The following is a 57,671-nucleotide window of genomic DNA, read 5'->3' on the forward strand; positions in this document are numbered from 1 at the left end:
AGGGTCTCGAACCTAGGGCCTAGGATCTATGTTTTAAGCTTTACTGTCTCAGCTTTTCCTAGGGCCTAGAACCTCGCACCTAGGATCAATGTTTTAAGCTTTACTGTCTCAGCTTTTCCTAGGACCTAGTACCTCGAACCTAGGTCCTATCTTTTACCTTCTAAGGCGTATAATACGTGGCAGCTCCAGGACCTACTGGCAGGCCAAATACAAACACCCAAAGAAAGAAGAAACAGGTCCATCCGATAAAGAACACAATCGAGTATGGCAGCATGGTGGCGACCAAGGTTCCGATCCCGAGGTTTTTCTTATACTGAGATGCGACGGCCAAGATCAGACCAAAGTAACTCATCATCGGGGTGATAAGGTTGGTCACCGAATCACCGATTCGATAAGCCGCTTGAATAGTTTCTGGTGCGTAACCTACCAACATCAACATAGGTACAAAGATAGGCGCGGTAACGGCCCACTGTGCAGAGGCGCTGCCGAGCATCAAGTTGATAAAGCCACACATCATAATAAACAGCACAAATACTAATGGTCCGGTTAAGCCGACTGCATTTAAGGCATCTGCGCCAGATACGGCAAGTACTGCGCCTAGATTAGTCCACTTAAAGAAGGCGACAAACTGCGAGGCGAAGAATACCAACACAATATACATCCCCATGCTGCTCATGCTGCTAGACATGGCGTTAATCACATCAATATCGCGCTTCATGGTGCCCACAACACGGCCATAAACGAGGCCTGGAATGGCAAAGCAGATAAAGATAAATGCCACGATCCCCTTTAAGAAAGGAGAGCCGGCCACTAAGCCTGTCTCCTGGTTTCTTAATGGTGCGCCTTCAGGAATGATGGTGAGCGCTAACACTGCTGACATCACCAAAACCGTTAGTCCCGCGACCTTTAATCCTCTCTTTTCTAGAGCGCTAACCGTATCCATTTTCTGCTGGCTAAGATCGATTGCTGCTTCACTCACATCATATTTACCTAACTTAGGCTCAACGATTTTTTCGGTAACGAGTGCGCCAAGGAAAGTGATTAAAAAAGTGGAGACAAACATGAAGTACCAGTTTACTTCGGGGCCTACAAGGTAGTCAGGGTCGATCATCTGCGCCGCAGCTTCAGTGATCCCCGATAGTAATGGGTCTACGGTGCCAAGTAATAAGTTCGCGCTATATCCGCCCGATACGCCAGCAAAAGCGGCTGCGAGTCCGGCAAGTGGGTGGCGACCTAAGGAGTGAAATATCATCGCCGCCATTGGGATTAACACCACGTAACCCAGCTCTGATGCGGTATTAGAGACGATACCGGCAAACACCAATGTGAGGGTGACTAAGCGTTTTGAGGCTCCCATCACGAGTAAGCGCATAGCGGCAGATAGCAGGCCTGAACGGTCAGCTATGCCAACACCAAGTAGGGCAACAAGTACTGTACCTAGTGGGGTGAAGCCTGTGAAATTGGTCACCAAATTAGACACTATCAGCCTTAAGCCTTCGCCGTTCATCAGGCTGACAACATGGATAAGTCCATCGCTATTGCGGCCCGATGCGCCTTCTGGTCTTGGGTCAACAACGGTTAATTCGAAATAGCCTGCTATGCCACTTATTACCACAACAGCAGCACAAAACATGGCAAATAGGGTGATAGGGTGAGGCAGTAAGTTACCGAGTCGCTCAACCACGTTTAGGAAGCGAACAAACCAGCCATTAGGTTTGTTATTGGGAGCTGAGGGGAGATCGTCGGACAAGGGCAAACTATCGCCGTTATTGGTGCTCATAATATCTTCCTTCAAAGTAAGTTCTTTATTTTGTTGTTTTTATTTTAATTTTCTTCGACTCGAGTGACTACAAATGAGCACTGTTTTGTTAAGCCGATGTGGCATGATGGATAAGAAAAATTAATTAAACCTTAAATCGGCTCATTTGTTGTTAGCGTAGTTTGCCGTAATCGTGAGTGCCAGTGCGGCTTTGCAGGATTTTAAACTTGAATTAAGGAGGAGGTATTTAGCGAATTTTAGGCAAAAAAAAGGACTCATTTGAATGAGTCCAAAAGGGATTGATTAACAATATCCGTTGGGATTGAGATTACTATAGCTAGGGTTAGCTGTATCAAAGCTGAATGGGTAAAACGACTTGGGTTAACAGTTGTTAATCTTAGATGTTGCTAAGTGTTTTTAAGTGTAATTCCCTGATATTAGAGGGTTGCGTGCAGTTGTTTAGATAAAAAAAATGGACTCATTTAAATGAGTCCAAAAGGGATAGATATTGGGGGTGTCCGTTAGAAGCGTGATTACTATACCTAATACTATAGCTAAAGTTAGCTGTATCTAGACTGAATAAGTACAGGGTAATGTTGTCGCTCACTTTTATCTGCTGCTTGGTGTGGGCAGTTAGTGGCTGCTTGGCTTAAATGCCCAAAAGAATACAAATAAATAAGTAAGCTCAAAGTTAAATAAAAATACTGATTAGTTTGCCTGTTAGGGCATATTAGTTTGCAAAATACTCGAGATAACTTTTGAGGTGTTCAAAAAATAATAGACTGCTATTTGTGTTTAACTACTGATTTTAAACAGTATTAGTTTTTGTGGTGAACAGAGAGTGTACGGCCGCTAAGATTTTACTCTTGCTTGAACCATTAAATGGATAAAGGTGGCATTAGTAGATGTTTAGTTAGCGTTTTTTGACCGAATTTATAAGAGTTTGTTGTGGATTAGGTTAAAAAGTGACGCTATTGAAGGCTAGCAAATGTCGGTAGAAGCTGGATTTCGTTCCTCAAATAAGTAACAGTAAGAGCCATAAGGAAATAGCGAAGCCATTTTAATAAAAAAAAATAGATAGGAAATACAAATGGAAGGGATATTGTTGGGGTTAGGTCTAGTCGTGATTATTGGCTACTTATGGTATGTGAGCTTAATTAAAAAGCGTAATACGGGACGAGAAGCTTTATCAGGCATAGATGTTCAGCTGAAGAAGCGTTCTAACCTAGTACCTAATATTCTCAAGATCGCACAAAAGTATATGGATCATGAGAAGTCGTTACTAACAGAGATCACCGAGTTACGCACCTTGGCAACTAAGCGCTATAACGATACCGATCCTACAGCCGTTAAATCCCATCTAGAAGTCGCTGAAAAGCTGAATCAAAAAATGTCGCAGTTAATGGTCAGTGTTGAAAATTATCCTGACCTTAAATCAGACAATACCATGCTGCAAGCAATGCAAACCTATAACGAAGTGGAAGCGCAGCTTTCTGCGGCGCGTCGCTTCTATAACTCGGCAGTGTCTGAGCTTAATACTGCAGTTGAAATTTTTCCCGGCTCTATTATTGCCTCAATGGCCAGCGTCAAGGTGATGCCTTTTTATGAAGCCGATGAGGCGTCAACAGCCCCTGTAGATGCCAGTGATTATTTAAAATAACTGATTACTTAAAATAACTGATTACTTAAAATAACTGATTACTTAAAATAACTGATTATTTTAAGTAATCAGTTATTTGAAGTAATTGGGACTTTTCAGTAATAGCCGCAATTCATATCAGCATTGCGGTGATGGCTGTTACTGAGATCATCGGAGTACATGAGTACAATATGAACCTCATTAGTTTTCTTTTTGGCGCATCGATAAAGCCTATCCGTAACAGTAATAATTTAGTTGCCGCCCCTGCTGAGATTGCCGAGTTTAAGCAATACTATCAGCAACACCTTGAGCCCCTGACAAGCAAATTTGAAAATGCGCGTGTTGCCAGTCTGCAGTCTTGTCGTCAGCGTTTATATCTTTGCAGTGCTATTTATCTTAGCGTTGCCGCGCTGGCATTTCTGTTTATGCCTTACTTGAACACTACAGATCCTTTGATGATTTACCTTATCGGGTTAGTGGTGCTCGCGCTGCCGTTTGCCTGGTGGGTGTTTAATCCGATTAAGCATTATAAAAGCGATGTAAAGCAGAGGATCTACCCGCTAATTTTTAAGTATTTTGGCCATGATTTTATTTTTAGTCCTGATCATAAGATGAGCCTAGCAGCGCTTAAAGCCTCAAAGCTGCTGCCTTATTATGATGCTGCTAACTTTGAAGATTATGTGCAGGGGACTTATAAGAATACGGAGATCGCTCTTAATGAGCTGCACCTTACCAAGCAGATTAAGCGCGATAAAAATACTGATACGGTCACCGTGTTTAAAGGAGTGATGATTGAGCTAAGCAGTCACAAAGGCTTTCGTGGGCATACGGTTGTGGTTAAGACTCGCGGCGGTTTAGTGAACTTTCTATCTGATTCTTTTAAGGGACTAGAGCGGGTAAAATTAGAAGATCCCATCTTTGAAAAGCAGTTTGATATATTTTCTACTGACCAAATTGAGGCGCGTTATCTCTTAACTGTCACTTTTATGGAGCGATTGCAGGCGTTATCGGCAAGTTTTGATAACAAGATCCAATGTGCTTTTTACCAAAATAAGCTGCTTATCATGCTCGGCAGTAAAGATAATCGCTTTGAAATGGCTTCGATATTTAAAGCGGCAACCTTTGAATATGAATTTAGTCAGATAAATAAAGAGATGAAGCAGCTTTTTGCTATAGTCGACGTACTGCAATTAGATCAATCGACCGGATTATGATTAAGCAAGGATCGCTCGTTAGTTTACTGTTTTTTTTAGCTGTTACTGTGCAGGCCGAGGTTCAGACTTTGGGGCAGAAGCCACATTTTGTGGCTAATCCATCAAATAAAAGTGTGTTGGGGAAAACCATTGAGGTTAACGAAACTACCACAGGGTTAACTCATACATTAACTAGCGCCAATGTCATCAGCAATAGCCGTGCTCAAGGTGAGAAGGTTTATCATTACCGCACGACTACTGGCGTGTTGGTATTTAGCGATCATGCTCCGCAGCAGGGGCATTATCAGGTTCTACTGTTTGATTGTTACGCCTGTAAACCAGAATCAAATATTAATTGGAAATCGATCCCGCTATTTACCTCTCAATACCGGCTACAAATAGCCAGTGCGGCCAAGGCTTATCACTTAGAGCCTGCATTGATCCGCGCCGTTATCCATGCTGAATCCGCCTTTAAATCGGCAGCGGTATCTAAAACTGGCGCTCAAGGCTTGATGCAGCTAATGCCGGCAACCGCAAAAGAGCTAGGGGTGAGCGATGCATTTCATCCAGAGCAAAATATTGATGCTGGCAGCCGTTACTTAGCGCAGTTACTTAAGCGTTTTAATGGTGATATTAGTTTGGCATGCGCCGCTTATAATGCAGGCGCCTCAAGGGTAGACCAATACAATGGTGTACCGCCTTACCCTGAAACTCAAGCCTATGTTGAGCGAGTGCAGATATTGTTAAAGCGCTACCGTAGCAGTTAGCGCTTTTTACTCGAGCTTAAACCGATTGATATTAGGCTGCCGCCAAAATAGGATTGTTTACCGTTAAGCCCACTGTTCGCGAGCGTGCTTTAACATCCAGCCAAACCATAGGCACCACGATAAAACACAGTACGATATTAGAGATTGGCATCGCCATCCACACGCCATCAACGCCCATTATTTTTGGCAAAACATATAAAAATGGCAGCTGGATAAGCATATTCCCGCATGCTATCGCGAGGGCTTTCACCCCTTGATTCGTCGCCATAAAGTACACCGAAGACAGAGCGATAAAACCGTCGAGTGGCATAGCAAACAGGTGCAGTCTGATCCCATCAACCGCCGTTGCAATCAGCTCTGAATCATTGCTATTAAATAGCCCAACCATGGCGTGCGGTATGACATTCAACAAGGTTATCCAGCTAACGCCTGCAATCAGGGTGACCTTGACCGATAGCTTTAGCATCTTGTTAATGTTTTCGTGCTGCTCTGCGCCATAGTAATAACTCACTGGTGGCTGTAGGCCTTCCGCCACCCCCTCAGCGACTAAGTAATACAGCACCATGAGGTAGCCAACAATCGCAAAAGCGCCGACTGTTAGCGGCGTGCCATATTCCATAAACAGTCGATTATGCAGCGCAAAAACGAAACTGGTATAAAGATACATAAATAGGCTAGATGAGCCTAACAGCATGATCTGCTTGGCAAAGGGTATCTTGAAATACGTAAACTTTGCAGGCCAACGTATATTGCTGATACGTGTACAAAAATAAATAAGTCCTAAGATACAGACGATAGATTGAGCACTAATGGTCGCGATTGCTGCGCCAAGCAAGCCAAAGTTAAAGACACCAATAAGCAGGTAATCTAAGCCAATATTGACAAGCGCACCTAGCACCATTAAGCCAGTGGCAATGTTAGGGCTTTCATCATTGCGGATCAGCAGTGGTAGTGCCGAGGCTATTATTGTCGCCGCTGCTCCCCATATGAACACCCCGATATAATCTTGCGCCATCCCCAGAGTGGCCCCCGCGCCACCTTGGGCCTCAATAAAGAAAGTACTGAACTGCGACAAAATGGTGGTCGATATAAGCGCAAGACCTAGCATCAACAGTAAGCTAGTGGTCAAAATAGTCGGCGCTGCACGAGTGTCACCTTTACCACGTTGAATTGAGAGCAAACTCCCGCTCCCCATGCCGATCATGATGCCAAAACCCACCATAAAGTAGATCACTGGCCAAGCCATGTTAATTGCGGCTAAGCCTTCATAACCTATGTAATGACCGATAAAGATACCGTCGACAATTTGATATAGGCCGTTAACCAGCATGGCGGCGATTGCAGGTAGGGTGTAACGCCAAAAAGTACGGCTAATAGAGTGATTATGAGTATCTTCGGGGATCGGAGCTAACATTTGCGTGTAAAGGTTGATGAATAGTGGGCGGCACATTACTCTGTATTTAAGATTGAATAAAGTTAGTTACTATCTGTTTTAGATATAGGTTGATTGGCAGGTGAAGCGATGAATTGGACGTTAGACGAGCTTAATGCATTTGTTAATTCGGTTAAGTTAGGCTCATTTTCGGCGGCAGCCAGAAAGATGGGCAAGGCGCAATCTAGAATTAGTACTGCCATCAGTAATTTAGAAGCTAGTTTAGGGTTTGAGTTATTTGACCGCAGCGCCAAACTACCCATGCTGACGCCTTTAGGTGAGGAGATGTTTATCGAGGCGCAGTCGGTGCTAGCCCAGTGCCAGCGACTCAATGCGCGGGCGATGACGGTGACATCTGGTGAAGAAGTGGTGCTAACATTTGCGATGGATGAAGCTGTACCAGTAAACGCATTTGAAGCCCTGTTTCAACGGATTTCGACTCAATTCCCGCTACTAAAGCTCACCATTATCAATGGCTCACAAGAAGATATCGCTCTATGGGTTGATGCGGGGCGTGCAGATATTGGCATTATGTTCCACACCTCGACTATGTTGCCAGACTCACTAGATTTTATGTCGATAGGCCAGTTTAAGCATAGCTTAGTGGTCGCGCCGACTCACCCGCTGGCCTCTATTCCTGCGCCGACCCTTGAGCAGTTAATGTTATACCGGCAGCTGGCGATTTGTGACATTACAGGCCAGTCTCAAACTAAGCCGTTATCAGGCCATTATTGGTATATAGACAGCTATTACTACATCATCGCTTTAGTGCTACAAGGTGTGGGCTGGGCGTTAGTGCCAGACCATGTAGCAAAATCAGATTGGTATATTGAAGATTTAACCGCGCTATCGAGTGAATATATTACAGATCCGTTATTGGTAGAGATGGGCGTGGTCAATCGCCGCGATAAGCAGATAGGCCCGGTGATGCATTGGTTATTTGAAGAGTTGCACTCGGTGCTGCAATAACAGGAAAGCAGGTACTAGGGCGTTCGCAGGCTCACTGCTAGGACGGTGCTACGCACCTACTAGGACGCCAACAAGTTGGCTGCTAGGAAAGCTAAAAGCAAAGGCTAAAGCCGATTCATGGAGCCTGAATCTGTTGCTTGTTTCTTTTAAATCTTGGATTTTTCTAGGGCCTAGAACCTCGCACCTAGAACCTATTTTTTAAGCTTTTCCTAGGGCCTAGAACCCCGCACCTAGAACCTGTCTTTTAAGCTTTTCCGTCTTGGCATTTCCTTAGGCCTAGGATCTAGCAACTCAAAAGTGGTAGTGTTTAATAAAGGAACGATTATAAAGGAATAATATGAAACGGATTTCGGTAATCTTGCTGGTTATGTTGGCATTGAACAGTGTGGGATGTTCATCAAACTCAGTGGCAAATGCAGGCTGTGATTTTGTTAGCGGCGCTCACAGTAACGAACAGCAAAGAGAGCAGCGAGAATCAATTGGTGGGAGTTCGACAGCATCAACTCAAAATAATAAAGATGTCGAAGTCGGTATCTTAAATGCAATTTTTGGGGTATTTAGCCGTCAGCTGAATGATGACCAAGAGTGTTTATAAGCATCAGGTTAGGAGATTTGACCTAGGTTCTAGGACGTTCGCAGGCTCACTGCTAGGACGCCAACAAGTTGGCTGCTAGGAAAGCTAAAAGCAAAGGCTAAAGCTGACACATCGCGCCGGTAATCTTTTGATTGGTGCTTTACTGTCTTGGATTTTCCTAGGGCCTAGAACCTATCTTTTAAGCCTTTTCTAGAAGCGACAACGTCGCGCTCTCGAAGTGACGCAGTCACGTCCCAGCAGGGCGAAGCCCGTTCTCGTCTTAGCTTTTCCTAGGACCTAGAACCTCGGACCTAGGATCTATCTTTTAAGCTCTTTCTTTATTCCGGCACTTCTTGCTTAACAGTTGTTTTGCCGCCGTTATGACCAATGCGACGCTCTAAATAGTCGAGCATCTCTTTGGCGGTAGTATCGAGCTGCCAAGGTGGGTTAATAACCCATAGGCCTGCTGCCGTCATACCAAAATCATTGTTATCGGGTCTAATCGCTTGCTCGATACGAAGTTGATTTTTAATACCGCTCTGGGCTAATAGCTTAAGCATACCTTCAGTTTGGTCTCGGTCTACAACGGGGTACCAAAGCATGAATACACCAGTTGAAAAGCGTTTATGAGCTTTAATAATCGCTTTTGCTACGTCTTGGTAGTCGGTTTTAATCTCATAACTTGGATCGATCAAAATCACGCCGCGACGCTCAAGTGGCGGCACTGCAGCGATAAGACCTTTAAGGCCATCGCCTTTGATCACACGAACGTGGCGATCGCCTGCAAACTGTTCTTCCAAGGTGAGAAAGTCAGTGCCATGCAGTTCGTGTAATACCATGCGATCTTTTTCACGCATATTCATGTCTACAAAGGCAGGAGAGCCTGGGTAAAACTCCAGATCTTGTTTACCTTGGTTGAAGTGTTTTACATCTTCTATGTATTGCACTAATGACTCAGGTAAATCTGTTCTGTCCCACAGTCTGGCTACACCATCTAAGTATTCGCCAGTTTTCTTAGAAAACTCATCGGTTAACGCGTAGCCACCCGCACCCGCATGGGTGTCGATATAAGCCATAGGCTTGTCTTTTTTGTGCATGAGTTTTAGCACTTGCAGCAAAATAGCGTGCTTGAGAACATCGGCATAATTGCCTGCGTGATAGCCGTGACGATAACTTAACATTGCGTTTAAAACCAAAGATGGAGAGAACGCTGATTATACAACAACTCCTGCTCGGTATCATAATTTGAGAGTTTGTCGCTGCATCCACATAATATTTTCGTCGACTAATGGTAGTTGCCAAATGGCTGTGCCGTCGTCTTGGTAGATGCGATAAAAGCTTAAGCTCGCTTGAGTTAGATGTTGTTTTCTTAACGCTAGATAGATGATTTGTGCGGTATCTGATAGCGCGTTGGGTGAAGACAATGTGGTTTTACCGACTTCGATATCAAAGCGTTCCACCTGACGTTGTTGCCATTTTTCTGTGGTGCGCTTGAATTGGCCACGGATCTCGTAGCGAATAGGCGTGGTATAGCAGTCTTCATCGGTGATACAGGCGGCAAAGTAAAAAATGCCGCTATCAGGTGCTAAATCGACCAGAGATATACGGATATCGCTGCGAACGAGACGATTGTTATCAAACGAAAAATATAGATCGCCATGGTAAATCTGCTCTTTTAAGTTGCCCTGATGCTTTCTAAGCTCTGGCAGGTCTAGCTTATTATAGGTTTTTTGCTCCATTCTTATTTTAGTGGTCAAAAAATCAGACAGGGCGAGTTGGCTACCGTGGTCTTTTTCAGCGCTAATGTTGATCAGCTGTTTTCCACTGCATTGACCGTGTTGATAATCCGGACAGATGGCAAAGCTGTCCATCTTGGCGCTGAGTAGGGCGAAACTGGTAAATGCGTTAAATGGTGCCAGCCAATTAGGTTCGTTACCGATCTGGTTAGCAAAACGCTGATTGATGATATCAGGGCTCAATGCTCGATCTATTGCAGGGGTAAACACATGTACCTCACCCGCGACATTACTGAGCTGACTCGCAATCAGGTTTTCGTTATAAGGCGTTTGGCTATGAGTGAGATAAGCGTAGCCGAGTAATAGGCTAAAGATGATAATGGCAATGGAAAAAAGCAGGACGGCTGTTGGCTTTTTTATGGTAGAGAGTGCTTGGTTGTGACCTGATAGGTGTAATACATAGCCATGCCTAGGAATGGTCTTGAGCTCAACTTCTGGATAGTTGGCTAGTTTTTTTCTCAATACACTAACGCACTGTTGTAATGATGATGCTGAAACCACTCTGTCGTGCCAACCTGCTTCTAATAAGGCTTCACGGGTGATTAACGTGCCCTGATGTTTGAGCATTAACTGCAGAACGGCTGTTTCGGCATAGCTGAGTTCGATACGTGATAAATCCTCAGCATCGACTAGGTGCTGTTGAGTCACGTTTAAGCTTAGCGTTGGCGTTAATTGCACAGAAATTCTCTAATAAAACAGTTATCTAATTGAGTATATTCTGACGTTTATAGCTGGGGAAATTGAAGCCCGTAAACTTTGATCCAGTTCCTGCTTTATAGCTAGCTTGCAGGCTAGCGCAACAAGTTTGCTGGTATAAGAAAATCGACTTACGTATATCAATGGCAAATTCTGATCAAACTCGTAAAGGGAATCGCCGCGCGAACTTTGCTAACTCTTGATAAAAGTTGCAGCCCAACGCAAAGCGTTGGGCTGCTGATGTGCTTGCAGGGACATCAATTACTTTTTGGGTTTAACCTTAAAGGTTATGCACCTGTTTAAGGTTGTCTAGCGAATGGCAAACGGCGCAAGCTTCTACTTGTAATTCGTTGGCTGTAACGCCAAATCGGCCGCCGTTTTGCTCCATGTGTGCACGTACCGCTTTGTTGATCACCATCTTACCGTCAGCATCTTCTTGCTTAGCATGGCAGGCATAACACGTTGCAGAAACTGGTGAAGTATACGCATCAACAGTGATATCAATCGCTGGGTGTGCTCTTGAATCTGGGTTGTAATCTAGATCCAGTGCCAATGGGCGACCGACTGCCGTTAGGCGTTCAACACCGAAGGTATCGCCTTCGTGACAGCGGTAACAGTTAGCTTTATCAGCAGGGAACTCAATATTACGCACGCCGTTTGCACGATCTTGGGTCGCACGTTGATTGGTGTGCAGTGAGTGCATCCATACCTTGTGGTCTGGATGGCTTACCGTAAGCTGCTCAACATAGTCCCAATCACTTGCTTTAGTGTGCATTTCTCGAATTGCTTGAGTTGGCGGGGTGTTCGGGTTATGACAAGCTAAGCATGGATCAACAATGTCGGCTGTTGAGCTTAAGAAACCTGGCTTACCGCCTGGCATCATAGCGCGCTCTTCAAATGGACGTACATGCTCGCCCAGTTCGTCGTGATCGTGACCAGAGAAACAGGTGGTATCTGCTAGCTCTTTGTTGATCTCAGTCTTGCGACTATGACAGTTACGACAAGCAAGCTCTGAGTTGTCGTTAAACTCATCGTAGCCATGGCACGTTCCACAAGTCTTGTTGCTAACAATCAAAGGACGCTTAGCTTCAGGTGCGTCAGTTAGGCCGTCTTTGTTGAAGAACCAGCGCTTGTTAGCTTCTGCATTTTTAGTATGTCCTGCTTGATCGCAGCTCACGAGGTTTTGCGCGTCGTCGAAGCAGTAAATAAAGCGGTTAGTAATAAAGCCTGCGTCATCAATCAAGTCGCCAGAAATAGCATCTTGGGTAACAACTGGGCCCATTAGGTAAGTAAATACGTTGTCTTGAGACTTGTTTAGTGGTGTACGCTCACGTTCGCCAGCGGGAGTGTTTCCGCTGCCATCTTGGGTGATGTCTTTCTTGTTACTCTTAACAAAAATGCTGTAACCGCGGCTGGTGGTAAAGTCCACCGAGGTGCCCCAGTTTACATAAAGCTGCAGGTTTTTAATCCAGTCGGCATCAGCAGGGTTATTGTTTGCAACAGCAATACGTTGCCCTTGTCTATCAAGCATGGCAAAGCTGATTTCAGCAAAGTGCTCACCGTTTTTTTCTACGAGCTTAGCGTCTTCAAGGCTGATGTTGACGATATTGCGCTGATCTTCCTCTACTGCTTTCTCTGAGTTACTCATATGAACATCGTAAGTATTCTCTGGTGAGTGACAGGTTAAGCAGTTACCGTTATCAGGCTGAGTGCTATGGTCATATACTGGATTGGTGGTCATTTTGTGACAGCTTGAACAAGCCTCACGCGTTGGCACTTGGTTCCAGTTAGTCGCTTGTAGCTCAGTCTCGCTGATTTCTTTTGCGTGACAAGTGGTACAGTTGCCTAGTGCCTGCGGGGTTATACCAATATGCGCAGTGTGTGCTAATACCGGCCAAACCATGGCAGGATTATCCATGTTGTTATTGGTGTGGCAGCTGGCGCAGTTTTCAATGTTGGCACCGCCATGTTTAATCGAGGCGATATCATCGTGACAGCTTAGGCAAGAACTGCCGTCGATGATGCTGCGATTGTTGGTGATTTCGCTACCATCAAGATTGAAGTCAGAGATAACTTCAGTTGCTGGCAGGTTGTCCGTTTCTAAAACGCTAAATAATACGCGCTGGGTGTATTCGCCATTGTGGCTGATATCGCCAGCAACTAAAGCTGCACTCATGGTGTAGCTGTAGCTGCCGTTCATGTTGTCGACTAATGTGCCTGCACAGCCTTTAGCGGGTGAACAGGTTTCACCAGCAAGTTTTTGCCACTGTGAACGCTCGCCTTCAACTTGCGGCATTAACTGGGCTGCGTTTAACTTAATTGCGGCAATCTTTACCACTGGAATCGCTAATTCGCTCTCAGCGCTAAAATCAATCGTTAGCGTGTTATCGGTAATTGTCGTTTTATCGATTGTTACTGTAAGCACTTTAGCCTGCGTGGTTACGTTACCACCTGGCTTGCCATCTTCACCGTCTTTACCATCATCGCCGGAACAAGCCACGATGCTCATTGAGCAGGCTGCTACAAGCGTGGCATAGCACAGTCTTGTTTTGAATTTGTTTGCGTTCATCATCACTTATCTCTCTTTATATATTTTCTTTAAGTCGCTTGATTTATCAACGACGCAAAAAAGTGTGCCTCAAGCACCGATAGCGCAACGTGAACAGCTACCTATTTATAGTTATATTGAAGTTTTTTAGGCCGATTTCAGCCGTTTTGAGCTGTTTTGAGGCTTTTTGAGTGGGGGCATTGAGCAAAATAAGCCTGATTTCTGCAAAACAGGCATTGGCGGCTGATATGGTTTCATCGCGAGGAGTGGTATTATCTGCAGGTTAACACTCAAACGTAGAGCCTAATTGTGACCAGCATTTTCTTTAATCGACATTACCCAACAATCGAATCGGCCTGCGAGCGCTGGGGACTGGTTTATGATCCTAATGCAGAGTTTGAGTTGGTCTTTGAAGATAATATCCTGACGTTAATCAAGCGCGATGAGCCAAAGCTGAAAGGGATCTCTGTAGATTTCGTTTCAGGCGCGGTTGCCCATCGTCGTAAATTTGGTGGTGGTCGCGGCCAGTCAATCGCCAAAGCGGTAGGACTTAAACAGGGCGTAATGCCTACAGTGGTTGATGGTACCGCAGGGCTTGGGCGTGACGCCTTTGTACTGGCAAGTTTAGGTTGCAAGGTGTTAATGGTTGAGCGTCACCCGATTGTGGCTGCGTTATTAGAAGATGGCCTGCGCCGTGCCTATGAAGATGCCGAAATTGGTAACTGGATGCGAGAGCGTATGAGCTTGTTTCATGGTTCGAGCATTGATTCACTCGCCGATGCGGCAGGGGCGTCGAATATCGAAGTGGATGTGGTGTATTTAGATCCTATGTATCCGCACCGTGAAAAGTCAGCATTAGTGAAAAAAGAGATGCGCGTGTTCCAGTCGTTAGTTGGTGCCGATCTTGATGCCGACGGCTTACTTGCACCTGCAATGTCATTAGCCACTAAGCGCGTAGTGGTTAAGCGCCCTGATTATGCTGATGATTTAGATGGCGTCAAACCGAGCATGGTGATTGCCACTAAGAAAAATCGTTTCGATGTTTACGTAAAAGCGGCGATGACAGCTTAGTGGGATGATATAAAGCGTAACGTTTTGGCATTGGTGTTGTTTAAAGCATAAGTCTGCATAAATTACATATAAGTCTGCATAGCGACAAATAAGTGTACATAATTTGAACTATAAGTTTACATAGTGTAGTGTTTATTTGTCATTTAACTACATCCGAGTGTTTTTATGTATCAAAGAAACATAAAGCACTCTCGCGTGAAGAATCTCTTTAAGTTCGCTAGCTTAAAGAATCGTGCTTCGTTAACGCTAGAGTCTTCATTAGAGTTTGATGCTTGCTTTCATTTTGAATACAGTAAGTCGGTGTCAGCCTTTGAAGCACAACCTATCGGTTTTTATTACCAATATTACGGTAAGTCCCTTCCTTATACCCCCGACTTTCTGGTCTCAAGCGCAGATGGTAAGCAGATCTACTATGAAGTTAAGTGTTCAAAAGAGGCTAGTGATCCAGAGGTAAAGCACAGGTTTAAGCATAAACAGCAGTCTTGTATTGAGCTTGGTATAGAACTCAGATTGATCACGGAACGACAGCTACACAAAGGTCCACTACTTAATAACCTTAAACTGTTACACCGCTATTCTGGAGATTCAAAATACAATACTCAAATTGAATGGGTATTGTCATTGGTACGTAGGCTTGGTGTCGTGACAGTGCGTGAGTTACTTGATGAATCCAAGTTAACCCAAGGGCAACTTAATAAACTGGTTCTAATTGGCGCATCACAGGGGCTAATACAGTTTGACTTAGATGCGACTCCTTTTGGTTTAGATACTGAACTCTCTATCGCCCATGGATGAAGATACTGACCTATTTCGGGATGAAATTGACGAGCTAGATGCAGAGCTTTTTAGTGTAAATAATGATGCCGAAGTCTCGATTAGTATTAATGCTAGCAAATCTCTCGAGATGTATGATCAACCAATTCAATATGAAACTAAAAAGCGTTTGCACTACATCAGGTTTATTGAAAAACGTATAGATGGAGGCTGGACCCAGAAGAATATTGATCCTCTGCTGGCACAGATGACCTCCTATGATAATGAATCTAAGCCAAAGTGGCGTGCTATTGCTGCTTGGTATAGTAAGTTTCGAAAGTCTAATTTCTGTATAACTGCACTTATTCCCTCCCATGGCAAAAAAGGTAACAGAAGCCTTAAAAATAGCAGTGGGGATTTTTATTTTAATAAAGCATTAGAAGATAAGTATTTGCGAAAGGAGCGTCCAAGTATCGCAACTACCTATCGTTATTATTGGGATCTAATTCAAGTCGAAAATAGCCGTTTAGTTTCAGGAGAAATTGTTCCTATTTCCTATACTGGCTTTAATGCTCGTATTAAAAATTTAGAACCCTATGATGTTGACTTAGCTCGTTTTGGTCGTAGCTATGTGCAAAAAAAATACAAACTGGGTGATAAATTTGCTGAGCCAACCAGTGTGATGGAGCGAGTAGAGATTGACCATACTGTACTAGATTTCACCGTATTAATGGAAGATAACCAGACCGTGATTGGTCGGCCAACCATTACCGCACTCGTTGATTGCTACAGTAGTTGTGTTGTGGGTTTTTACGTCAGTTTTAATGAGCCTAGTTATTTATCTATTCGAGCAGCATTAATTAATACGATGCTGAGCAAAGATGATGTAATAGATAGATTTTCAAGTATTAATACCGAGTGGCCTTGCCATGGAAAAATTGAGCTTTTAGTCGTTGATAATGGGGTTGAGTTTTGGGGGGATTCGTTAGAGTCAGCTTGTAAAGAGCTTGGTATTAACACGAGTTACAATCCCGTTGGCAAACCTTGGAAAAAGCCCAAAGTCGAGCGCTTCTTTAGAACGTTAAACACTGAGTTTTTAGACTCACTTCCAGGGAAAAACTTTAGAAGTGTAGATGCCAAAGGGGATTATCAACCTGATAAAGAAGCTGCCATAAGTTTTAGTTTGTTTAATGAATTACTGCACAAATGGATTATTGAGGTTTATAACCAAAAAGCAGATGACCGAAAAACACGAGTGCCAATTGCAAAATGGTATGAGGGGATGTCTGTTTACCCACCGATCCAATATACCGGTGATGACCAAGAGCATCTGTGTGTCAAACTAGGAATTTTAGACACTCGTTCTATTTCAAAAGATGGTATACAGTTTTTGCACTTGCGGTACGATTCACCGGAGTTATTGGAGTATCGAAAATACACGCCAGTTGCCTCTAAGCGTGGCTTGAAAGCTGATATTAAAATTAACCCTCATGATTTAAGCTACATTTATGTTTATCTTGAACAGCAAGAGTGCTACCTCAAGGTGCCCGCTAAAGATCCCGATGACTATACCATTGGTCTCACGCTAACTCAGCACAAGGTCAATATTAAGAATCGCCGAAAAAACGTTACCGACTCTCAAGACTCAGTATCGATTGCGCAGAGCCGGTTGGAAATTGATCAGATGGTCAATCAAGCATTGGCTAACAAACAAAAGCAAAAAGGAATGAAGAAGTTAGCAAAATACCAAGGCATTGACAGTAATACTGCTCATGTAACGATACCAATGAATACCTCACAAGCTTTACCATCTGCGGAGGTGCCTGAAAATGATAGCAATAAAATAGGCACCTTCGATTGGGACAGTGATGACATAGAGGCGTTTTAATTATGGATATAATGGCTACAGCGACGCAGTTTTCCTTGTGTTATATAGAGCACCCTTATGTGAAAGGTATAATCGATGAACTGGATAATCTACGAGCTCGACGTTTGCTCTCTAAAGACCAGCAATGCATTTTGATAACTGGTGAGGCTGGAACAGGGAAAAGTGCACTAATTGACCATTATAAAGCTAAGGCGTTGGCTAGCGAATCAAATAGCAGGCAGATACCTGTATTACTAACTCGTATCTCGGCTAAACGGGATTTAGATAGTACCTTAGTGCAAATGCTTCATGATCTTGAGCTATTTGGGACTAGTCAATATAAGCGCAGGGGCTTTGCTACAAATCTGGAGCAGAAGTTAGTCATTGCTTTGAAACGTGCTCAGGTTGAGCTGATTATTATTAATGAGTTTCAAGAGATCCTTGAATATAAAAGTAAGCAAGAGCGTCAAGCCATTGGTAACTCACTAAAATACATAAGCGAAGAGGCTCAGGTCCCCATCGCATTTGTCGGAACGCCAGGGGCTGTACAAATTTGCGAGGATCCTCAATGGGCATCTCGGCTTATTCGTAGACGTATATTGAAGCACTTCTATTTTAAAGATATTAATGAAAGGCGTTATTACCTGTCGTATCTAAAGGGGTTGGCAAGCCGCATGCCCTTTGCATTACCGCCAGATTTAGCCTCTCCTGCCATTGCAATCCCTTTGTTTGCTGCAACTAAAGGAGAAAATCGTTTTATTAAAAAGTTATTACAAGAAGCACTGATTCTTGCGTTGCAACAACAGGATAATACTATGTTGCTAGCGCATTTAGGCATTGTTTACGCTTCTATGGTTCCAGGACAACCTAATGTATTTGAACTTCCTCTTGAAAGGTTGGAATTAGTAGAGGTTGAAAGTGCTTCACGGATAAACTCCGATATGCAAACTGTTGATCAGCTTACCATCGGACCAAAATATACTAAGCCGATGGCGCTCAATGATATTTTGAGTTTGAAATGATTGAGGGAAGTCTTGTGTCGTTTGTAAAATACCTCAAAACTAATTTATAGACCTTAGCTCAACTACTCAGTAAATGAGTATCAAACATTCTCACTATTTGCTCTTTGTATCCGCCTAACAGGGCCAAGTTGTAACTGTTCTCTTCCTCGATATCAGTTAGATGTGGTGGCATGGCTGCTTTAGTGGCTAGTGATATATCAGGGAAGTGTAGGTTGCTGATTATGTCGTGATTAAACTCTGTAGAGGTCGGTTTATGAAATGAACCCAAGTTTAGTTCTTGTTGCTCATCTTGTTCAAAAACGACCGACATTTCAGGAAGATCCTGATCGATACGATAAGCAAATTCAATAAGGCTAGCTTCAGCTAAAGTGAATAACCAAGCTTGTTGAGCATCACAGGAAGTGACTCGTAAGATCCGACCTAACACCTGGCGGTAATGCATCTCTGTTTTGATTCGACTCAGGTGACAACAAACCTGTAGCCTTGGAATATCAGTGCCCTCAGAGATCATACCAACACTGACTATCCATTGAATATCGCTCTCTCTAAAAGATTTAATCGCGTGTGATGGATGCTTCAACTTGGAGGTAACGATACAGACAGTTTGCTTAAAGTCGGTCACTAGCATTTGATAAAGTTGTTTAGCGTGCTTAATAGATGAAGCAACAATAAGTCCGCCTGCTAGGGGAGTGCTTTTACGAACATCTTCTAGCTTACTAACGCCTTTTTTAAGCATATAGTGCGTGATTTGTTGATTATTTAATAATGAACGATAGCTGTAACTAGAGCCTTCTAAAAGAGCTGCTATCGAGGTAAATGTCTCTGATTCTTCATTAATATCTAATTTAATTTCTTCATTATCAATGAGTGTAATATGCGGTTGTCTGCATACGCCGTCAGCAATAGCCTGCTTTAAACCATAAATAAAATCACAATGAACTGTATTATCGGGCTCAGTAAACCGTGATAGGACAATCGGTGCAGAGTCTGAACGCCAAGGGGTGCCAGAAAGGGCTAATGTATATCGGGCCTTATTTTGTATATTGAGAAGAACTTCTTCACCCCAAGCATTAGCATCATTAAGTTCAACTCCTTTTAAATGATGTACCTCATCCATAATAACCAAAACGTTATGACTATTTAGAAGCTGCCAGAATTCAGCTGTTAAAGAGGGCATCGATTGGTAGGTATAAACACTACCAATTGCTCCTATTAAACCGTCAAAACGTTTTTTTAATCGACGAGAAAATGTAGAACGGATACTTTCATTAACCTCAGATGATGGTGAGAAGCACAAAACAAAATCAATAGTACCCATCTCGATGAGTCTTGCTGAGAGCTCTGCAGCCATGACCGTTTTACCTGCTCCAGGAGTTGCTAGGCACATAAAGTGGCTTTGTGATTGATAGAGGCTAAGCGCTTTAGTTACGCAAGCTTGCTGCCATGATCTTAGCTTCATGTCATAACTCCTCAAGCGCATTTATACAGGCTTCTATAGCCTTAATTTTGCCAACGATTGAGGAGCTTAAGTTACGTGCTTCCATATAGCGGGAATATAGGGGTGTTTTAGTTTCAGGATACTCAGTAAATAACCGTTTAAATTCTTCTGCTTCACCAATGTGCTCAAGCAGATCAATTTGATATTGATTAAGTGTGGTTTTGAGTTTTTGTAGCTGAGCTGTACCGAGGTTCACTGCACATGTTTGTGGCGTTTGGCAGCGTGGTTTACTTGGATATAGACGACTCTCATCAAAAGTTAATGTCTTAGAAAATAATACCTTTTTGCCATCAGTACGCTTTTCTAGGAAGCCAATTTGGCATAATTTGCTGAGTGTTCTATGCACTAGTTGGCTGGTATCTTTATTTTTTGAGGCAGGAACTTGTTCTATGAATAACTTTTTTAACTCAATAGCAGTAAATTGAGACAGCGTTTTACTTTTTAAGATACTAATAAGTATTTTGTTTATACGGATTTTTGATTCGTTCACGGTATTTACCAATTATTAATAATTTCAACATCTAATGAGCCAATCCGTGACGTTTTTCTTATTGTTTTCCTCTACCTCATCTCCCTCTTATCGATTCAATTTTTTCTGATTAGGCTAAAACTTGACAATGTCACCTAAAAAGCTAAGGATTCCTTAGTATACCTTAAGTGAAAAAACTAAGACAATCTAAGTTATCTAGGATCAGACAAAAATGAACTCGTGTCAGACAAACGAATTAGCCCGCTACCTCTTAGGCTCAAGCAGGCAAGAAAAGCGATGGGTATCAGCCAAAAGCAACTGGGCATTCAGTTAGGAATGGAACCGGGAACGGCGAGCGCACGCATGAATCATTATGAGAAAGGTAAACACACACCGGATTACGCAACGCTAAAAGCGATGGCAGATGAACTAGGTGTGCCCGTTGCTTACTTTTTTTGCGAGTCAGAAAGCACAGCTGAGCTGCTGTGCTTGCTTGATAAAATGACAGAGGAAGAGAAGGCTAATTTAGTCAATCAATTGAATAAAGATTAGAGGCTACTCGTAATTATAGAATAGGGACGTTCCTATTTTTTATACGCTTTAAGTTATTTGTTATCACTCTACGGTACAGTCCCCATGTAGTGATGGGATTTGGGCTTTGCACTCTCTAGTAAGTTTTAATGTTTCCTGACAAGGAACTAATAGAAAGTGATATTCACCAAGCTGGTGAGCTTCTAAGCAAAGGCCTTTGTAGTTAGCTAAGCTTTTTATGAGCTTCGGAGCAATAACGTTACTTTTGGCCGCTATTAAATTTTCTATTTCGTTTGCCATATCTTCTAGGTTAGCACCACCAGATGCTTTTGATGCATTTTCATAGATTATTTTATTATGAGCTTGAAGCTCTTCGTATTGCTCTGCACCATCGTCATCGTGGGAACTACACCAAGAATTTTGTTCTTGATTAAGCCAGTTTATAATTTGTACATGTCGAACCATGATATCTTCAACATCTTGATAGTATGGTTTAAAGTGACCTTTCAGATTCTTTTCTTTTTCTCTAAGCTTAGATTTAAACAAGTTAAAAGCCCAAGCGGCTAATTTAGGAAGTTGATCTACAATTATCACTCTAATTCCTCATTTTTCATTCGATCCCAAAAATCTGCATCTAACTCTTTAATTTCGATAACTCTCTCTGTTTGCATGCCAAGGCTATAGTCATAAATATATTTGGCGAGCTGTAAACCATCAATCAGAACAAGGTTAGTACTGCCGTTGAGGTTTTTTGCATAGTCAGAAGCTCCCTTGGTAAAGCGTGAAGTGGTAATGAACACTCCTTTGTTTGACTGAGCAACAGCTAAAGCGCCGACAAAGTTTTGAATGCTCTCTCGGCTAATACTATTCTCTCTTGCATATCGCTTGGCTTGAATGTGAATACGGCCAAAGCCGAGTACATCCTCTTTAACAACACCATCGATACCACCATCGTTGCTTGCTTTGGTAACAAAACCTGAGTTTGATATTTGATCGCCGTACCCCATTTTGCCCAATAGTTTTACAACCAAATGCTCAAACTCGGTAGGGGTTTTACTTAGAATTGTATCTAATATCAATTCGTAACGTGATTCTAAGATTTCATCAAAAGCTAAATCCAATGCTTCTGAGGGAGTCGTATCTATCTGCTTTAGATTTTTATCTTCATGGTGGTTAGGTGTGGACGTATGACTAGTTAATGCAACCTCAGATTGTTTTTGTTCTTTGTTTTGTAAACGTTGCTTTGCATCAACCTCTTTGACTAATGGGTATATTTTTTCTTTTCGATTAAGGTAGGTTAGTCCAAGCTGAGTGATCTGATAAAAGCCTCTTTTTGGTCTTTCGACCAACTTAGCTCTTCCTAGTGCACTTAAAGCCCAGCTCACTCTATCCAAAAAATAGCACCATTCTCTGACTCATATTCGGCTTCTATTTCTTGTGGTGAAAGCCCCATTTTTTCTGCTAATGGGATTTCAAGTGAGCGCCAATTAATCGCATCGCTATTAGCAAGAAATTCGAGTGCTTCAGGCATAATCTCGTTAAATCTAGGGATGGTCATTTAAAATACTCTTGTAAAGGTTTACCTAGTCGAACAGTCATAAATTACATATTTTCAATATAATCAATATTTTGTGTGGTGATATTTCGATATCTCAATTTCAAATGTAGATGTATTAGACTTTAAGACATGGTCTGTATCTCTATATAGTTCGTGCAGGACTGTTATAACGTCATGATCAACTGCAGAATGTTCAGCTGGTCTAATACAATTGTCAAAAATTAATGCTGAATACACTTGAAGCTCTTTGTGATCTAGGTCTTTCATTCTTCTGAGGACTATATCGAGAAAGTAGTCTTTTTAATGGCTATTCATTTTGTCAGACTTAATGATCTTTCTTAGCATGCTACCAAGAGTTTTCGCTGCCCAGTACTCAGGGTAATTTTGAGCGCCCTTAAACGGCTTAGGCTTATTAAATACATGCTCCACAGCGCCGACCCATCTATCACATGCCGAAAACAGATTATAAATTAGGTAGTCATATCTAGATGGAAACTCTCTATCAATATCAACTTCTGAACTTCGATCAAGGCTATTTAGTATTTCACCGATAAAGGAGTCACAGTACATCAACCACATGTGGTCCTTATGCCTTTGAAATATTGCTAGAGATATCATCACCTCAAAGAAACAAGTCCCTATAAAAATCGGACAATCCCAACGTTTTCCCCTTCAGAAAATCTGTCATTAGGTTGATTGTAAAAATTGTCTTGCCCTTTGTGAGCTTTTATATACGCCACAACATAATCGCCAACGGGCTTATAGACTCTTAAATCACCGGCAACCGCAATATCCTTTAAGTAGAAATTCAGTAGGGGGTTACTTTCGTCAAGGTAGTACTCTCCAGTATGAGAGCAATTTTGATTATCTCGTAACTCACGATATAAAGGGCTGGAAGGCTTAGATATCAAAGCTTCAAACAAATTTCTGATATATTCGTCATCATCACGGAATCTCAATAGCGATGCATCAGCTGCTATTAATGGATAGGTTTCAACTAAGAAATTTACAAAAGGTTTTGATTTAAAAATTCGTGAGAGAGACTGTTCAATCGCGTCTTGTTTGCTGCAATTACTTGGAAAAAGCTTGGCAAGCTGCAGCCGAACAAAATCAATGGTAGGTTTATAAAATGGGATTTTAGGGTTAGCATTTAAAGATATTAAGGCGGGAACGGGATAGAGAAAAGCATGTGCTTTTACGTACCAGACCTGATTGTCGATAACAGAAAATAGTTGCTCATGATATTTATTCAGAAGGAAGCCTAGTTCGGTAAACTTCTTTTCACGCAATAATCGTTCTGATGAACTGGCCCATTGCTCAAAATTGCTGCTAGGCAACTTCTTACCAGCAGCTTTCCATGAAAAGAGTAAAACAAGTGCCGTTAGGCAAGAGAATGACATCGTTTCCTCATCAAACCCCCAAAACCAACCAATGGGCTCGATTACATTAAAACTAAGGATCACAGGAGAATAAATTACTAACAAAATAGCCCCTACTAAGCCTATAGCCATTAGGTAGTCAAAGCTTGAGACTCGAAGTTTAAAATCTAACCTTTTAATGTCAGATAATAAACTATAAGCAGCAACCAGAAGTGCTAGTACTGTCAGTAAACCATTAGCGCCCAATTAGTAATCTCCGTACAAGTGCTTCCGAAATCCGATAAATGTGTCTTTTATTGCTGCTTATGCGCTTCATAAAGGCTATTTATGGCTAGTGATGAGGCGTTAGTTAAGAGCATAAAGTGCTTAGGGACAGCACCTAAAAATAATGTCGACTATCTTACCTGTTTAGTCGAAGTAAGTTATGGTTTTCGGTCAAGTTTTAGTGAGGATATATTGCAGTGTTAGATTGGTCGTGGCTGGTGTTTTACGCAATAGGAAGCGTGAAAAGAGCTCTGGCTATTTAACCCCCTCTTTTTCAAGAGCACTTATAAAGAGTGTTTCCAGATTTGCCCCAAAGCTAGGCTCGACGTCTTTGCAGTAATTAATCAACCCATACACATGATTAATCATACCAAAAACAGATTTGAACCGACGATATTCGGCATGTTCGGCTAGCCCAAACTCTGCGATGCCTCGGACGTGGAATTGGCAACGTTTTTTAAACTGTTTTGACAGCTTCGGATAAGCCCAATCAACATTGAGTCCCAAGACTGATTTGGTGGTGCCAGGAGGGATTATCTTTAGTTTTTTCTGGTTAATTTGATAATTATTGGCACGTAAAACTCTTGAAACTATTTTGATGATTTGTAGGCAGCCTTCTCTTTTTAATCCTTTTTTTGATGAAGAAAAACACAGATCATCAGCATAGCGTGTATACACAAATGATTTTTTTTCGGCAAGACTTTGAAAAGCTTCATCTAAACTACGAAATGCTAAATTTGACAACATAGGACTAGTCGGTGCGCCTTGTGGCAAACGACCTGCAAGAAATCCTTGCGGTCGCTTATATGGAAGACGTTCAATACTTGCTCTGCTAAACTCGTCAGTAGTCTCATCAGCTGTACTTTCTGGCTGCACTGTACAGAGTCTTGCTAATTCAAAAGAAACTAATGAGTTGTAACCCATCGATTCAAATAAACTGTATACCTGAGTTTCTTTAATCGAATCAAAAAAATTCTCAATATCGATTTTAATAAGCCATTTAGCGCCGCTATGTTCTCTCGCACAATTTATAATGGAAGCTTTTTTATGAAATGAAAAGCATCTCCAATGCGGTATTACTTCTGACAACATACTAGACGAAATCCATCGCTGTACAATTTTAAGTTGTTCATCAGGTGCAGATACATTTCGTGTACCCCCATTTTTTTTAGGGATAGAAAATTGCTTATACGGGGAAGAAGTTCTTTCGACAACAGCCCTCAAAAAAAGATAATGAGCACCTGTAATATGGCTAATGTGATTCAAGCTATGGAGGTATGAAATACCTTTCTCTTTTTGAAGAGAGGAAAGCTTTAAAAGATCAGAAAGCTGCGCTTCGGAATATCCATTTCGAATGCCTTCTTGTATATAAGTATGAGTGGGGCCAATTGTCACAAAGCTACCTTTGATGCTTAGATTTTGCTGTGGCGGCTCCGACTATGACCGAGACATCGACCGATTAGTTGGAGCCGCCCCAAAAACTTAAGTTTCACATTTTCCATAGCATTGGTAAGTAACACCAATACCAGAGAGCATATTTGGTTAAGCAAAAACATGCTCTCCGCCAACAGTTAAGTTGAAGCCTGAACACCTAAAAAGATGCACCAATCGTAAACCGATTGGTTAACACTAGCATTGGGACACGTACGACCCTACTCAATTAAGCTAGGGTAATAGTTTTTGGTATTAAATTCAATTGTATATTTCATTCGGTTAAGCACTTCCAACTCCCTCCTACCTTGCTCTGTAATTTTCAATTGGTCACCATTCTCGGTGATCATGTTGAGCTTTAAACACAACGCCACGTAATGCTCCCAATCAGCAACAGGCCACTCGAGAGTTTGAAATAATTTATCTTTGCCAAGAGAAGTGGTTTGTTCCAATTTATTCAGCAATAATCGAATAGAAGCTTTTATGGTAAGCGTTTTCTTCTTTGTCATTATCTGAGCTTTTAGTTGTTCAGGTACATCTCTACTAGGGAATAGAGGGATCCAGCTAGAAAGCCTACCACGTAAAGTCGTAGATTTTGCTTTGTAGTTGTCCACTTTTCGATGCAAAATCGCAGGAATATTGTTAGGCGCGGAATGCCCAAAAATGACTCTCACAGCTACTTCATCATACCCTAATGGAATTCCTTCTCCCTTTTTTGCGTAGTTTTTACATAAATCAAAAATCTCTTCATTATTAGGTAAGTTATGAAATGTGGGGCACTCGTTAATAACAAGCAACTTGGCTTTCATTTCATTTTTGCACCACTTTTCAACACTTTTTTTGCCTTTATTGGTAGCCATAAAAGCAACAACAATAATTTTTAAATATTTAGCTGATACCCAACTTCTAATTGAGGGGGGCTTGTATACGGCTTCAAGGAAATCACGAGTTCTATCACCCGAACCAATTAAATCATCAATGAGAATGAGGGTTTTGATCTTCTTATCTCTGATCGTAGATATTGATGGTGAAGCTTGAATTTTGTACTTTCCAATGCCAACGTCCTCTAAAATTACCTTTGCCTTTGAAGACCTATTTAATCTAGTAATTAGATTTGAAACGAACGCTTCACTACCTTGAGCTGCCTGTCCATGTTGCATTGTAGGATGTTCAGCTGCATCAGCTAGTGAAAAATAGCTTTCATCCTCTGACAGTAACTCTCTAATTGGATAGATTGCAGTGCTCTCGTACTCCTTTAAAATTGATTCAACAACCAATTTGAGATCACCAATAACCCGATCTGTAGGAATGTAGATTAATTCATCAAGTAATTTGCAAGCGACAGGCCTGTCTTGTGGCAAAAACTGGGATAACCAATCTTGAGTTGCTGGAATATTGGAAAGCAAATTAACTCCTTAGTATCGCTAAAACCTTTGTTTTATAAGACTACTTGTAAGGTTTTGTATGCATATCTTTAGTTACGAATGTACATTAATGTCATTCTTAACACTAAGTTTTATTAGATTGCCTTGTTTTCACATTATGGAAAGATCGTTCAAGCGATGCTTGATTAATCATCACTTGCTATTTGGGGAGAGGAGTTTTACATTTTGGCTAAGACTTCCTTAGTTTTGGTGTTTGATGGCATTTCTCTTTTCACCTAAAGTACGTGTATTCTCTGATGAGTCATTAGAGAGCTATTTGCTACGAGTTGTAGCCGAGAACTTCTTTGACTCCTATCAGCAGCTAAGCCTCGCCATTAGGGAAGAGTTGCATGAGTTAGATTTTGAGGCTCATGGCGCATTCCCTATCGAGCTAAAACGCCTTAACGTGTATCACGCCAAACACAATAGCCACTTTAGAATGCGGGCGTTGAGCTTGCTTGAATCCCTCCTTGATTTACCACCACATGAGCTACAAAAATTGGCCTTACTACGTTCTAATAGAGCATTCGTTGGCGGTATGTCGGCAGTGCATCGTAATGGTGTTGATATCCCGCTGAGCTTTATTCGTTATGCAGATAAAGACGGTATTGAGACTGTGCCAGTTTGTCCTCAATGTCTGAAAGAAGAGCCTTATATTCGTCAGGCTTGGCATATTAAGCCAATTGAAGTGTGTGCCAAGCATGAGTGCGAACTGCTTCATCATTGCCCTGAGTGCCAGCAGCACATTAACTACATTGAGAACGAGTCTATTACTCATTGTGCATGCGGTTTTGAGTTTGGGTCAGCTTTGAGCGAGAAAGCTGATAGCCAAGCTGTTTTATTATCCCGTAGCTTGTTTGAAGGTGACGCCTTATCTAACAATCCTCTGTTATTTATGGGCACATCTGCGACTCAGCGATTTGCCGCTTTGCTTTGGTATCAGAAGCGTCATGCTGAAAATATTGAATATATGGCGCATAGAGCGGTTGCTTACTTTGAAGATTGGCCATCAAGTTTCTATCGAGAACTCGATGCAGTGACTACAGGGGCTGAGGCGAGGCTTATTGACCTGTTTAATCGCACATCATTTCGGTCAATTTACGGTGAGCTAATTTTAGATTCCCAGTGTTTACTGCCTGAAGATAAAGAGCCGCATTTTATCTATCTTGCTTTGATGGATTACCTTAACAAACTAGTTGAGTCATATCCAAAATCAAAAAAGCCTAATGTGGCTGATATGTTGGTCTCTGTGACTGAAACCGCAGTATTACTTTCAACTACCCATGAACAAGTGTATCGACTCTATCAAGATGGCGTGTTAACAGCTGGACTGAGGCAGAAAATTCAGACTCGAATTGATCCTCATATTGGTGTGTTCTACCTAAGGCAAGTCATCGAATATAAGGCGAGTTTTGGTAATGATAAACAAGGGATGTATTTATCAGCATGGTAGATAAACTGAAATTCCAAGAGTTGTTAGGCATTGACGATATCGCTGAGCGTAATATTGCATTAAGGCGAGCATTTACCGCTTATACCGCACCGATAGATGTGACGGGCAGTGAAGCTTCTGCATTAACCATTCTACTTAATCTGACTTACCCTAGAAAGCGGGTTGATGACCTACTTGATAAACGGTTAGCCAAGCAAACACTCAATACTGATGCACATCTAGATGCTTGTATTGACGAGGTGAAATGGTTACATACGCATAATTTAAAGTATCCTGATATACGAGTTAGCAAACAAAGGCTGATTACAGCATCTCCGTTTTCACATCCTCATGTATTGAGTAGCGCAAACTGCACTAGGGCTTTAGGTTGGTCACATGACAGTGCCAAAGTGAATTTAACAAAGTTGTTTACCTGTCATTTTATCTGGCAAGAGTGTGTTTGTTGCCTCGGGACTGTTTTGGTTGATCCTCCTAATGAGTGGAAGACGGCTTTTAAGGAACTTGGCATGCCTGTGAAGCACTTCATGAATTTGTGTGGCAGGGTTAAAGCTTCATTGCCTATTGATGATAGCCCCAATCGTGTTGATAAATATTCAATTCAAGTTCGCTTACCTTATCGAAATGGCTATTTGGCGATAACGCCAGTTGCTAGCCATGCACTGCAAGCTGAAATACAACAAGCAGCAATGGCTAAGCAGGGCCGATACACCAATATTGAGTTTACGCGTCCTGCTGCCGTTAGCGAGTTGTCGGCTTCTCTTGGCGGCAACGTCAAAGTGTTGAATTACCCACCCAGGATAGGAAGTGCAGAGCATGGATTAAGTGACTCTTGGGTACTAAAGGTTCAAGCCGGCCAGACTATATTAAACCAAGGCGCGTTATCACAACCTCGATTTAAAAAAGCCTTAGAGGGACTTTTATCAATTGGTTTTGAACTGGCACTTAAGCAACGCAGGCAGCAGAAAGTAGCAAGCATGAGGCAGATAAGAGCTACGCTGGCTGAATGGTTGTCACCTCTATTAGAGTGGCGTTTAGAGGTAGAAGAGAACAAGGTTAACGCTAGTGAACTCGCCTGTATTCATGGCTCATTTGAGTATCAGTTTTTAACTGCGCCAAAAGAAAATCTTATTGAGTTACTCAGCCCCATGTTTAGCCTTTTAAACACAGTGCTGTCTAACTCAAATTCATTACAGAAATATGCTTTCCATCAGCGTTTGATGAAGCCATTGAAAAGTAGTTTGAAATGGTTACTCGATAATCTCTCGAAGGAACCAATTGCAGTAGTAATTGCTTCTGATGAAGACAATCAACAGCGTTATCTGTATTTGAAAGGCATACGAGTATTTGATGCCCAAGCATTATCTAACCCCTATTGTGCAGGCATCCCTTCGTTAACGGCAGTATGGGGGATGATGCATAACTACCAACGACGATTAAATGAAAGGCTAGGTACTCAGCTTAGATTGACCTCCTTTTCGTGGTTTATTCGTCAGTACTCATCTGTAGCAGGTAAAAAACTGCCGGAGTACGGTATGCAAGGGCAAAAAGAAAACCAGTTTAGGCGAGCTGGGATTGTAGATAACAAACATTGTGATTTAGTGTTTGATCTGGTGGTACATATCGATGGCTATGAGGAGGACTTAGATACACTCGATAATTCTGTTGGTGCCATAAAAGCAAGCTTTCCTGCCAACTTTGCCGGAGGAGTAATGCATCCTCCAGAGATAGGCGCTGTCGATGAATGGTGCGAGCTGTATCGTAGTGAAGCGTCACTTTACTCAAAGCTAAGGCGGCTTCCTGCATCCGGTAAATGGGTAATGCCGACCAGATATCAAATGGATAGTCTTGATGGGTTACTGAGGTTGCTGAAGCAACATGCTTCACTGTGTCCAGTAATGTCGGGTTATCTGTTGTTGGGAGCTCCTGAAAGCCGCAAGTATTCGTTCGAGCCATTACATTGTTATGCTGAGCCTGCAATAGGAGTGGTTGAGTGTGCCACTGCTATTGATATAAGGTTGCAGGGGATGAGTAACTTTTTTAGGCGAGCCTTTTGGATGCTCGATATAAAAGAGACTTCAATGCTAATGAAACGGATTTGAGGAAGCTTTATGGAGTTATGTAATGTTTTAAAATATGACCGCTCCTTGTACCCAAGCAAAGCAATTTTCTTTTATAAAACCGCTGAAAGCGATTTTGTGCCTCTTGAAGCGGAAATAAATCGAATTCGTGGTCAAAAGGCAGGTTTTACTGAAGCCTTCACTCCTCAGTTCAAATCTAAAAACTTAGCGCCGCAAGATTTAGCCCACTGTAATCCCCTAATCCTTGAAGAGTGTTATGTTCCGCCAAATGTCGAGCATATCTATTGTCGTTTCTCATTGAGAGTACAAGCTAATTCCCTTAAACCTTCTGGTTGCAGCGAACCTACCGTATTTGCTTTACTTGAAGAGTTTGCAGCCACATTTAAAGCGTGTGGTGGTTACAAAGAACTCGCAACTAGATACTGTAAAAACGTGCTGTTAGGTACCTGGCTGTGGCGTAACCAAAATACGGGGAACTCTCAAATAGAGATTAAAACTAGCTCTGGTAATTGCTATCAAATAGCTAACACCCGCCAACTTGCTTGGGGCAGTCGTTGGCCTGTCGATGCTCAGCAAGTATTAGAAGAGCTCAGTCATGAGGTTCATCAAGCGTTAACTGATCCTACTGTATTTTGGGATGCCAATATCACCGCAAAAATTGAAACTGCTTTCTGCCAAGAGATCTACCCAAGTCAGTCTTTTGGCGAAAAAGCGGCACAGGGCGAAGCCTCAAAACAATTTGCCAAGGTTAAGTGTGTTGATGGTCGTTATGCTGTGAGTTTTAATTCGGTAAAGGTTGGCGCTGCACTGCAATTAATTGATGATTGGTGGGATGTTGATGCTTCAAAGCGTTTACGTATTCATGAATTTGGTGCAGACAAAGAGATAGGTGTTGCGCGCCGAGATCCTGAATCTAAGCAGAGTTTTTATTCTCTGTTTGTTAACACTGAGCTCTATCTTACAGAGCTTAAGCAACAGTTAGCAGAGGGGGAATATTCGATTAGTCCTAATATCTACTATCTCTTTGCGGTGTTAATAAAGGGCGGCATGTTCCAAAAAAAGGCTGAAGCTAAAAGTAAATCAAACGCCGAAACCACTAAATCAATAACCGCTAAAACAACACCTGTGAAGGCCTGATATGAAACGCTACTATTTCATGGTGCGATTTTTACCTGAACAAGCAAACTTAGCATTGCTTACTGGACGTTGTATTTCAGTCATGCATGGCTATGTTTGTAAGCATGAAATCCAAGGCCTTGGTGTGAGTTTTCCAGCTTGGTCAGATGCATCAATCGGCAATATGATTGCTTTTGTTCACACCGATATAGGTGTATTGAACGAGCTGAGGCTACAAGGTTATTTTCAAGATATGCAAGAGTATGGGCTCTTCAGCGTTGGTAATGTTGAAGCTGTTCCTGATGGTTGTGCCGAGATCAGGTTTAAGCGCAATCAAGGCATCGCAAAGATGTTTGTTGGTGAAACTCGAAGACGATTAAAACGTCTAGAAAAACGAGCTCTAGCAAGAGGGGAAGTTTTTAATCCTAGTAAAAGTGGTGAACCGAGAGAGTTGGATAACTTTCATCGAGTTGCAATGAGTAGCGGTAGCAGCCAGCAAGATTACATTCTCCATGTCCAAAGAAGTATGGCAGATAAGCAATTAGTACCTATGTTTAATCTCTATGGGCTTGCCACTAATCAACAGCTGAATGGAACAGTTCCAGATCTATCATTCTTAGTTGAGAAGGTTTGACCTTTCTTTTATGATTGTTTTTTAGATACTGATAAGTATGCATATTTGTCGTTGGTGATATATTTAGGATAAATATTTAGTCTTTTTGTTCGCTATTGATTTTATATATGAATTTTTGATAAGTTTATTGTTACCTGCCGAATAGGCAGCTGAAAATAAAAACAATCGTTTCGATGTTTAAGTTAATGCAAAAATCTGCCGAACAGGCAGTAAAAATAGCCTCTTCTTACTTTATGTGGGAAGAGGTTTTTTATTACTTATGTCACTCTTGAGCCATGTTCATTTGTTGGAATAACTCCTGCATGTTCTTCTGCAATCATTAAATCAGGAATAAAGATAGTTGTAGTTGCTCTTCTAGATCCTGATGAAAGGAACAATGGAAAGGGTATTTATGCTCTAGGGGCTTACCAGAGGGCATAAAAGTTGATATTGGTGTCGCTTCAAGAGAAGTTAGTGAATTTTTGTATCCTTATCTTGGAAAATCATAATTAACCTCACATCAAGTTCGAAGCGAGAACGGTGGTTTATTGCACGATTTCGCCCCCATTGCCTTGCGTTAGCTACTCACATCACCTAGCTGTTAAACACAAAAAGGACACGATGAGCTGTTCTTTTGTATCTTAATCCGATTACACTAGCTATGATTGTGTATCTGTTTTTGGATACGGCAATCCATTTTTTGTATCTGTTTTCGGATGCGTTTATCCATCATTTGCACCTGTAACCAAATACGAAAATAAAAAGCTGTATCTTAAATGGGATACATTTTCTATCAAGCTGTAATTAAGATTTAGTACAATGACTGTAGGTTTGTATCCATATTCCGATACGAACAACGTATTTGTGTCGTCGGATTTGAATACGTAAGCTTGGAAATTGTATCTGATTTCGGGTACACTTAAGGCATGAACAATGGAGGACGAGGTTACTATGTACTCTTTTCAAAGCAATACGCACAAGCAACAACCCGTTAAGAAAACGGTTTTAAGACAGTACAGAGAACTGGTTGATGCAGTTAAGGGAACGCTATTCCCCTCAACACCTAAAGAGGGCTGGATTAGGACAGTAAGAAAAGCTCTTGATATGTCAGGCGCCCAGCTAGGAGATAGAGCTGGCTTGACAAGAAATAGAATTTCAGTCCTTGAAAGGCGTGAGGTTGATGGCGACATAACTCTAAATCAGTTAAAGCAACTAGCTGAAGCTCTAGACTGTGACTTCTCATACACTCTAAAGCCTAAAAAGGCTGTATCTGACACAATGCAAGAGCGTGCGCTTAAGGTTGCGAAAGTAGAGGTAAAGAAAGCATCTAAAAATATGTTTCTAGAGGCGCAATCAGTTAGCAAAGAGAAAGAAAATATCTTAATAAGTGAACTAGCCGAAGAAATTATGCGTGCAGGTGGGCGTAAGCTATGGGGTAAAAATAAGGAATACAAAGTATTTTGAACATTGATGAGCCAGAAGGTGCTACACCGCTTGATCCTGATGACATGGAAGGGTTGAAACACCCACACGTAACAACAAGAGAACAACTTAACGAGCTTGAACAATCCAATATACTAGCAGGCCAGCAATGGGTTAGTGGTATCTCAGGCCTAACGCTGGATTCTATTTTCTCAGCTGAGTTTGTTCTTGCCCTCCATCAAAACCTATTTGGTGATGTTTGGACCTGGGCCGGGACCACTCGAAACAAAGAGTTAAGTATAGGCTGCGATCCCTTCCAAATCAGGCCCAAGCTCCACAACTTTTTAGAAGATGCTAAGTGCTGGGTAGAGTTCAAACACTTCTCAAATCTAGAGCTCAGCGCACGCATACAGCACAAGCTTGTTGAGATTCATCCTTTCCCAAATGGTAATGGCAGACACTCGCGTATATTTACCGATGTAGTTCGCATAGTTCTGCTAGAAGAGCCACCAATTAACTGGGCAGAGGGCAATCTAGAGAAAGTGAGCGAAGAGCGCAAAGCTTATATCTCTTGCCTTAAGGAAGCAGACAAAGGTGATTTTACTGCGTTCGTTAAATACCTAGAGAACCTTGGTAACTGACTTAAACAACACTAGTGGATAGTGTTGTTCTGACCACTTGAGTATAGGCTTTTCCATACTACAAGTAATCCGTCTAAAAGCTAATTTAGCAAAATCGCTAACTAACTATTGTCCAGGTATGTGTCAGAGGGATGCAACTGACACATTTATGCCCCAAAATCATTTTCACTGTTCAACATGGTAAATAGCGCAAGTAAAGCTTTATCAACAGAAAAGCTAATGCAAACGGTTTTTGCATAGTTCATAAGCGATGGCTGCCCTATTTTTCCATTAAGAATACCCCATTATTATCGAAGAAAAGAAACGCAATACATATCGCTAAATCGTGGCGTTATAGTATAAATGATGTTTTCAGGTGGTTATGGGGAATAGTTACTTCACATCAATAGAACACACTGGTGGTTTAAGTGTAAGTGCATTAAAATCAATTATTTATATAGGGTGCTGGATAGTAAGCTGTTAGCTACTAAATCAAAATTAGAGAACATCAATGAAGTTAAACTACAAGAACATATTGCTTATTTATATTGCTGTTATAGCCGTGTTTGCATTTCTGTATTGGAGCATCCCTGATACATTATCATTAGAATCACCAAAGTTTTCTGATAGTTTATATTTTAGTGTTGTGACAATAACAACATTAGGATACGGAGAAATAACACCTATAAGTGACATAGGTAAGCTGCTCATCTCTATAGAAGCAATTTTTGGGGTAATTGTTATTGGTTTATTTCTAAATGCGTTCTGGCAATCATTTTCTGAAAAAATTGAAGCTTCACAAAAGAAAGTGATTTCTGAAGAAGCTCGTAGAAAAAATATTCATGAAGTGCAAGGTTCTTATGAATATCTTACGGTCGTTATAGATGACTACAATCTTTCTCTGCTCGAAATGACAACAACTATTATGGGTAGGGATTATGCGGCAGAACCTCATCACGATTTTCCCTTTTCAGGAATGAAAGACATTTTTAAGCAATCATTGCTGTTAAAAAATGGATTTTCAAAATCAGCAATAGAGCTTTTTTTTGGTAAGCAGGATCTATTGTTTGATGAGTTGAAGACCTTCCTTTTAAACCATGATTTGCACTCGTTCCCAGAGCTTAGAGGTGCGATTATTGAGTTTCTCAAATTAACAAGACAACTAGATGTTAGAGATGGCCTTTACTCTATCAAAAATACACATACTGGGGGTCAGCCGCTCAAAGATCTTGTAGAGAAACTAATTGAAGAAAATGAAACGTGCCCAGAAGGAGATGAGTACAAATCACACATACTGACACCTGTAATTATGTTTTACCAAACACTCAGAGCGAAAATTCTTATCACAAAGAAAATAAGATTTGAGTTTGAGTCAATCGCAACTATCAAGTGACTTTGTCGTAATAAAAGTACAAGCCATAATTACAGCTCATTAGAGATTGTCTCGATTTGTCAGCTTATGGTTATATTTTATGTCAGTATATGGTTATATCTTTAAGCTAAGTTATTGAAAGCTGGAAGCTGCCTATGTCAGGTTATGCTTCCAGCGACAATTGGATAAGACTCTAATCTGCGAATTTTCCGTAAAAATGGCCTCTTGTTAGATTAGCTAATAAGAGCTTTTTTTTTGTCAGGTTGTTAATGCGCTAGATAAACAGTTGAGCATGATTTTAGGTGACACTAAGTGAGCATAAAAATAATGCTTATATTCAAGATGCAAAAAGTATTTGATTAGGCTGCAGAAACAATACAGCAAGCAGCCTGATTAATGTGAGGAAAGTAAGTGAATATAAAGGCTAGTATTCAAGACGCAGTGCTCACGCCATTTACTCGAAGTATTTATCAAAAGGCATCTCTAGTTATCGGCTTTGGGTTACTGATTTGGTCTTATTTTTATGATGCTTTGGCTTTCTCTGTTTGCTTTACTGTTTTATTAACCCTTTACGCGATTGTGAGTTTTGCTTTTAAAGCGAGGCAGCGACAGCTTATTTATCTTAAAAATAATGTGGTTGTTGTCGTAAAGTCAGTTCTAATGTCTGCTTTTGATAAATGGGTATTTGGCTTTTTTATTGTTATTAGCATCGTTAGTAATACCTATGCTCTGGCCAATATTAACTTTATAGCCATTGGCATCATAGCGTACCAGTTTTGCATATTAATTTTTATTTACCGACTGTTACGGCGTCAATGTGAATTTGCTTTACCTTTGGATAGTCAGTATCTGCTGTTAGAAAATGAGCAGTCTAACTGTTTGCTGATTAAACGTTTTGACATCTATTTCTTAGAACAACAAACCGAAGTGCTACCACAGCAAGCTGAAGGTATAGAGCAAGCAATCGAATATATAGGCTCTATCTCGCTAGAAGAGGATGATGCAGATGGGGTAATTGCCACTCTAAATCAGCATCTATCAATGACAAGAGGGCGCACAGTGACTAAAAAGTCATGGCGAGCCAGTGTTAAACCATTTCTATTTGCTATCGCGGGTATATATACCTATGTTTTTCTGCTACCAGGCTTTTTTAAAGCAATATTGCCAGTAGGTCCCTATCGAAATAAATTTCGTGATGTCATTTATAGGACTGAGTCTATGTCAGATATGGGGGTGGTCGTTATGATGGTCATTACTTTTATCATGCTTGCCTTGCCGAGCTTTGTATTCATATTTACCTTCTATAGCGATATTAAATCTCGCTCTTTTAAGGCTGTTTGCACCACTAGAGATGCCGTTTGGCTGCTAACTCCCGGTACTTCTAGTTCTTCTAGCATTAGTGGTCATGAATCGAGGACGATATTGCGATCTACAATGAGTCATATTGCTTGTGCCGATATTCAAGTAGCCGCAGAAGATAACACTCCGCTGCGTTTATCTATCGATGGTGATATAAAACTAATTGGGCGTGACGACAACTTAATCTCATTAAGCAGTTGGGCTTGGAGTGGACGATTCATTCTCAATCATTTAGTTAAGCTTGGGCTGCCTGTGAGATTAGTACAACAAGCTAACCAGCCAAAGGTTGAATAACCCAGCACATTTGTGGATGTATCCGCTCAAGAGCTAGTTTGGTGGGAAGTCTTGTAATCATTAATATTAAAAAGCCTAGCTATTTTAGCTAGGCTTTGCTGTTTTTGATTGTTCGTTATTAATATAAATACAGAACCGAAGCGAGGCCTAAGAAGCAGAAGAAGCCCACCACATCAGTGACGGTGGTTAAAATGACCGAGCCCGACAGCGCGGCATCTTGATTCATTTTCTGCAATATCATCGGCACCATTACCCCTGCAATGGCCGCTACCGCCATATTAATTAAAATCGCTGCGCCAATCACAGTGCCAATAATGGGATCGTGAAACCAGTAGCCGGCAATCAGACCAATCACTGTCGCCCACAGCACACCATTTAAGATACCGATACCGAGCTCGTTTTTTAGCAGTGACATGACGTTACCTGAGGATACCTGCCCCATGGCCATACCGCGGATCATCAAGGTGAGTGACTGACTACCTGCAATACCGCCCATCGATGCAACTATCGGCATCAGTACTGCTAAGGCAACCACTTTTTCCAGCACATTTTCAAATAAGCCGATGGTGGCTGAGGCTAGAAGTGCGGTCAATAAGTTAATGCCTAGCCAGACTGCGCGGCGACGAGCACCAACGGTAATTGGCGCGAACAGATCGTCGTCCTCGTCCATACCTGCGGTTGCCATTAACTGCGCCTCGTAATGCTCACGCACGAGTGCAGTGGCGCTGCGCAGTGTCATGCGACCAATCATAATGCCGTTGGTATCGACGACGGCAATTTCTAATTCGTTACTGTGTTCAATGGCTTCAGCGGCTTCAATTAAGCTGGCATCGGCGAGAATCGAGCGACTGTCTTCCCAGAGTAGGCTAGCGAGTGTGCTCTCTGGTGCGGCACGAAACACATCGTGGCGACGTACGCTGCCAATATATTTGTCATCATCATCGAGCAGGAAGACATGATCATTACAGTCGAGTTTAATACGGCGAAAGAAGCGCTGAGCTTGTGACACGGTTGAGGTCAGGTTTAACGCTAAGAATTGATGCTCTGCGTAACGGCCAATCTCGTTTTCAGAGTATTGGTCATAGCGATCGTAGTGCTGTCGTTGGCGCTCGCCCATTTGTGACAGCGCCCGCTCGGTCATGGCGTCAGATAGCGTATCACTCCACTCAATCAAATCTTCAGGTGAGATCTGAGAGAACAGCAAGTCTAACTCAGCTTCAGGCATCTCATCCAAAATGCCATTACGTGGATCAGCACGCATCAAGTCTAATACGCCAATGCGCTCACTCGTTTCAACTTGCAACCAGCGCTCGTAACGTTCATCTAGCGGTAATGACTCTAGCAACAAAGCCACAGTACCGGGCTCGGCTTCTTCTAGCATGTCATGGAATAGTTCAGCCTGCTGCTCGCCCTCTGCATTGGTCAGTTGCTCAACCGATTGGCTCACTTCGACCATGGCTAACTCAGGCGTTTCATAGTCTGTTTCGCTTTGATGTTGGCTGTTATCGATAGGGTGTTCATCTTTTGGCAATGACATGGTTAACCGACCTTAAAGTGAGGCTGTAAAAAACTGCGCAACTATATTGATTAACGTGTTAACTCGCAATGGTTTTGTGAGTCGTTATTGTGTGTAATTCGTGTGAATAATAACATTTTGCAGCTTTGATGTGGTAGAGGTTGATAGTTCCGATTTGGCTGGAAGTGCTAACAATACATACATGCTGTTTGGGGTGTTCGTTATTGAGAGGATAAACCTTACACTTTATCGGTATTTGTGCTGCCAAAATTGGCATAGGATATCCTTTACTATAAACATTGAAGGGCTCTCCCATGATTGAACAAGGACAAACACTGCCAGCGGGTACATTGGCACAACTGACCAAAGATGGCATGGTTAACCATGACGTTGCAGCGCTATTTACCGGTAAAAAAGTGATACTGTTTGCCGTGCCTGGCGCGTTTACGCCAACGTGTTCAGAGGCTCACCTGCCGGGTTTTGTGGTATTTGCCGACCAATTAAAAGCCAAAGGCGTCGATTTGATTGCTTGCGTATCGGTTAATGATGCCTTTGTGATGAAGGCGTGGGGCGAAGCGCAAAATGCCTCAGAATTAATGATGCTGGCCGATGGCGATGCTAGCTTTACTAAGGCACTCGGGCTAGAAATGGACACTGCTGGTTTTGGTGGTGTGCGTTCACAACGTTATGCCATGGTTGTCGATAATGGTGTGGTGACAACGCTTAATGTTGAAGCGCCTAAGTCGTTTGAGGTCAGCACGGCTGAAGCGATTTTGGCTGCACTATAACGGCATTTTATATTTGCTAGATTAAGGGAGCCTTTGGCTCCCTTATGATGTTAAGCCACCCTAATCCCAAGATTGAGCTCGATATTTTCTACGCTCTGTTGCACCTCTTTGGCTATCTCGTCAGATTGCTTTGATGCCGCTTTTGCATGATTCCTTAAGCTAATAATTGCAGCGGTAAAGTCATCTAAATAGCACACCTGCTGGTGGCTATGTTTGGCGCCTTGCTGAGCCGTAATCGCCATTTCACTCGCTTGTGTTTGCACGCTTTGTGCGACTTGCCATAGGCTTTGAGCGCGAGCTCTTTGGCTCTCGCTGGCATCTTCGATACCTTTGACTCTTATACCTAATTCGCTATTGGCTTGAGTGAGTTGGTTAAGTATGTCCATGATCTCTTTTAGTGACACTTGAGTACGCTGAGATAAGTTGCGCACCTCTTCCGCTACAACGGCAAAGCCTCGCCCTTGTTCGCCAGCTCTAGCGGCTTCTATGGCTGCGTTAAGCGCCAATAAGTTAGTTTGCTCTGCAATATTGCCGATAACATCGATGATCTGTGATACATCGGTGACGGAGGTTGATAACCCCGTTAGTGCGTGATGACAGTGTTTGACCGCTGCTTGGGTTTCGTCTGTTGCATCCAAAACAGCTTGGGCTTCCTGTTGGCTTTGCTGCATCTGTAGTTGGGTTTGCAGTGCACTTTGCTCAACTCTCTCTGACGTATCGCTGACATCTTTAGCTAAGATACGAATTTGTTCCGTTTGCTGCTGAGCGGTTAGTACGACTCGCTGGGTCTGCTCCGTGCTGGCAGATATATGGCCAATACGATTAACGAGCTGGGATAATGAATTAGAGACTTGGGTCATCTGCTGGCGTTGCTGTTCATCTTCTTTTTCAAAGCGCTCAAGCAATTGATTAAAGTAGTTGGCTATCTGACCTGTTTCACAGCGTCTTTGGATGGCAATTCGTTCACGGCTATTTGATTTGGTGAGTTTATGGAAGGCTCTACTGAGGTGCTTTAGCGGATTAACCACTCGTTGCTGCAACACGATGAGGTAACTGACCGCAAAGATTATCAGGATAGATACCATGGAATAGATAGCAAACATCAGTTCCTGTTTGAGCTGTTGAGTTTGCTCTTGCTGCTCGATACCTAAAGCTAACAATTGCTGCTCTATGGCATTAATATCTTGGCTTAATAAGTGTTGTGAACGCTGGTTTTCAATCAGTAGCTCGTGGGTATTATTAATTTCTTTGTTATAACGACTGCTGAGACTGAGAAGTTCGGCTCTGGCATCTTCACCGATCTCTATCATTTCAGGCTCATCTTCACCGAGGGCAAATTCATCTAACTGCTGCGCCTGGTAGATCCCGATTAAAGTGAGTGAGTCTAGCTGGGCGTGCCAGTCTGTTAACTCAGTAATATGACTTTCAAGAATCGATTTTAATTGTTTATCTTTACCGACAAGGTAGCTATCACTAATCTGCGAAAGGTTATAAACCAGAGGCGGTAATAGCCGGGTTAAGTTTAGGTATTGATCCGCAAGTGCAGGGTGCTCATCTAAGCCCATAATGGCGTAATCTGCTAAACGACTGTTGTAATCGAGCATTTCTGATTCAGCGTGGGCTAATAGTTGCCGAGGGTTACCAGCCAGCTTGCCTGCGGCGCGATAGTCGCTATCTAGGGCATGAATAAAAGCGGTGACAATCTGTTGGAGTGGCTCGGTATTGAGGTCGTGCAGTGTAGCAATTTGCGTCTGCATCTGTTCGAGTTCGCCCTTGGCATTTTTAAGTTTACTGCTATCGCCACTGGCAAGGTAAGTATCGATCTCTCGCCTTATGTCGACTAAAAATCCTTGCTGGATCAGTTGAACTTGTAGGGTTTGTTGCTCGATAAACTGACGTCTATCGTTGCTCCAAAGTATGACCGATGCCAATAGTGCCGCAATCAATAGTAAAGTTATAGAGGCTGCAAGGGAGAGGGTTGAGATTTTCATTTTTCACGCCAACTGCAAGAGGTGGCGCTAGAATATGGCATTTGGGTTACAAAAAAATTACACAGGAACGGTTAATTAAAAGCTATTCAATTGGCAACCAAACTTGGGCATGCAATCCGCCCTCGCTACGATTGGTGAGGATCACCTTGCCCTGATGCCTATCTACGATACGTTTGATAATCGCGAGTCCTAAACCTGAGCCGACACTACCTCTGGCTGTATCACCTTGAGTAAAAGGTTGGAACAGTTTGGGGATCTGCTTTTCATCGATGCCGGGGCCGTTATCTTCGACACTAAAGCCGATGTATTTACCGTTAAATTGCGAGCTAATTTTGACCCAACCGTTGCCGTAGCGGTAGGCATTTTCGACTAGGTTGCTCAGTACGCGTTTGACGGCAATACCTTGCATCGGCACGTTAGGGCATTCAGTGAGCTCTGAATCAATATTGCCTTCACGGTTAGATTCAGCTTGAATCACATCTTGAATTAGGTCGTTGATCTGCTCAAGCTCTCGGGTACCTTCTTGGTCTTGACGAATATAAGAGATGAACTGATTGATGATGGCATCCATATCTTCTATATCGTTGACTATGCCATCTTTTAAGTATTGATCTTCTTCAACCATCATCTCGGATGCTAATCGAATACGGGTAAGGGGCGTGCGCAGATCATGGGAGATCCCGGCCATTAACAGGGCGCGGTCTTGCTCCAACTGCTTCATGCTATGAGACATCTGATTAAACGTGTTGGTCACCTCAACAATCTCAGTAGACCCGCTTAGTGGTAAAGGTGCGGGGTAATCACCTCGTGACACCGCAATCGCCGCTTTTTGCAATCTTCTCAGTGGACGGTTTTGTTGGCGGGCGAACCACCATCCTCCCGCCACACTTAAGGCGCCAATGACCATTAAATATAAGGTGAGTGGAGAAAGGTTTTTCTCATTGAGTCCGGTTAGTGGCACCCTGATCCAGATAGAGGGAGCTTGAGGCGGGCGGATCCAGATCTCAAACTCTTCCCCTTGAGCGATGCGCACTTCTGCTTCACCTCCAAGGTACTCAGACATCTGAGAAGATAAAAAACTGTAGTAAACAGCACGGTCAATGCCGGCTTTGCGGGCTTGTTTCTGGTTATAAAACTGCATGGTGTCGTCGCGCACTTTAGCGTTGAGCGCATCGACTATAGTGAGGTGTTCGCGGCCGATATCAACGCCGTCAACAAACAGTAATTTAACTTGCCTCGCTATTAGTTGGTTTATCTGCTGATAGCTGGGTTTAATAAAGTAAACGGCAACAGAGATGTATGACACTAGCTGATTGGTTAGCAGTAAGCAGCCAATTAACATGACAGTTTGGCTGAAGGAACTGCGTGGCAAAAAGCGTTGCCACCATCGTCTGTTTAAGGGCACTTAGATGTCGTCACTTAGATATCGTCGTCTAGCTATTTTCGTGATTGGCCGTCGGGCACAAACACATAGCCCAAGCCCCATACCGTTTGAATATAGCGTGGGTTAGCCGCGTCGTTTTCAATCAGTCGACGTAGGCGAGAAACCTGCACGTCAATCGAACGCTCTAGAGCGGAGTAATCACGACCACGGGCAAGGTTCATTAATTTGTCGCGCGATAGGGGCTCACGTGGATGGCTGACCAACACTTTAAGCACTGCAAACTCACCGCTTGTTAGGGCGATACTTTCTTCGCCGTGATGCATTTCGCGTGTGGCAAGATTTAGAGAGTATTCGCCAAAAGTGATCTCTTCTTCTTGCTGAGTGGGGGCTCCTGGTACTTCTGGTGTTTGGCGGCGCATAACGGCTTTAATACGTGCCAGCAACTCTCTAGGGTTAAACGGCTTGGGTAGGTAGTCATCGGCGCCGAGTTCTAAGCCGATAATTCTATCTACTTCATCGCCTTTAGCTGTCAACATGACGATAGGGATCGGGTTACCCGTTTGGCGTAGTCGACGACATATAGACAGACCATCTTCGCCCGGAAGCATAAGATCCAGTACCAGTAGATGGAAGTTTTCGCGTTCTAATAAGCGGTCCATTTGCTCAGCATTGGCTGCGCTACGTACTTGATAACCTTGTTCCATCAAGTAGCGTTCTAATAAAGCGCGTAGTCTCATATCATCGTCGACGACGAGAATTTTTGAGGTTTCTTGTCCCATGCTTTCGGTCCTTTTTTCTCGGCTGCCAACCCTTCTTGGTAGGCAAATAGCTGATATTGAATGCGATTGTTCCTAATATAGCTGTTTTAATATGTTAATGACTAGCAGGCATTTTAACTTATAGGTTAATACTGCGAGTTAAATCCATTTCAGCTTAAATTAAGCTTTTGAATATTAATGAAAATATAATTTATCTGCGGTGTACCTGAAATTGTAAGCAAATTGATAGCAGCAACGTTTGTGGTTATATTTTCTATATGGCTATTTGATGCGGTATGGCTCAGCTTGACTGGATCTGTGCTATGATTTTTGTCCATCAATTTTGATTAATTCCTTTTAGAAAGTAGAACCTATGAGAACCGCTATCGTCACCCGTGAAGGTTTCGAGAAATTGCAAAAAGAGCTAAATTACCTTTGGCGTGAGCATCGACCTGAGATCACTAAAATTGTGAGCTGGGCTGCGAGCTTGGGCGATCGTAGTGAAAATGCTGATTACACCTTTAATAAAAGAAAACTGCGTGAAATTGACCGTAGGGTTCGATATTTACGTAAAACCTTAGAAAATGTACAGATTGTTGATTACTCTCCAGCCCAAGAGGGTAAGGTATTCTTCGGTGCTTGGGTCGAAATTGAAAACGATGACGGCAATAAACTGCAGTTTAAGATCGTGGGCTATGATGAGATTTTTGGTCATAAAGATTACATCTCAATCGACTCGCCTATGGCGCGTGGCTTATTAAAGAAAGAGGTCGATGACGAAGCTGTGATTAAGACGCCTAACGGTGAGCAGGTTTGGTATATCAATCGTATCTCTTATCAAGGCTTTGAGGCGTAACGTCTCTACCTTTCTGACAGATTAAGCGCAGTCAAACTCATTGGCTGCACTGTTTCATCATGCAAATAACATAATTGTCTTAGTATTAGCATTAACCAAATCCATGTGCTGTGGTATCTTTGGCGCAATACCCTTTATCAACTAGGCTCGACCTCTATTTATGCAAAATATTGCACAGCTCATCGCTGAGGAACTTAATGTTCGTCAGCAACAGGTTATCGATACCATTTCATTACTCGATGATGGCGCAACCGTGCCATTTATTGCCCGTTACCGTAAAGAAGCCACAGGTGGCTTAGATGACGCTCAGCTGCGTACCCTATTTAGTCGTTTAGGCTATTTACGGGATCTTAATGATCGTCGTAACGTGATTTTGTCGAGTATTGAAGCGCAGAGTAAGTTAACACCTGAGCTGAAAGCCGCCATTATTGCTGCCGATAGTAAGACGCGCCTAGAAGATCTTTACCTTCCCTACAAGCCAAAGCGTCGCACTAAGGGGCTTATTGCTATTGAAGCGGGCATCGAACCGTTAGCCGACTTCTTATTAGCGAATCGCCAAGTCGATTGTGAAGCGGTTGCTAGCGAATATATCAACCCTGCTGCTGGTTTTAGCGACGCTAAGGCCGTACTTGATGGCGCACGTTTCATTTTGATGGAGCGTTTTGCTGAAGATGCTGAGCTGCTGCAAAAAATTCGTACTCAAGTTGAGCAAAATGCTGTTCTTGAAAGCAGCATGGTTAAAGGTAAAGAGAAAGAAGGCGCTAAGTTTAGAGATTATTTTGAACACTCTGAAAAGCTGACCAAGGTGCCATCACATCGTGCACTTGCGATGTTGCGTGGTCGCAATGAAGGCATGTTGAGCCTGAATGTGAATGCCGATCCGCATCAAGAGCCGAAGCGAGCGAGCTATTGTGAAGTGATCATTATTGAGCATTTCAAACTGGGACTCACAGATACTGCCGTTGATGCTTGGCTTAAAACCGTGGTTGCCGCGACGTGGAAAGTGAAGATTGCGCTACAGATGGAAACCGAGTTTCTTGGCCGTATGCGCGACAGCGCCGAACAAGAAGCCATTAAGGTATTTGCACGTAACTTAGGTGATCTACTGATGGCGGCACCAGCGGGTGCTAAAGCGACCCTAGGTTTAGACCCCGGTCTTCGCTCTGGCGTAAAAGTGGCGATTGTGAACGACACCGGCAAACTGGTGGCGCACACGACTATTTTCCCACATGCTCCTCAAAATCAGTGGGATAAGTCGGTAAGAACCTTAAGTAACCTCGTTAAAATGCACAAGGTTGAGTTAATTGCAGTGGGTAACGGCACTGCGTCGCGTGAAACCGATAAGCTGGCAGCAGACTTAATCAGTCAAGTTAAAGCTGACTTGCCGACATTGACCAAAATTATGGTCAGTGAAGCGGGCGCATCAGTGTATTCAGCCTCTGAACTAGCCTCTGAAGAGTTTCCAGATGTCGATGTGTCTATTCGCGGCGCAGTGTCTATTGCGCGGCGTTTACAAGATCCGTTGGCGGAACTGGTAAAGATTGAACCTAAAGCGATTGGTGTTGGTCAATATCAGCATGATGTGAGTCAGAGCCAGCTATCAAGCTCGCTAGAAGCGGTGGTTGAAGACTGTGTAAACGGTGTAGGTGTTGACGTTAATATGGCATCAGCAGCGCTACTTGCACAGGTTGCGGGGTTAAACAAAACCTTAGCGCGTAATATCGTGACTCATCGTGACGAGCAAGGCCGTTTTAACAACCGTAAAGCATTGCTTAAGGTGGCGCGTCTTGGGCCTAAAGCCTATGAGCAAGCTGCGGGTTTCCTACGTATTAGTGAAGGAGACAACCCACTTGATGGTTCATCTGTGCACCCTGAGGCCTACTCATTAGTTGAGTCAATTGCTGCCGCAAAAGCGGTCTCAGTTGCTGAATTAGTTGGTAACTCAGAGCTGCTCAAAGCACTGGAAGCAAAAGATTTTATCACTAGCGAATTTGGTCTACCTACAGTAACCGATATTCTCGCTGAGCTTGATAAGCCGGGTCGCGATCCTCGTGGTGAGTTTAAGACAGCGACCTTTAAAGAGGGCGTAGAAGAGATTAAAGATCTGAAGCTAGATATGATCTTAGAAGGTGTGGTGACAAACGTGACCAACTTTGGCGCCTTTGTTGATGTGGGCGTTCATCAAGATGGCCTAGTGCATATTTCTTCGATGACAGACACGTTTATTGATGATCCACATAAGGTGGTTAAAGCCGGTGATATCGTTAAAGTGAAGGTGATGGAAGTGGATGCTGAGCGTCGTCGTATTGCCTTGAGCATGCGTCTTGATGATAAGGCCGGCGATGCGCCTAAGAGTGCACCGCGACCAGCCCATAGTGCTGCAAATAAAGGCGCTAATAATAAAGGTGCTAATAAGCCCGGCGGCCAACAAAAGAGCCATAAACCTAAGCAGCAAGCCAATGCTGCCATGGGCAACGCGTTTGCCGATGCTTTCGCGAAGTTAAAAAAGTAAGCGTTATAAACTTCTAATTAGTGAGAGACACAAAAAAACCGACAACTGAGTTTGTCGGTTTTTTTATGCCATTTCTAAAAAATTTGGCAGTATATCGGGCTCGGTTCGCTGATAGTAAAAAGCTTCAATACGTACACCAAAGGCCTGATAAAACTGCAAGCTCTCGTTAGGCATAAGGTGGTTGGCTTCGCTGGTATGGGTTGGCGGCGGTTGTTGTCCCGGCAGTTTAATATCGCTGCGCTTGAGTGGAGCCCGCTGGCTAAGCAGTTGCTTTAAATTTAAGTTGGCTGCTTGTTTCTGTTTTTCTTGACCAGATTGCTCGTGTTGCTGGGATTGACCTTGCTGCTTTTGTTGCACCGACTCGCGAAGCCGGGCTTGGTTTTGTGCCTGATCTGCGGTGCGTTCATGCTGTGGATTAAAGGCGCGTTCTTCATGACCTTTAGTGGCTTGTTGCGGCGCTATAATCGGTGGGCGCTGTTGACCATCGGTGCGCGCAGCATCGGTTGCAGCATTAGATGTTGCAATCGGCACGTTGGGATAGTTGGTCACCACTAACATAATGTTTCCCACTGAAAGGTGTGGTTAAATCTTAATCGAATTCAGCGTAAAAATAAAGCGCTACGGCCAGAGTCGCTTATCTGTTAGTTTGTCTAGCCAAGGTTTGTAGCCATCGAGAAACTCGGCTTGATGGCTAATAAATGGTGCATGGGAAGCTTTGGCTAGTAGCATATCTTCGCTGGCTGAAACCTGTGGCATAGCCGTTATCATTCTGCGAGGTACTAGGCCGTCTAATCGTCCCCACACTCTTAGCCAAGGCTGCTCTATTTGGGATAGCTGCGAACGTAAGTCGACATTTTCAAGCATGTCTAAGCCTTGTGCTAATGCGCTCTGCTGAGCGGAAGGGCGAGCCTGCACTAACTCACGCAACTGCTTAATATCGCCCTTGGCTGTTTGACTGCCCATAGCTTGAATTGCTAAGAAACGCTCAACGGTTTTATCCAGATCTTGAGTCAGCTGGCTGGCAAACTGGCCTAATACCTCAGATGGGATCCCCGGCCAGTTTTCTCGGGCCATAAAACAAGGTGATGAGGCTATGGTGCACAGTGCTGATACACGTTGCGGCTGCTTAATTGCAGCCAGAGTGGCAACGAGCCCACCCAGTGACCAGCCAGTCCAAATGGCCTTCTCTGGTACTTGTTCCATAATGGCGTCAAGCCAATCTTCAATATCGCCCATAACGGCTTGGCTATGGCCAAATCCCGGCAGATCGACATAGTGGAATCTATAATTGTTTAATGCACTGTGAAGTGGAGTAAATACGGCGCTATTAACCCCCCAGCCATGGAGCATGACGACGTCAGGGCCTTGACCGATAGATTCAACATGTAGCTTTATTGGGCTCACTTAGGACCTCATAGTGTAACGATGCAACATTGAAAGGCTTTGCCTAATCCATGTTGTCTTTGGTTAACTGGGGAATATTGAAAAGGATTTCACCTATCAAGATAATATTCTGGAATAGAGTGCTTGCGGCTATTTTACCCAATCGCTGTTTGATGTGCCATCAACATATTGAGGCTGCTCAGCGCGGAATTTGTTCTGTGTGTTTACATGCTTGCCGCTATCAAGCGGATATCTGTTTGGGGTGTGGCAGTGAAATGCCACTGCAAATCCCTTTTTGTGGACGCTGTATGCTTGCTTCAAAATTAAAAGTGATTGCCCCCTGCAGCTACCATCAAGGGATGGGGCATTGGGTTGGGCAGATTAAGTATCAGGCTCAATTTGCAGTGATAGACGTGTTAGTCGACGCCTTAGTGCAGCGGATCTTATACCTAGAGTATTTAGGCTTTATTGAGCTACCACAAGTGTTGATTGCTGTGCCACTGCACCGAAAAAGGCTACAACAGCGTGGCTTTAATCAGGCATGGTTAATTGCGCGTGCACTGTCAAAGCGGCTTGATATTCCCCTTGTCGATAATATGCTGTTAAGGAGCAGAGACACACAGCCACAAGCTGGCCTAAGTGGCAAGTTACGCCGTAAGAACCTTAATAATGCTTTTGAGCTTTCAACTGAGTTTAATTGGCAGCGAGTCGCTTTGATTGATGATGTGGTGACAACCGGAACCACGGTTTATGAAATCGCGAGGTTATTGCAGCGTAAGCATACTCAGGTGCAAGTGTGGTGCCTCGCAAGAGCAGAAGCACCGGGCTTGAGTTAATCTTTATGAACACTTCTCTCTATACGCGCTAATGCAGCGCAGGAATAAAATAGAGCGCGTTAGCATAGACTTTTTGGCTGCCTAACCAGATATTTCTAAAGAGCAAATTATCAGCCATCCCCACAACAGCGCCTTGATTGCGAGACTCGATGATAATCGCGGGCGAGTTGCTAAAGCTGCTCTGATATTCTTGGGCTAAATAGCCGCTTAGCAGAGGATCCGAGGTGTACTTTGCTGCCACGGTAAAGTCGTTAGTTGTTTGCGAAAAGCCTAGCACTTTGTTTTTCAGTACCGGAAGCCGATCGCCATTTAGGCCAAAGTTAATTGGATGGCTAGTATCAAGTTTTAACTCCAAGATAGCGCCGCCAATTTCTTGCTTCGCTTTGAATGTAGACTTTTTGTCGAAGGTTAAGCCGTCGGCATCGAATAGTTGTTTGTAAAAACGATCGCTACGTAAATTAGTTTTTAGCAGATTCGAATTACTAAGCCAATCTAGCGCACCTTTTTGTGCTATCACTACGCCCCCGTTTGAAGCAAATTGCCCCAGCTTACGAGCAAACCTTTCATTTAAGGTGAGGTAGTTACCATCGGCCATAATAATGTGGCTGTAGTCACTGAGTTTTACTGAGGCAAGGTTATTAATATCGACTAAGGTAGTGGCCACTCCTAAGGTATTATCTAGGTAATACCAAAGCTGACCCACTTCGGCAATTGAGGTGCCTTTGCCGCTGAGGATTAATGGCCGAATGGGCTTAATGACCTTAAAGTCAGGGCTACCAAGATCGATGCCTTTTTTTGCGGCGCTGGTGTTCACTGCCACAATGTTAACCTTAAGTTTTTGGGCGAATTTGCCCACCTTCTGGCTGATCTCGTTGGCTGATAAGTTGTCCTGCTTTAACGGAATTTGCAGTGTCCCTGCAGTAAAATCTATCTCTTGCTCGGCTACGACAAGGCTAAAGGGTTTGGCCGCAAATTTGACCATGACTCCCTGCTCTAGAAGTTGTTGAAGTAGCAAAGCCGCTTGGCTCTCGCGCCAATCAACTAGCAAAGCAACAGTAGTACTGTCGTCCCAACTATCGGGCTTAAACTCTGGGGCGTTTTGACTTAATACACTTAACTCGAGTTTGATATTACGGCGCAATGTTAGGTCGAAAGCATGCTGTAAGTTCCAAGTTGAAATGTCATAGAACGTCGGGTCGATAAACTCTGTTCTATCATCAAACATGGCTTGAAGTAGTGACGACTGCGCCTGATTTTGCGGGATAAAAATACTGCTGTTGACCTCGAACTCGATACCACCCTGGGTAAGCGGATTAGTGAGATAGTAATACTCTATCTGATGTTGAGTTAGCAGCTTAGCCAGTGCGTTAATTCGGCCTGGATCATGATTTGTGCTCAATAACAGTCCAGCCTGGCGAGGTTTTTTCTTCATCGCTTGTTGGTGTTTGTTTTTGAAAAAGTCAGCCTGGTATTGCTCAAGTTCAGACTTTAAGGCTAGCGCGCCTTTGAGGCTTGATATTGAAGTGGCATATTGATTTTCTATCGCCTCTTGCAAACTCACCAGACCATTTTTAGAGTCTTGCTGTTGCCCACGGGCACTGGCTTGTTCAAACAGCACCCCTATGGCGCCGTTAATGTCAGGGTAGGTTGAGCCTTTGCCATAGAAAAAATCATCGAATAATTGACGGCTGAAATAGCTCTGCTTTTTATCATCGAGAGCAGCTTGGTGATAAGCGGCCAATTTTGCGGTTAACTTTTGGTTTGCTGCTGGCGTTAATGGGTGGGTTCTATCTGGCACACCGGGCTGAAAAAAGTATGTGTTGTTATGGCCCATCTCATGAAAGTCGCCGACATAATGCGGCTGCCAACGATGGAACAAGGCAACACGTCCCTGTGATTCAGGATGACGTAGAAACAGCCAGTCACGGTTGAGATCGGCTAAATAGTGATTGCTGCGACCTGTCGGCCAACCTTGTTTGTGTTCTTTGTGGTTAGGGTCGCTCACCGCCACTTTGCCAGCATAACCGTTAGCCCAAGTTGAAAAACGGTCTAGGCCGTCGGGGTTTTGGCTTGGCGTAATTAGCACGACTGCCTTATCGAGTAGATCGGTAACCCACTTATCTTCGCTGGTGGCTAGCATATGACTCAGTTTAATCGCGCTATGAGCACCGCTAATTTCATCACCATGAATTGAATAGGCTAGCCATATAATCAGTGGCCCACTTTGCTTGCCTAGATATTTGATCTGCTGTCTTTGCGCTAAGATCTCATCGAGTTTGGCTTGGTTTTCTGGCGAGGTGATAACCGCGGTGAGCTGTTGTCTTGCTTCATGGCTTTGGCCAGTATGTTCGATGGAGACTCTGGGGTTTTGCTTAGCAATTTCTTTAAGGTAATAGTTAATTTGATCGTGGCGCAGTAAACGCTCTCCCAGTGGGTAACCTAAAAATGCTTCGGGACTGGTTGTGGTTACGCCATAAAGGGGGTTATCGGTTAAACGCGTCTTTTTTGCTTCAGCAAAAAAAGAGGGGAATATCAAAAAAGCGCATAAAAAAATGAAACCGATTCTAAGCATGGAGTTTTTCGTTATATTTATAATATTGTTGTTAAATTAACAGCTCCACGTCGACAAAACCACTCTATGGGAAGATAAAAAACTGTGATCTAATTAGTGTTTATTCTTAATCTGTGAGCCTTAGGGGCTACAAAGGATTGCAGAGTAAGAGTATTATAGGGCTAATTCTTACTAAAACACTCAGGTTTATCCCTGACGGAGCATGTTTTCATGATTACCATTTCCGAAGCAGCTCAGGCGCATTTTGTTAAATTGTTATCAGATCAGCCTGAAGGAACTCACATTCGAGTATTTGTTATCAGCCCAGGTACTGCGCAGGCTGAGTGTGGCGTATCATATTGTCCACCAGATGCTGTTGAAGCGGACGACACTGAACTAGAATTTAATGGCTTTAACGCCATGGTCGACGAGAAGAGCGCACCATTCCTAGAAGAAGCCACTATTGACTTCGTTACCGATCAGTTGGGCTCTCAGTTAACGCTGAAAGCACCAAACGCTAAGATGCGTAAAGTGTCAGATGACGCTTCATTATCAGAGCGTATCGAGTACGTGATCCACTCTGAAATCAACCCACAGCTAGCTAGCCACGGTGGTAACATCTCGCTAGTCGAAATCTCTGAAGAGGGCATTGCGGTGCTTCAGTTCGGTGGTGGTTGTAATGGTTGTTCTATGGTTGATGTAACGCTTAAAGATGGTATCGAGAAGCAATTGCTTGAAATGTTCCCTGGTGAGCTAACAGGCGTTAAAGACGTCACAGAGCATCAACATGGTGAGCACTCTTACCAGTAATACAGATGTCTTCTTAAAAAACGCGACTCTAGCGCTAAGCTAGGTCGCGTTTTTTTATGTCTGCTTACTTATACCAGTGCCAATCTGAGCTTGAACCAGTAATGCAGCGACAGTGAGGCACTGCGAGCCAGCATAAAGCAGCTCATCGCAGCCCATAGTGCAAAGTTACCCTGCGGTTCTAGCAAATACCACACAGGGAAGAACACGCCAAAGGTCGATAAAATCATACTATTACGCATCACTTTACCCTTAGCTGCACCAATATACACACCATCAAACAAGTAGGAGCCGAAGGCGAGCAAAGGCAAGAATATCACCCAGATAAGATATTGCTCGGCGACCTCTTTGACCTCACTAATACTGGTCAGCAGCGCAATAATGTGCGAGCCGGCTAAGGCAAAAAACAGCGTAAAGCCTAATGCGGCGATAGCAGACCAAGCCCAGGCTAATGTCACCGACTCTTGCATTAAACGACTGTTTTTTTGACCATAGGCTCGGCCAACTTCAGCTTCAGCATAATAGGCAATGCCATCGAGTGCATAAGAGATAAGCAGTAGCAGGTTGAGCAATACGGCGTTGGCAGCAACAGTATTATCACCTAAGCCTGCACCGTAAAATGTCATAAACGCAAATGATAGCTGTAGGCATAAACTACGCACAAATATGTCGGTGTTGAGGCCCATTAGTTTGCCGTAGCTTTGCAGTGACAATTGCTTGACCACGTGAAATAGCTTAAAGCCACCAAGCTTATTAAGCTGTCCGCGTACCATAGTCAGTGCGACGAGGAAACCTGAGATATCGGCAATGACAGATGCGAATGCTGCGCCTTTAACTCCCCAACCGAAAACGAGAACGAAGAGGATATCCAACACAATATTGGCTAGGTTGGCGATAATAAGCTGCCACATTGCAGCCTTAGGTTGTTGGCGTCCTAGCAGCCAGCCAAGCATGACTAAATTCATGAGGGCAAACGGGGTCGACCAGATCCGCACTTGAAAATATTCACGACAATAGCGTTCAACTTCAACGCTGGCGTCGGACATCGCCATGGCAAGGTTAAGGATGGGCCATTGCAGGGCAATGGCAGCAATACCAAATAGTAATGCTAAACTTGCGGCCTGAACCAGTAGCTTAAATTGTTGCTGGGTATCGTTTGCGCCGTAGGCTTGCGCCACTAATCCAGTGGTTGCCATGCGTAAAAAACCTAATAACCACAAAATTAAGGTTATAATCGTTGACCCAACTGCCACGCCGCCTAAATAATAGGCGTTACTAAGATGTCCAACAACGGCAGTATCGACGAGTCCAAGTAGCGGCACCGTGATATTCGAGAGGATCATGGGGAGCGCAAGGGCAAATAGCTGTCGGTTTTTTTGTGGGTTTAACAGTAAGGCAATCATTTTAGAGGTCTAATATTTATGGTTAAAAACGTGTTGCTAGCGCTACTTGCGCTGACAGGTTTTTCGGCTCACGCGGCGGTGATTCTACAATATCATCATGTATCAGATAGCACGCCTGCGATCACCAGTGTTACTCCTGCACAGTTCAAAGAGCAGATGCAGTACCTGGCGGAAAACAACTTTAATGTGGTACCACTTTCAACGGTGGTGGAGTCTATTAAGGCAAAAAAAACGCTGCCAGCAAAAACGATTGCGATCACCTTCGATGATGGTTATCGCAGCATTGCTAATACAGCGCACCCCATTTTAAAGCAATATAAATTCCCCTACACGCTTTTTGTCTCGGTTGAGCCGATCCTCAAAGAATATGGCGAAATGATGAGCTGGCAGCAGCTTATCACCTTGTCTAATGAGGGAGCTGAAATTGCCAACCACAGCTGGGGGCATGAGCACTTAATTCGTAAAGAAGCGGGTGAGAGTGATGCACAATGGTTGGCACGCATTGAAGCCAATATTCTGCGAACCGAAAAAGAAATCGCTAAAGCGACCGGACAAAATTTGAAAATGTTGGCTTACCCTTATGGTGAGTACAATCAACAGATTGAAGCGATGCTTGAGAAACATGGTTTTGTGGCATTTGGTCAGCAGTCGGGTGCAGCCGGTCCGTATTCACCGCTAACGGCACTACCGCGTTTTCCTGTTGCTGGCGTGTATGCCGACCTCAACAGTTTAAAGGTAAAACTACATAGCTTAAATATGCCGGTGATTTCGCAAACCAACAGCAATCCACAGTTGCAGCAAGGTCAGTGGCGACCTGAGATTAAAGTGACTTTGGACATGAGCGATATCAATGCATCACAGTTAATGTGCTTTATTCAGGGGCAGGGGGCTAAGAAGCCTAACTGGATCTCTGAAAATGAGTTCAGTATTCAGGCTGAGTTGGATCTGCCCGCAGGTCGTTCACGTTATAACTGTACGGCTCCGAGTAAGAGTAAAGGCAGTTATTACTGGTTCTCACAGCCTTGGATCCGACCTAAATCTAACGGTCAGTGGATAGCAGAATAGCTAATTAGATGATAACAAAGCCCCTGCAAAGGAAATGTCGCTAAGTTAAGCCAAAAGTTAAGCCAAAAGTTAAGCTTAAATTTGATGACTAAACACAAAGCAAAGAACCCAGCATAAGCTGGGTTCTTTGCTTTAAAAGCGATATACCACGAAGCGCTTACTTAGCTCACAACACTGACAACACCGAAGCCACGATGAAAGTAAAAGTGTGTGCAGGCTTGTATTGTGCGTTTTTTAACTCAAATCTTGAGCTGAGTTAACTGGAGTACTTATCAATAATTGCATTGACGTCATGAATTAAATCGCGATTTTTTATCTGAGGTAATTGTCCGGGGATCTCTGATTTTGGCTTGATAATCGCAACCTTCTCACCTTTAGGTGACACTAGGGCAAATGAGGCGCTATGGTCAACTTGGTAATTATCTCCTTCCCCTACCATGGCATAAACAAAACCTAGACTACGGGTGACTGGCAGCAGTTGCTTATGTTCGCCGGTGATAGCCACAAATTCTGGATTAAAGAAGCGCATGTAATTTTCCAATGTGCTACTCGAGTCCCTTTGTGGGTCAACAGATAGAAAGATAACCTGTAGATCTTTATCTTGCGCCAGGCTTGGGTACGCCGAGGTCAATTTACCCATGGTCGTCGGGCAAACGTCGGGGCAAGAGGTATATCCGATGAAAAACAGGCTCCATTTTCCATTTAAGTCAGCGTTGGTGAATGTATTACCACGCTGGTCTGTGAGTGAAAATGGGGCTAACGGTTGCGGCGATGGATACTCGAAGCTAGTTTGCAGCGCTAACGGTTTAGCCTGGTTTAGTTGAATTCCTGCGTAGGCACCTGCAGCGACCATTAAAATAGCTGTAATAATCCATGTGAGCTTCATCTTTTTTCTCCTAGCGCATTAATACCTAATAACAGCTGTAAATATTTCTTATCGTCAAATGGTTATGCAAACAGGCTTATACCCACAAGTAGTGATCAACCAGCAAGGCGATAAACAGTAGCATCAGATGATAGATTGAAAACTTAAATAGCTGCATCGCCATGCCGGGTGCTTCGTGAAACTTAAGTTGCCAAGCTTTATAGATAAAAGCAGCGCTCAGCAATGTTGAACTCACCAAATAAACCGGACCACACATGCCTACTAATACGGGTAATAAGCAGGCGATGGCTAACAAAATTGTATAGAGGAAAATACAGGTTTTTGTGAATTCGACACCATGAGTCACAGGTAACATAGGGATATCGACCTTGGCATATTCGGCTTTACGATGAATGGCTAGCGCCCAAAAATGCGGTGGAGTCCAAGCAAAAATGATGATGACAAGCAGCAGTGCATTACCGTGAAATTCGCCGGTAACCGCAGTCCAGCCAAGTAATGGTGGCATGGCTCCCGCTAAGCCGCCAACCACAATGTTTTGTGGCGTCGCACGCTTTAAGTAGGCGGTATAAACCACGGCATAACCTATCAAACTTGCAAAGGTGAGCCATGCTGTTAATGGGTTAACTAGGGCGTACAGTACGACAAAACCAAGGATCCCAAGGCCAAATGAAAACGTCAGTGCTTTTGCTATCGATACTCGGCCTTTAGGCAGCGGGCGGTTATAGGTACGAGCCATTAAGCCATCAATACGACGATCGATAAGATGATTAAAGGCTGCAGCGGAACCTGCCATCATGCCTATCCCTGCCATGCCCGCAATTAAGGGCACGATGGGCACAGCGCCTGGTACGGCTAAGCACATGCCGACGAGTACGGTGAGCAACATGAGTGCCACGACTTTAGGTTTGGTCATTTCGTAATAAGCGCGCCATTGAATAAGCGGCGTCGAGTGGTCTTGCTGGAGTGCGATTGGTTTTTGCATTAGTGAAACCTCTCGATATTGTGTTGCGAAATGAAAAGGGCATTATTGGTTGTCATAAAAGGCCCCTATGCTTTGCGCCATAAGGCGTAATTAATAAAAACTAACGTCAGTAGTAATAGTGCAGCGCCGCCATTATGAGAAACCGCGATGCCCAGTGGTAGGTGCAGAACGACGTTGCTGATCCCCAGTGCGACTTGCACAATGACCAAAGCGACTAATAGCCATGCGGTATTACGCATGATGTTTGAGTTAGCGGTGCGAATAAGCTTGAAGGCTAAATACAGCAGCATGACCGCGGTAATCACAGCGCCGATACGATGGGCAACATGAATGGTCATTCTGGCTGAATAGTCTAAAACACCATATTCATAACTGGCGTGTTCACCTTGAAATGGCGAGAAGGCTTGAGCAAAGCTCAGATTATCAACCCAGTTTCCCTCACAAAGTGGCAAGGTGGTGCAGGCCAGCGCGGCATAATTTGATGAAGTCCAGCCACCTAAAACAATTTGCAGTAACAAAACTCCAATGCAGATGGCGGCAAAGCCTGCCATCTTTCGTGCAGGAGCATCACCACCAGGGATCCTAAGCGGTTTACTGCGTAGATAAAGTAATAACAGCAGCGAGAACAGTGCAAACCCGCCCAATAGATGTGCCATAACGATAATCGGCATCAGTTTCATCGTCACTGTCCACATGCCGAGCGCAGCTTGGAAGATGATAAGCGCTGCAATAAACATAGGCAGTTTCTTAGGCGCATCCTTAGTCTTAAGGCTGAGGATTAAGATGAGTAATACCAATAAACCCAAGGCACCGGCAATGTAACGGTGGATCATCTCAAGCCATGCTTTATCTGCTTCAACTGTATGTTCTGGAAAGGCTTGTTGCACCTGGTTTAGCTCATGAGTTTGGGTAGGGACTTTGAGCATGCCATAGCAGCCGGGCCAGTCTGGGCAGCCAAGACCAGCATCCGATAGTCGAGTATATGC

The 57,671-nt window shown here is 43.3% G+C and carries 49 protein-coding genes (1 of these 49 only partly in view); 24 read left to right on the forward strand and 25 right to left on the reverse strand.

Annotated elements, in window-relative coordinates; all coding sequences use genetic code 11:
• Window positions 1–160: 160 nt before the first annotated feature.
• Window positions 161–1,780 (reverse strand): AbgT family transporter, encoded by a 1,620-nt coding sequence (locus ACVBIO_RS03825; RefSeq protein WP_447159020.1) that lies wholly within the window; start codon window positions 1,778–1,780, stop codon window positions 161–163.
• A gap of 1,069 nt (window positions 1,781–2,849) precedes the next feature.
• Here ACVBIO_RS03825 and ACVBIO_RS03830 point away from each other — a divergent pair.
• The 3 genes from ACVBIO_RS03830 to ACVBIO_RS03840 all read left to right on the forward strand — a co-directional run bounded on the left by ACVBIO_RS03830 (window position 2,850) and on the right by ACVBIO_RS03840 (window position 5,358).
• Complete coding sequence (locus ACVBIO_RS03830) at window positions 2,850–3,419, forward strand: LemA family protein (protein ID WP_447159019.1); 570 nt, start codon at window positions 2,850–2,852, stop codon at window positions 3,417–3,419.
• A 170-nt stretch (window positions 3,420–3,589) separates the two neighbouring features.
• Window positions 3,590–4,612: a DUF3137 domain-containing protein gene (locus ACVBIO_RS03835; protein WP_447172018.1), complete on the forward strand. Its 1,023-nt coding sequence runs from the start codon at window positions 3,590–3,592 to the stop codon at window positions 4,610–4,612.
• On the forward strand, window positions 4,609–5,358 hold the full coding sequence (locus ACVBIO_RS03840) for a lytic transglycosylase domain-containing protein (RefSeq protein ID WP_447169094.1): 750 nt from the start codon (window positions 4,609–4,611) through the stop codon (window positions 5,356–5,358). Before ACVBIO_RS03835 ends, ACVBIO_RS03840 begins: the two co-directional genes overlap by 4 nt.
• A 31-nt stretch (window positions 5,359–5,389) precedes the next feature.
• Here ACVBIO_RS03840 and ACVBIO_RS03845 read toward each other — a convergent pair whose 3' ends face one another.
• Window positions 5,390–6,772, reverse strand: a complete 1,383-nt coding sequence (locus ACVBIO_RS03845) for an MATE family efflux transporter (protein WP_447163140.1) — start codon at window positions 6,770–6,772, stop codon at window positions 5,390–5,392.
• A 108-nt stretch (window positions 6,773–6,880) separates the two neighbouring features.
• Between ACVBIO_RS03845 and ACVBIO_RS03850 the strand changes: the two genes are divergently transcribed.
• The gene (locus tag ACVBIO_RS03850) at window positions 6,881–7,759 is read left to right on the forward strand and encodes a LysR family transcriptional regulator (protein ID WP_447172019.1); all 879 of its coding nucleotides are present in this window, start codon (window positions 6,881–6,883) and stop codon (window positions 7,757–7,759) included.
• A gap of 337 nt (window positions 7,760–8,096) precedes the next feature.
• Window positions 8,097–8,354 (forward strand): hypothetical protein, encoded by a 258-nt coding sequence (locus ACVBIO_RS03855; protein ID WP_447169093.1) that lies wholly within the window; start codon window positions 8,097–8,099, stop codon window positions 8,352–8,354.
• A 317-nt stretch (window positions 8,355–8,671) separates the two neighbouring features.
• Here ACVBIO_RS03855 and ACVBIO_RS03860 read toward each other — a convergent pair whose 3' ends face one another.
• From ACVBIO_RS03860 to ACVBIO_RS03870, 3 genes are all read right to left on the reverse strand, one after another.
• Window positions 8,672–9,514, reverse strand: coding sequence for a 23S rRNA (adenine(2030)-N(6))-methyltransferase RlmJ (locus ACVBIO_RS03860; RefSeq protein ID WP_447159014.1), 843 nt, complete (start codon window positions 9,512–9,514; stop codon window positions 8,672–8,674).
• Window positions 9,515–9,571: 57 nt separating this feature from the next.
• Window positions 9,572–10,807 carry a winged helix-turn-helix domain-containing protein gene (locus ACVBIO_RS03865; protein WP_447163065.1) on the reverse strand — a complete coding sequence of 412 codons (1,236 nt, stop codon included), beginning with the start codon at window positions 10,805–10,807 and terminating at the stop codon, window positions 9,572–9,574.
• A 298-nt stretch (window positions 10,808–11,105) separates the two neighbouring features.
• Window positions 11,106–13,397: a multiheme c-type cytochrome gene (locus ACVBIO_RS03870; protein WP_447172020.1), complete on the reverse strand. Its 2,292-nt coding sequence runs from the start codon at window positions 13,395–13,397 to the stop codon at window positions 11,106–11,108.
• 285 nt (window positions 13,398–13,682) lie between these two features.
• On the opposite strand from ACVBIO_RS03870, the gene ACVBIO_RS03875 reads away from it, so the two are divergent.
• The 4 genes from ACVBIO_RS03875 to ACVBIO_RS03890 all read left to right on the forward strand — a co-directional run bounded on the left by ACVBIO_RS03875 (window position 13,683) and on the right by ACVBIO_RS03890 (window position 18,086).
• Complete coding sequence (locus tag ACVBIO_RS03875) at window positions 13,683–14,444, forward strand: class I SAM-dependent methyltransferase (protein ID WP_447163063.1); 762 nt, start codon at window positions 13,683–13,685, stop codon at window positions 14,442–14,444.
• A 195-nt stretch (window positions 14,445–14,639) separates the two neighbouring features.
• A complete protein-coding gene (locus ACVBIO_RS03880; protein WP_447172021.1) occupies window positions 14,640–15,239 on the forward strand; it encodes a TnsA endonuclease N-terminal domain-containing protein in 600 nt (199 codons plus the stop codon).
• Window positions 15,232–17,085 carry a Mu transposase C-terminal domain-containing protein gene (locus ACVBIO_RS03885; RefSeq protein WP_447172022.1) on the forward strand — a complete coding sequence of 618 codons (1,854 nt, stop codon included), beginning with the start codon at window positions 15,232–15,234 and terminating at the stop codon, window positions 17,083–17,085. The genes ACVBIO_RS03880 and ACVBIO_RS03885 overlap by 8 nt, the downstream gene beginning before the upstream one ends.
• 2 nt (window positions 17,086–17,087) lie before the next feature.
• A complete protein-coding gene (locus ACVBIO_RS03890; protein ID WP_447172023.1) occupies window positions 17,088–18,086 on the forward strand; it encodes a TniB family NTP-binding protein in 999 nt (332 codons plus the stop codon).
• 58 nt (window positions 18,087–18,144) lie between these two features.
• Here the strand turns inward: ACVBIO_RS03890 and ACVBIO_RS03895 are convergent, their stop codons facing one another.
• Together ACVBIO_RS03895 and ACVBIO_RS03900 are read right to left on the reverse strand one after the other, a co-directional pair.
• Complete coding sequence (locus ACVBIO_RS03895) at window positions 18,145–19,545, reverse strand: DEAD/DEAH box helicase (protein ID WP_447172024.1); 1,401 nt, start codon at window positions 19,543–19,545, stop codon at window positions 18,145–18,147.
• 1 nt (window position 19,546) lies between these two features.
• Entirely contained in the window at window positions 19,547–20,074 is a 528-nt protein-coding gene (locus ACVBIO_RS03900; RefSeq protein WP_447172025.1) for a hypothetical protein, read from the reverse strand.
• Window positions 20,075–20,293: 219 nt separating this feature from the next.
• On the opposite strand from ACVBIO_RS03900, the gene ACVBIO_RS03905 reads away from it, so the two are divergent.
• Entirely contained in the window at window positions 20,294–20,605 is a 312-nt protein-coding gene (locus ACVBIO_RS03905) for a helix-turn-helix domain-containing protein (RefSeq protein ID WP_447172026.1), read from the forward strand.
• A 63-nt stretch (window positions 20,606–20,668) separates the two neighbouring features.
• On the opposite strand, the gene ACVBIO_RS03910 is transcribed toward ACVBIO_RS03905, so the two are convergent.
• The 7 genes from ACVBIO_RS03910 to ACVBIO_RS03940 form a co-directional block, all read right to left on the reverse strand.
• Window positions 20,669–21,178 (reverse strand): hypothetical protein, encoded by a 510-nt coding sequence (locus ACVBIO_RS03910; RefSeq protein WP_447172027.1) that lies wholly within the window; start codon window positions 21,176–21,178, stop codon window positions 20,669–20,671.
• Window positions 21,175–21,969 (reverse strand): restriction endonuclease, encoded by a 795-nt coding sequence (locus ACVBIO_RS03915; RefSeq protein WP_447172058.1) that lies wholly within the window; start codon window positions 21,967–21,969, stop codon window positions 21,175–21,177. Before ACVBIO_RS03915 ends, ACVBIO_RS03910 begins: the two co-directional genes overlap by 4 nt.
• Entirely contained in the window at window positions 21,966–22,142 is a 177-nt protein-coding gene (locus tag ACVBIO_RS03920; RefSeq protein WP_447172028.1) for a hypothetical protein, read from the reverse strand. The genes ACVBIO_RS03915 and ACVBIO_RS03920 overlap by 4 nt, the downstream gene beginning before the upstream one ends.
• A gap of 300 nt (window positions 22,143–22,442) precedes the next feature.
• A complete protein-coding gene (locus ACVBIO_RS03925) occupies window positions 22,443–22,721 on the reverse strand; it encodes a hypothetical protein (RefSeq protein WP_447172029.1) in 279 nt (92 codons plus the stop codon).
• A 59-nt stretch (window positions 22,722–22,780) separates the two neighbouring features.
• Window positions 22,781–23,767 carry a hypothetical protein gene (locus ACVBIO_RS03930; RefSeq protein WP_447172030.1) on the reverse strand — a complete coding sequence of 329 codons (987 nt, stop codon included), beginning with the start codon at window positions 23,765–23,767 and terminating at the stop codon, window positions 22,781–22,783.
• 273 nt (window positions 23,768–24,040) lie between these two features.
• On the reverse strand, window positions 24,041–25,180 hold the full coding sequence (locus ACVBIO_RS03935) for a reverse transcriptase family protein (RefSeq protein WP_447172031.1): 1,140 nt from the start codon (window positions 25,178–25,180) through the stop codon (window positions 24,041–24,043).
• 257 nt (window positions 25,181–25,437) lie between these two features.
• Window positions 25,438–26,622, reverse strand: coding sequence for a phosphoribosyltransferase-like protein (locus ACVBIO_RS03940; protein ID WP_447172032.1), 1,185 nt, complete (start codon window positions 26,620–26,622; stop codon window positions 25,438–25,440).
• Between the two features lie 235 nt (window positions 26,623–26,857).
• Between ACVBIO_RS03940 and ACVBIO_RS03945 the strand changes: the two genes are divergently transcribed.
• The 8 genes from ACVBIO_RS03945 to ACVBIO_RS03980 all read left to right on the forward strand — a co-directional run bounded on the left by ACVBIO_RS03945 (window position 26,858) and on the right by ACVBIO_RS03980 (window position 36,967).
• Entirely contained in the window at window positions 26,858–28,093 is a 1,236-nt protein-coding gene (locus tag ACVBIO_RS03945) for a TniQ family protein (protein WP_447172033.1), read from the forward strand.
• Window positions 28,087–30,192 carry a type I-F CRISPR-associated protein Csy2 gene (locus ACVBIO_RS03950; RefSeq protein WP_447172034.1) on the forward strand — a complete coding sequence of 702 codons (2,106 nt, stop codon included), beginning with the start codon at window positions 28,087–28,089 and terminating at the stop codon, window positions 30,190–30,192. Before ACVBIO_RS03945 ends, ACVBIO_RS03950 begins: the two co-directional genes overlap by 7 nt.
• A gap of 9 nt (window positions 30,193–30,201) precedes the next feature.
• On the forward strand, window positions 30,202–31,308 hold the full coding sequence (csy3, locus tag ACVBIO_RS03955; RefSeq protein WP_447172035.1) for a type I-F CRISPR-associated protein Csy3: 1,107 nt from the start codon (window positions 30,202–30,204) through the stop codon (window positions 31,306–31,308).
• Between the two features lies 1 nt (window position 31,309).
• Window positions 31,310–31,921: a type I-F CRISPR-associated endoribonuclease Cas6/Csy4 gene (gene cas6f, locus ACVBIO_RS03960; protein WP_447172036.1), complete on the forward strand. Its 612-nt coding sequence runs from the start codon at window positions 31,310–31,312 to the stop codon at window positions 31,919–31,921.
• 912 nt (window positions 31,922–32,833) lie between these two features.
• Complete coding sequence (locus tag ACVBIO_RS03965) at window positions 32,834–33,364, forward strand: mobile mystery protein A (protein ID WP_447172037.1); 531 nt, start codon at window positions 32,834–32,836, stop codon at window positions 33,362–33,364.
• Entirely contained in the window at window positions 33,361–33,963 is a 603-nt protein-coding gene (locus ACVBIO_RS03970; protein ID WP_447172038.1) for a mobile mystery protein B, read from the forward strand. Before ACVBIO_RS03965 ends, ACVBIO_RS03970 begins: the two co-directional genes overlap by 4 nt.
• A 490-nt stretch (window positions 33,964–34,453) precedes the next feature.
• The gene (locus ACVBIO_RS03975) at window positions 34,454–35,335 is read left to right on the forward strand and encodes a potassium channel family protein (RefSeq protein ID WP_447172039.1); all 882 of its coding nucleotides are present in this window, start codon (window positions 34,454–34,456) and stop codon (window positions 35,333–35,335) included.
• Between the two features lie 390 nt (window positions 35,336–35,725).
• Entirely contained in the window at window positions 35,726–36,967 is a 1,242-nt protein-coding gene (locus tag ACVBIO_RS03980; RefSeq protein WP_447172040.1) for a hypothetical protein, read from the forward strand.
• Between the two features lie 118 nt (window positions 36,968–37,085).
• Here ACVBIO_RS03980 and ACVBIO_RS03985 read toward each other — a convergent pair whose 3' ends face one another.
• Window positions 37,086–38,504 (reverse strand): magnesium transporter, encoded by a 1,419-nt coding sequence (locus tag ACVBIO_RS03985; RefSeq protein WP_447159009.1) that lies wholly within the window; start codon window positions 38,502–38,504, stop codon window positions 37,086–37,088.
• Window positions 38,505–38,797: 293 nt separating this feature from the next.
• Between ACVBIO_RS03985 and ACVBIO_RS03990 the strand changes: the two genes are divergently transcribed.
• The gene (locus ACVBIO_RS03990) at window positions 38,798–39,271 is read left to right on the forward strand and encodes a redoxin family protein (RefSeq protein WP_447159008.1); all 474 of its coding nucleotides are present in this window, start codon (window positions 38,798–38,800) and stop codon (window positions 39,269–39,271) included.
• A gap of 50 nt (window positions 39,272–39,321) precedes the next feature.
• On the opposite strand, the gene ACVBIO_RS03995 is transcribed toward ACVBIO_RS03990, so the two are convergent.
• The 3 genes from ACVBIO_RS03995 to ompR all read right to left on the reverse strand — a co-directional run bounded on the left by ACVBIO_RS03995 (window position 39,322) and on the right by ompR (window position 43,425).
• Entirely contained in the window at window positions 39,322–41,262 is a 1,941-nt protein-coding gene (locus tag ACVBIO_RS03995) for a methyl-accepting chemotaxis protein (protein WP_447163060.1), read from the reverse strand.
• A gap of 82 nt (window positions 41,263–41,344) precedes the next feature.
• Window positions 41,345–42,667: a two-component system sensor histidine kinase EnvZ gene (envZ, locus tag ACVBIO_RS04000; protein WP_447172041.1), complete on the reverse strand. Its 1,323-nt coding sequence runs from the start codon at window positions 42,665–42,667 to the stop codon at window positions 41,345–41,347.
• A 32-nt stretch (window positions 42,668–42,699) separates the two neighbouring features.
• A complete protein-coding gene (ompR, locus tag ACVBIO_RS04005; RefSeq protein WP_447159005.1) occupies window positions 42,700–43,425 on the reverse strand; it encodes an osmolarity response regulator transcription factor OmpR in 726 nt (241 codons plus the stop codon).
• 352 nt (window positions 43,426–43,777) lie between these two features.
• Here ompR and greB point away from each other — a divergent pair, with 352 nt between their 5' ends.
• Both greB and ACVBIO_RS04015 read left to right on the forward strand, forming a co-directional pair.
• Entirely contained in the window at window positions 43,778–44,260 is a 483-nt protein-coding gene (gene greB, locus ACVBIO_RS04010) for a transcription elongation factor GreB (protein WP_447172042.1), read from the forward strand.
• Between the two features lie 160 nt (window positions 44,261–44,420).
• Window positions 44,421–46,772, forward strand: coding sequence for a Tex family protein (locus ACVBIO_RS04015; protein ID WP_447159003.1), 2,352 nt, complete (start codon window positions 44,421–44,423; stop codon window positions 46,770–46,772).
• A 63-nt stretch (window positions 46,773–46,835) separates the two neighbouring features.
• On the opposite strand, the gene ACVBIO_RS04020 is transcribed toward ACVBIO_RS04015, so the two are convergent.
• Both ACVBIO_RS04020 and bioH read right to left on the reverse strand, forming a co-directional pair.
• Window positions 46,836–47,330: a hypothetical protein gene (locus ACVBIO_RS04020; protein ID WP_447159002.1), complete on the reverse strand. Its 495-nt coding sequence runs from the start codon at window positions 47,328–47,330 to the stop codon at window positions 46,836–46,838.
• A gap of 60 nt (window positions 47,331–47,390) precedes the next feature.
• Entirely contained in the window at window positions 47,391–48,176 is a 786-nt protein-coding gene (gene bioH / locus ACVBIO_RS04025) for a pimeloyl-ACP methyl ester esterase BioH (RefSeq protein WP_447172043.1), read from the reverse strand.
• 50 nt (window positions 48,177–48,226) lie between these two features.
• On the opposite strand from bioH, the gene ACVBIO_RS04030 reads away from it, so the two are divergent.
• Window positions 48,227–48,991: a ComF family protein gene (locus ACVBIO_RS04030; RefSeq protein WP_447172044.1), complete on the forward strand. Its 765-nt coding sequence runs from the start codon at window positions 48,227–48,229 to the stop codon at window positions 48,989–48,991.
• A gap of 28 nt (window positions 48,992–49,019) precedes the next feature.
• On the opposite strand, the gene ACVBIO_RS04035 is transcribed toward ACVBIO_RS04030, so the two are convergent.
• Window positions 49,020–51,563 carry a M14 family zinc carboxypeptidase gene (locus tag ACVBIO_RS04035; protein ID WP_447172045.1) on the reverse strand — a complete coding sequence of 848 codons (2,544 nt, stop codon included), beginning with the start codon at window positions 51,561–51,563 and terminating at the stop codon, window positions 49,020–49,022.
• A gap of 210 nt (window positions 51,564–51,773) precedes the next feature.
• On the opposite strand from ACVBIO_RS04035, the gene nfuA reads away from it, so the two are divergent.
• Entirely contained in the window at window positions 51,774–52,352 is a 579-nt protein-coding gene (gene nfuA / locus ACVBIO_RS04040) for a Fe-S biogenesis protein NfuA (protein WP_447158998.1), read from the forward strand.
• A 68-nt stretch (window positions 52,353–52,420) separates the two neighbouring features.
• Here nfuA and ACVBIO_RS04045 read toward each other — a convergent pair whose 3' ends face one another.
• On the reverse strand, window positions 52,421–53,752 hold the full coding sequence (locus ACVBIO_RS04045; protein ID WP_447158997.1) for an MATE family efflux transporter: 1,332 nt from the start codon (window positions 53,750–53,752) through the stop codon (window positions 52,421–52,423).
• Window positions 53,753–53,770: 18 nt separating this feature from the next.
• Between ACVBIO_RS04045 and ACVBIO_RS04050 the strand changes: the two genes are divergently transcribed.
• Window positions 53,771–54,817: a polysaccharide deacetylase family protein gene (locus ACVBIO_RS04050; RefSeq protein ID WP_447163054.1), complete on the forward strand. Its 1,047-nt coding sequence runs from the start codon at window positions 53,771–53,773 to the stop codon at window positions 54,815–54,817.
• Window positions 54,818–55,073: 256 nt separating this feature from the next.
• Here the strand turns inward: ACVBIO_RS04050 and ACVBIO_RS04055 are convergent, their stop codons facing one another.
• The 3 genes from ACVBIO_RS04055 to ACVBIO_RS04065 all read right to left on the reverse strand — a co-directional run.
• The gene (locus ACVBIO_RS04055; protein ID WP_447158995.1) at window positions 55,074–55,703 is read right to left on the reverse strand and encodes an SCO family protein; all 630 of its coding nucleotides are present in this window, start codon (window positions 55,701–55,703) and stop codon (window positions 55,074–55,076) included.
• Between the two features lie 76 nt (window positions 55,704–55,779).
• Window positions 55,780–56,685, reverse strand: a complete 906-nt coding sequence (gene cyoE, locus ACVBIO_RS04060; RefSeq protein WP_447169085.1) for a heme o synthase — start codon at window positions 56,683–56,685, stop codon at window positions 55,780–55,782.
• 65 nt (window positions 56,686–56,750) lie between these two features.
• Window positions 56,751–57,671, reverse strand: partial view of a COX15/CtaA family protein gene (locus tag ACVBIO_RS04065; protein ID WP_447172046.1) — the 3' portion only. Its footprint extends 63 nt past the window's final position; only the last 921 of its 984 coding nucleotides appear in the window; the start codon falls outside the window, past its right edge; the stop codon is at window positions 56,751–56,753.

The sequence above is a fragment of the Shewanella sp. 0m-8 genome, from assembly GCF_052977265.1.

What these genes read in the sequence shown, in the direction of transcription:
- ACVBIO_RS03945 (WP_447172033.1), top strand. Translation starts at nt 26,858, where the DNA reads ATGGCATTTCTCTTTTCACCTAAAGTACGTGTATTCTCTGATGAGTCA.
- ACVBIO_RS03850 (WP_447172019.1), top strand. Translation starts at nt 6,881, where the DNA reads ATGAATTGGACGTTAGACGAGCTTAATGCATTTGTTAATTCGGTTAAG.
- ACVBIO_RS04035 (WP_447172045.1), bottom strand. Translation starts at nt 51,563, where the DNA reads ATGCTTAGAATCGGTTTCATTTTTTTATGCGCTTTTTTGATATTCCCC.
- ACVBIO_RS03985 (WP_447159009.1), bottom strand. Translation starts at nt 38,504, where the DNA reads ATGTCATTGCCAAAAGATGAACACCCTATCGATAACAGCCAACATCAA.
- nfuA (WP_447158998.1), top strand. Translation starts at nt 51,774, where the DNA reads ATGATTACCATTTCCGAAGCAGCTCAGGCGCATTTTGTTAAATTGTTA.
- csy3 (WP_447172035.1), top strand. Translation starts at nt 30,202, where the DNA reads ATGGAGTTATGTAATGTTTTAAAATATGACCGCTCCTTGTACCCAAGC.
- ACVBIO_RS03950 (WP_447172034.1), top strand. Translation starts at nt 28,087, where the DNA reads ATGGTAGATAAACTGAAATTCCAAGAGTTGTTAGGCATTGACGATATC.
- greB (WP_447172042.1), top strand. Translation starts at nt 43,778, where the DNA reads ATGAGAACCGCTATCGTCACCCGTGAAGGTTTCGAGAAATTGCAAAAA.
- cyoE (WP_447169085.1), bottom strand. Translation starts at nt 56,685, where the DNA reads ATGCAAAAACCAATCGCACTCCAGCAAGACCACTCGACGCCGCTTATT.
- ACVBIO_RS03845 (WP_447163140.1), bottom strand. Translation starts at nt 6,772, where the DNA reads ATGTTAGCTCCGATCCCCGAAGATACTCATAATCACTCTATTAGCCGT.
- ACVBIO_RS03975 (WP_447172039.1), top strand. Translation starts at nt 34,454, where the DNA reads ATGAAGTTAAACTACAAGAACATATTGCTTATTTATATTGCTGTTATA.
- ACVBIO_RS03855 (WP_447169093.1), top strand. Translation starts at nt 8,097, where the DNA reads ATGAAACGGATTTCGGTAATCTTGCTGGTTATGTTGGCATTGAACAGT.
- ACVBIO_RS03920 (WP_447172028.1), bottom strand. Translation starts at nt 22,142, where the DNA reads ATGACCATCCCTAGATTTAACGAGATTATGCCTGAAGCACTCGAATTT.
- ACVBIO_RS03870 (WP_447172020.1), bottom strand. Translation starts at nt 13,397, where the DNA reads ATGATGAACGCAAACAAATTCAAAACAAGACTGTGCTATGCCACGCTT.
- ACVBIO_RS04020 (WP_447159002.1), bottom strand. Translation starts at nt 47,330, where the DNA reads ATGTTAGTGGTGACCAACTATCCCAACGTGCCGATTGCAACATCTAAT.
- ACVBIO_RS04055 (WP_447158995.1), bottom strand. Translation starts at nt 55,703, where the DNA reads ATGAAGCTCACATGGATTATTACAGCTATTTTAATGGTCGCTGCAGGT.
- ACVBIO_RS04050 (WP_447163054.1), top strand. Translation starts at nt 53,771, where the DNA reads ATGGTTAAAAACGTGTTGCTAGCGCTACTTGCGCTGACAGGTTTTTCG.
- ACVBIO_RS03965 (WP_447172037.1), top strand. Translation starts at nt 32,834, where the DNA reads ATGGAGGACGAGGTTACTATGTACTCTTTTCAAAGCAATACGCACAAG.
- ACVBIO_RS03825 (WP_447159020.1), bottom strand. Translation starts at nt 1,780, where the DNA reads ATGAGCACCAATAACGGCGATAGTTTGCCCTTGTCCGACGATCTCCCC.
- ACVBIO_RS03895 (WP_447172024.1), bottom strand. Translation starts at nt 19,545, where the DNA reads ATGAAGCTAAGATCATGGCAGCAAGCTTGCGTAACTAAAGCGCTTAGC.
- ACVBIO_RS03830 (WP_447159019.1), top strand. Translation starts at nt 2,850, where the DNA reads ATGGAAGGGATATTGTTGGGGTTAGGTCTAGTCGTGATTATTGGCTAC.
- cas6f (WP_447172036.1), top strand. Translation starts at nt 31,310, where the DNA reads ATGAAACGCTACTATTTCATGGTGCGATTTTTACCTGAACAAGCAAAC.
- ACVBIO_RS03835 (WP_447172018.1), top strand. Translation starts at nt 3,590, where the DNA reads ATGAACCTCATTAGTTTTCTTTTTGGCGCATCGATAAAGCCTATCCGT.
- ACVBIO_RS03995 (WP_447163060.1), bottom strand. Translation starts at nt 41,262, where the DNA reads ATGAAAATCTCAACCCTCTCCCTTGCAGCCTCTATAACTTTACTATTG.
- ACVBIO_RS04030 (WP_447172044.1), top strand. Translation starts at nt 48,227, where the DNA reads ATGTTGTCTTTGGTTAACTGGGGAATATTGAAAAGGATTTCACCTATC.
- ACVBIO_RS03885 (WP_447172022.1), top strand. Translation starts at nt 15,232, where the DNA reads ATGGATGAAGATACTGACCTATTTCGGGATGAAATTGACGAGCTAGAT.
- ACVBIO_RS04045 (WP_447158997.1), bottom strand. Translation starts at nt 53,752, where the DNA reads ATGATTGCCTTACTGTTAAACCCACAAAAAAACCGACAGCTATTTGCC.
- ACVBIO_RS03860 (WP_447159014.1), bottom strand. Translation starts at nt 9,514, where the DNA reads ATGTTAAGTTATCGTCACGGCTATCACGCAGGCAATTATGCCGATGTT.
- ACVBIO_RS03840 (WP_447169094.1), top strand. Translation starts at nt 4,609, where the DNA reads ATGATTAAGCAAGGATCGCTCGTTAGTTTACTGTTTTTTTTAGCTGTT.
- ACVBIO_RS03990 (WP_447159008.1), top strand. Translation starts at nt 38,798, where the DNA reads ATGATTGAACAAGGACAAACACTGCCAGCGGGTACATTGGCACAACTG.
- ACVBIO_RS04015 (WP_447159003.1), top strand. Translation starts at nt 44,421, where the DNA reads ATGCAAAATATTGCACAGCTCATCGCTGAGGAACTTAATGTTCGTCAG.
- ompR (WP_447159005.1), bottom strand. Translation starts at nt 43,425, where the DNA reads ATGGGACAAGAAACCTCAAAAATTCTCGTCGTCGACGATGATATGAGA.
- ACVBIO_RS03890 (WP_447172023.1), top strand. Translation starts at nt 17,088, where the DNA reads ATGGATATAATGGCTACAGCGACGCAGTTTTCCTTGTGTTATATAGAG.
- ACVBIO_RS03925 (WP_447172029.1), bottom strand. Translation starts at nt 22,721, where the DNA reads ATGTGGTTGATGTACTGTGACTCCTTTATCGGTGAAATACTAAATAGC.